The sequence below is a fragment of the Roseovarius azorensis genome (assembly GCF_900109455.1).
Lineage (GTDB): Bacteria > Pseudomonadota > Alphaproteobacteria > Rhodobacterales > Rhodobacteraceae > Roseovarius > Roseovarius azorensis.
Genome location: NZ_FOAG01000011.1, coordinates 56,432 through 112,848, shown reverse-complemented (window position 1 = coordinate 112,848; position 56,417 = coordinate 56,432). Strand labels below are relative to the sequence as shown.

The following is a 56,417-nucleotide window of genomic DNA, read 5'->3' as shown; positions in this document are numbered from 1 at the left end:
CCGGGATGGGCGTCGAAGGAAATCAGCCGTTTGGGCGGGCGGGCGTCCGCCGCGGCCAGATCGCGCAGGGCGGTCAGGTGGCGGTCGAGGATGGCGCGGGTTTCGGGCGCAATGGCGGCGGCGTCGAGATACGCAGCCTGCGCGCCGATCTCCTCCAGCAATCCCGCCAGAGGATCGGGCGGGTTCAGGAGCGGCGCGCGGTCTTGCGCGTCGGGCACCGGCAGCGCGTGGATCGCCGCGAGGGCCGCCACGATGGCGGGCAGGTCGCCGGGCAGGCGGGCGGGGCGACCGATGATGTCCTCGACGATCAGCCCGCCGCGTGGCAAGGCGTCCGAGGGGGGCAGCACGGCAAAGAGGCGCGGGGCATGGCCGCTGACGCTGGCGCGGGTGAAACAGGCGGCCTGATAGGCGAGGTTTTCGACCGCGCCAAGCTGCATCTGGCTCTGCTTGGGCAGGCGGGCGATGCGTCCGGTGCCGGTCAGGCGGATATGATCATGCGCGAGCCCGGTGTCGGGCATGAGCGCGGGCGCGCCGGGGGCAATGCCCGCGCCGCGCAGGGCGTCGGCAAGGGCGGGGATCAGGGCGGCGCGACGGTTGGCGGCCTGGATCGCGTTCATTCCGCCGCCCGCTTTGCCGCCAGACGCGCCTCGCGCAGGCGCGCCAGTTCCGGCCCCAATACCTTTTCGAAATAGCGGTCGCAGCCGATGCAGAGATTGCGATAGGGCTGTCCGTCGGGGCGTGTGGTGCGCGATTCCTCAAGAAAACGGTTCAGATCCCAGCCCTGCGCCAGCCCCATCCGTTCGGGGTGGCCCATGGAAATCGCCTCAAACGCGGGGTGGCCCGTGAGGCTGTCAAGGATGTCGGCCAGCCGTTCCTCGCAAAGATTGCCCAGGGGTGCTGCGGTTTTCAGGCAGCAGGGAAAGACATCGCCATTGGGGTCGATCGACACCTCTGATCCCGAATAGCCACGGTTGAGAAAGCCAAGCCCCCCCGACCAGGCATTGCAGAAATTGTCGGTGATCGTGGCCTTGCTGAGCGAGTTTTCCCAGGCTCGCCCGCGCGGCCAGATCTTGCCGATCCAGGCATCCTCGGTCGCGCCGAAGAAGGAATAGACCGGCTGATCCTGCGTCTGTTCGTTCCAGTTGCGCGTGGTCGATGCCAGCGCGCTGTCGCGCATTCCCGCCGCCTCGAACATCTCGCGCAGGCGATCCTGAAGCGGCAGGCGCTTGTCGCCCTCCATGCCGACATGGAAATCGTCCATCCCCGCGCAGGAGATCATCCACGCCCCGCGCGCCAGCAGATCCTCGACGATCTGCGGCGTCACCAGATCGCCGGTGGTCTGCACGATCACCCGCACGCCCTGCGCGCCGTATTTCTCGCGGATGGCGTCCAGCGCGGGATAGAGCACCTCTTCGCGCACCGGATCAACCAGCACCTCGCCGCCCGCAAGAATGATCCGGCTGGCGCGGTGCTCGTAGCCGCCCGGCGCGGTTTCAGAGGGCGCGTTCAGGTCGAGATAGCTCAGCTCGTCGGGCAGGTTGGCGATGACCTTGGGAAAGGTGGCCTTTGCCTCGTCCACAACCTTTTGCAGCGCGCCGCGCACATAGGGGCGAAAGCGGGATTCGTAGCAATGCTTGCAGCGCCGGTGACAGGCCCAACTGAGAACGTAATAGAGGCTTTCCATGTCGAACGTGATCCAATGCGGTTTGTGTCCTGGCCCTGCATGCCCGAGCCGCGCCGCCGGTGAAAGGGGCGCATGCCCGACCTCACAGGATTGTCAGCGCATTGACGCTGTCTGCGGACAGATCAGGGGGCTTTGGGAGGCCATCAATCCGGAACCATCTGACCGAACGGGAAATCGATTGTTTCAGAACCCTGCCAGAGAAACCTCTTCGGTGGTATGGTATCATCTGAAATTGTCGGTCATCTGTTCTTTGACTGATGATCCGAAGTGACGCAAATTACCTGAGGCTTACATGAAAATTCTGGCTGTTGACGATGATCTCTTCATACTCGAGCTCCTGAGCAAGATCTCCGCAAGGGTTGGGTTTGAGGATGTTTCTACTGCGGCCTCCGGTGAGATCGCGCTGGAACTGCTGCGCGGCGGCGATGTGGTTTTCGACTGCTTTCTGTTTGATATCAACATGCCGGAAATGGACGGTATCGAACTCTGTCACCACGTTCGCCAGATATCGGCCTACCGAAAGACGCCGATCATCATGTTGACCGCGATGACGGAAAAAACCTATGTCGATGACGCGTTCAGGGCCGGTGCGACGGATTTCGTGACAAAACCCTTTGATATCAGCGAACTTGGAGCACGTCTGCGCACAGCGCAGGAGCTTGTCGTCGCGCGACAGGAGGCGGCGGCGGCACTGGAGTCAGCCGGACAGCAAAGGCTGGCCACAGGGTCTGTTCATTCCTTCAACCTTTCCGATGAGTTACAGATCGGGGCAGACAACGATCTGATCAGTTACACGGCCTTGTGCAATTACCTGGCGCAGTTGTCACGTTCGGGGCTTGCCGGCTCGCAGGTCCTGGCTGTCAAGATCGACCGGATCGAAGCGATCTACATCAAGGCGACGTCCGATGAATTCCACTATGTTCTAACTGAAGTGGCCGACGCGATCGGCCTTGTGTTCAGACCGCTTGGTTACATCATGGCCTATGCCGGAAACGGGCTTTTCCTGCTGGTTTCAAGTAAGGCGCACCTGGAGCCGTCGATTCGGCTGGAGATGGCAGTTCAGAACATTCTCGACGAAATGGGCGCTGAATATGATGATGGCGATCCGCTCGACCTCGAAGTTTCGATAGGAAATCCCATCCGTCCCAACACCGGGAAACTCCAGCGCATCCGAAAGACCTTTGACCGGGCGATTGCCAGAGCAGAGAACCGGACGCTCAAGAAGCAAGGCGCACCAGGGGCTGTCAATATCCGCGCGACCCGCAGGTAGAGAATATGTTTCTGCATACCTGAAAGCCCTAAGCAGGGCCGCGGAAGGTATCACCGGGTCGTGCCCTGCATCGGTTCTTCGGTCGGGACGGTAAACCAGAACGTCGTGACGCCGTTCTGGTCGCTCTCGAAGCCGATGGTGCCTCCGGACTGTTCGACGATCTGCCTGGTGATGCTCAGCCCCAGACCTGTTCCGCCCCGTTTGCGTGTGGATGAACGGGCAGCTTGGGAAAAGGGTTTGAAAATCTGACTGCGAAAGGAATCGGGGATGACGCAGCCCCGATTGGTGACAGAAACGCGGACCGCTTTCTCATGGTTCTCGACGGTGATGTCGACCGTGCTTCCCGTGTCAGCGAATTTCGCAGCGTTTGATAACAGATTGGCCATGACCTGCTGAAACCGTTTGTCGTCGACATATCCGCTCACGCTCCGGTCCGGGCAGATGATATTGAAGCGTACGCCAAACTGATCGGACAAAGCCAGGTTGGAGAGAGTGGAGCTCTCGACCAGGTTGATAATGCGCTGCCTGGACAGGCTGAAGTCAATCTGCCGGGCCGAAAACTTCTCGAAGTCCAGAATGTCGTTGATCAGGGCATGCAGGCGATCGCCGTTCTGTTGGGCAATGAAAAGCAGTCGCTTCGCCTCGTCCGACAGCGGCTCGGCGTCCATGAAGGACAAAAGCGACAGGGAGCCGAGGATGGATGTCAGGGGCGTTCTGAGTTCGTGGCTTACGGTCGCCACGAATTCGTTTTTCATCTCGTCCAGCCGCCGTCGCTCTGTCACATCCACGATCTGCGAGACAAAGTGATCCGGTTTCCCGCGTGCATTTCTGACCACGTTCACACTCAGCAGTCCCCATACGATCGCGCCGTCTGAACGGATATAGCGCTTTTCGACCCGAAAGTCCGAGATCGTGCCAGCCTTCAACTGCTCGAGCCGATGCAGATCGCCGTGCAGATCGTCGGGGTGTGTGAGCGACTGGAAGTCGGTCTTCAGCAGATCGTCCTCCGAATAGCCAAGTAGATCGCAGAGTGCCGGGTTGACACGCATCCACCTGCCATCCAGGCCAACGATCGCCTTGCCGATCGGGGCGTGTTCGAAGGCCAGCCTCAACTGTTCTTCACTTCTGCGAAGTTCGCTCTCGACCTTCTTGCGCTCGGTGATTTCCCTGATTGCTCCGATCAGGCGGGTAACGGTTCTGGCCTTATCCCGTTTGGCAACGGCCACATCCATTCGTATCCAGCGCCATCCAGCGCCGTTCTTCTCGCGCAGCCGATACTCACAACTGGCCCGCTCTCTCAGACCCTTCTGGCAGAGCCGGATCGGTTCGAGCGCGATATCAAGATCATATGGATGCACACGCGCGCGCCACTCCTGCTGGACATCCGCAGTATCCATGGGATCAAGTTCCATCAGCTCTCGCAAGATGTCCGACACGATGACGGACTGCGCAGACGGATCGTACTCGAAGACGCCGATGCGGGCGCCTCTGATCGCGTTGTTGGCACGTTTCAACTCGTCCCTGGTGGCCTTCTCCGCCTCCGATTCATAGGTGATATCGCGAAGCGCGAGCGCATGCTGGAGACCGTGTTCCGCGTCAACCCAGGCCGTGATCTGGACGGCGAGCAGGATCGGCGCACCGTTGCATTTTCGCCCGATCATGCCCTTGACGACGGCGTCGATGGCAGGAGGCTTGATATGGGCATTCAGTTCTGAAACCGAGGTCACCGGCAGCAAGTCAAACACCGCCCGGCCTATCAGGACATCCGGATCGTAACCGAACAAACCATGGGTCGCAGCGTTGCAATGCAGGATCCGACCGTCGGATCCCACGATCATCAGCGGTACCGGCATTCGCTTGAAGGCGTTTACAATCGGAAGATCGTTCATCGCGCCGCCGACAGGGCACCTCTCAGCTGGATCGGCGTCTTTCTGAACCACGGTCTCGCTCCATGCCGGACAAGTATTAGTGGTCACGTAAATATGACCCGCCTCTTCGTTATGCTTTCTGCGTCATGATGTGGTCAATGCTGCTGTTTTATTTTATTTCTTTGCCGCCATCCCGGATGTCGCCCGATCACGCCCGGTCCGAGACGCGTTTGCCAGTCCGGAGTGGTGCAAGGGGTCAGTCCACTGCGCGAAGCGCTGTGCGGATCACCGCCTGTGGCAGCATGTTTTCCCGTTTTGCCCAGCGGATGAAGATGATTGCGGGATTGTCGATCCTGCCGTCGCCCATTGCCTGCGCAAGGGCGGACAGGGTGCAGCGCGTGATGGTCTCGCGCGCGGTCGAGGCATGGCTGACGATCTCGACCTCCAGCCCCATGGGAACGCCGGCGTTGCGCAGTTGCCGTGTGAACTCTGGGGCCTTGCGAACACCCATGTAGATCGCCAGTGTCGTGCCGGGCTTCAGCATGGTCGCCCAGTCCGGGTCGGGGTCGCCCGGTCTGCAGGTCGCAGTCGCCAGCAGCAGCCGATCCGTGGCGCCCCGTTCGGTCAGCCCGCGGCCAAGGCTTGCGGCGGCGGCGCTGGCGGCAGTAACGCCGGGCACGATCTCGACGGTGATGCCTGCGGCACGGGCGGCGTCCAGCTCTTCGGTCGCGCGACCGAAGATGCCGGGATCACCCGATTTCAGGCGCACGACCCTGCGCCCCTGACGGGCAGCAGCAAGGATCACGGCATTGATCCGGTCTTGCGGCCAGGTGCAGGCGCCTACCTCTTTTCCGACGAATACGCGCTCGGCCTCGCGGCGCGCCAGTTCCAGAACGGCGGGTTCCACCAGTCGGTCATGATAGATCACATCGGCCTCTTGCAACAGGCGCAGCGCGCGCAGGGTAAGCAGGTCTGCCGCACCCGGTCCTGCGCCGACCAGCGCGATGGATCCTTGCACCGGATCCGTACCGCCCGCGGCAGGTGTGTTGTTGACCACCTGATTCCGGAAACAGCGTCCATCGCGCCAGGAGGGGCACCGGGTCACTTCCAGATGCAGGCGGTCGGCCAACACGGCCAGATCACTCAGCCCCAGCTTCGGCAAGGTTCCCATGGCGGTCCGGATTCGCCTTGCGAGCCCTGACGCCATGCCCCTGGTCGGGATTTCCGCCATCGCGGGGTCACGGTTCACACCGGGCGGGGCGAGAGCGTTGCAAAGCGCGGGGCGATCCATGACGTTGACCCCTGCGGTCGCTTCCCTTGTCATGGCAGGAGCGGTCTGTTCGCCGCCCCCCACGACGATGACATGACGCCCGGCCATTTGCAGGAACATGTGAAAGGTATTCATGGTGTGGTTCCTTCTGGCAATCAGGCGGTGAGGAACAACGTGCAGTTGCTCGACTCCGGCTGGTGATCGCGCGCGTTCCCACCGCCGGCCGGCCGGTGACGTGGATGCGGGCCGCGAAGATCATTCTGCAGCCTCCAGCCGTGCAGCAAGCAGGGTTGCCAGTTCCGGTCGGCATGATCCGCAAGATGTTCCTGCCTGCAAGGCAGCGCCAATCTGCTCAACCGTGGTCAGGTTCTGCATCGCAATCGCAGCCGTGATCGTGTTCAGCCCCACATTCAGGCAGGCACAGACAGTTGGACCGGGGTCGGTCTGTCCGGCACCGGGGCGGCCAGCCAGCAGTGTCGCGCCCGCCCGACCGACCTGCGCGGCCAGATGCCCGCGCGCCAGTTGCATCGGTTCCGATGCTGCAAAGAGCGCCGCCAATGTGCGCCCGCCCTCCATGAAGGCCAGTCGATGCGTACCGCGCACGCGGTCCTCGACACTCAGGCAGGTGGCATCGGGCAGGTCAAAGAGCGCACGGGCATATCCCTCCCAATCCTCGGGGGCATCCATTCCGGCCAGTTCGCCGCGCCATCCGCCTGCATGGCGCGCGCGCGCCCAGTAAGTGGCGTCCGGCGTCAGCGGCCCGACCGACACGGCAAATCCGTACCAGGCCGGGTTCAAAGGCGCGATGTCCACGACCGAGGCCTTGCTTTCGGGTTGGCCTGATACCGGATCGGTCACGGCAGCGACCAGGGCATCGACGCGGCCCGTGGGTGCGGTCTCGCCTGTCCAGTGCATCGGTGCGAAGACCTGCCCGCATTGAACGCGGTCCGTGATCGCGATGCGCAGGATGGCCTGGCCACGGGGGCTGATGACACGCGCCAGACACGCGGGCGCAAGACCAAGATCCGCCGCATCCCTGGGGTGGATTTCCAGAAACGGCTCGGCGGTATGCTGGTTCAGGCGCGGTGCAAGAGCGGTGCGTGTCATCGTATGCCACTGGTCGCGCACCCTGCCGGTGTTCAACCGGAACGGATAGCGCCGCCCGGTTACGGCAACCGGCAGCCGCGGGGCGATCGGCAACATCCGCGCGCGGGCATCCGGGGTAAAGAACCCCCCCGCGCCAAAGAACCGTCCGCCCTGCCGGCGCGCGCTGACCGGCCAGCGTGTGGGTGGCAACGCGTCGTAATCGGCCCCGGCCAGACCCGAGATGTCAAAATCCCGCCCAAGATCGCCCGCAAGGCGGGAAAGCTGCGCATACTCGGCAAAGATCTGCGCCGGACTGTCCCAGCCAAAGGCGTCGCCCCAGCCCATGCGCCCGGCCACATCTGCAATCATCCGCCAATCGTCGCGCGCGTGCCCCGGTGTGGGCAGGAAGGGCCGCTGGCGGCTGATGGTGCGGTCGGAATTGGTGACAGTGCCTGATTTCTCGCCCCATGCGGTCGCGGGCATGATCACATCCGCCAGTGCAGTGGTATCGGTCTGCGTCACATCGCTCACCACCACGAAATCGCAACCTTCGATTGCGCGTGCCACGGCATCTGCATCGGGCATCGACGCGGCCGGGTTGGTGTGGATGATCCAGAGCGCCCTGATCCGCCCCTGGGCCACGGCCTGAAACATCTCGACCGCTTTCAGGCCCGGTTTCTCCGGCATGGTCGGGCTGTCCCAGAAGCCTTGCACGGCGGCGCGGTGATCGGGGTTTTCTATATCCAGATGGCAGGCCAACATATTTGCCAGCCCGCCCACCTCTCGCCCGCCCATCGCGTTGGGCTGGCCGGTGACGGAGAACGGACCCATGCCAGGGCGACCGATGCGGCCTGTCGCCAGATGGCAATTCAGGATCGCGTTGACCTTGTCGGTGCCGCTTTCGGACTGGTTGATTCCCTGGGAATAGATCGTGACCACCCGCTCGGTCGTCACATACCAGTCAAGAAAGTCCGCCAGATCGTCCGGCGCCAGTCCTGTCATCGACCCATCAGAGGCGCGGGCGGCGGCCAATGCGTCCTCGAATCCACTGAGATGCTGCGCGATATAGGCATCGTCCACCGCGCCACGATCAGCCAGCGCCACAAGGGCCGCGTTGAACAGCGCGGCATCCGACCCCGGCGCAAGGGCCAGATGCAGATCGGCAATGTCACAGGTTGTCGTGCGGCGCGGATCAACCACGACAATCCGTGTGCCGCGCGCCGCCTTTGCCGCCATCAGTCGCTGAAAGAGCACCGGGTGGCACCAGGCGAGATTCGATCCCACCAGAACGACCAGATCGGCCTGATCCAGATCCTCATAGGTGCCGGGCACCGTATCCGTGCCAAAGGCTCGGCTGTGCCCCGCTACGCTGGACGCCATGCAGAGGCGTGAATTGGTGTCCACATTGGCGGTGCCGATATAGCCCTTGATCAGTTTGTTGGCGACGTAATAATCCTCGGTCAGCATCTGACCGGAAAGGTAGAGGGCCACGCTGTCGGGACCATGATCCCGGATCGCGGCAAGAAAGCGATCCGCCACCAGATCGAGCGCCGCGTCCCATGTGGCAACCTGGCCGCCAATCCGCGGAGTCAGGATGCGCCCGGCGAGGCGCAGGGTTTCACCCAGTGCCGTACCCTTGGAACACAGCCGCCCGAAATTCGCCGGGTGGTCCGGGTCGCCCTCGATCCGCGCCCCGCCCTTTCCGTCCGGCGTGACCAGCACACCGCAGCCCACACCGCAATAGGGGCAGGTGGTGCGCACGGCGGTCATGCAGCACGCCCTCGCAGCAGGCGCCGGGCGTCGAGCAGAATGCGCCCGCCCTCGATCCGTGCGGGATAGGTGGTCACTGCCCCGGCATCCGCACCCTGCGCCAGCCCGGTTTCCAGAGCGAACACCCGGTTGTGCAGCGGACAGGTCACCATATGGCCATGCACGATCCCTTCGGACAGCGGTCCGCCCTTGTGCGGGCAACGGTCGTCGATGGCGAACACCCGGTCATCGCCGGTGCGGAATATCGCCACACAGCCATGCGCGGTTTTCACCACGCGCGCCCCGCGTCGGGGGATGTCATCCAGCGCGCCGATATCCAGCCAGTTCATTCGGCGGCCTCCTGTGTCAGATCTGCCATCGGCGCGAATTCGGCCTGCGCCTTGGGTGTTGCGCGATCCGCCCAAGGGTCGCGCTGATAGAGGGATTGCGACAGATCGAACCGTTCGATCAGCGCGGCGCGGTTTTCCGGATCGTCCACGACCTGCGCGCGCACCCAGTCGAGTCCTACCTTGGCCAGCCATTTGTAGGGCCGGTCGAGGTATTTCGCATGCTCGCGGTAAAGCTGGAAAAAAGCCACGGTCAGGTCGATCGCTTCAGCCTCGGTCGCGACCTTGGCAAGGCGTTCGACCTCTTTCAGATCCATGCCCGCAGCACCGCCGACGCCGATCTCGAAACCGGAATCGACACAGACAATGCCGATATCCTTGCAGGTGGCCTCAGCGCAGTTGCGCGGACAGCCCGATACCGCCAGCTTGACCTTGTGCGGTGTCCATGATCCCCAAAGGCGTTTTTCCAGCCTGATGCCCAGCCCGGTCGAATCCTGTGTCCCGAAGCGGCAGAAATCGGTGCCGACGCAGGTCTTGACGGTGCGCAGACCCTTGGAATAGGCGTGCCCTGAGACCAGCCCGGCAGCGTTCAGGTCGGCCCAGACGTTAGGCAGATCCTCTTTCCTGACGCCCAACAGGTCAATCCGCTGACCACCCGTCACCTTGACCGCAGGGATTGCGTATTTGTCGGCGGCATCGGCAATGGCGCGCAACTCGCGGGGATTGGTCATGCCGCCCCACATCCGCGGGACCACCGAATAGGTCCCGTCCTTCTGGATATTGGCATGGTTGCGCTCGTTCACGAACCGGCTTTGCGGATCGTCCGTGTAATCCAGCGGCCAGTCGGCCAGCAGGTAGAAATTCAGCGCGGGGCGGCAGATGTGGCATCCGCAGGATGTTTTCCAACCCAGTTCCTGCATGACCGCAGGCATGGATGTCAGGATGCGCGCCTTGATCAGGCGGCGGGTGTCCTCGTGGGTCAGGTCAGTGCAGCCGCAGATTGGTTGCGCGGCGGGTAACTGGAACGCATCGCCCAGGGTGCAGGCCAGAATCTGCTCCACCAGCCCTGCGCAGGTGCCGCAAGACGCGCTGGCCGTGGTGGTGGCACGAATCCTGGCGAGTGTCGTATCCCCGCCCTCGATAGCGGTGACAATGGCGCCTTTGCAGATGCCGTTGCAGCCACAGATTTCCGCGTCAGACGGCAAGGCTGCAACGGCTGCCAGAGGATCCGTGCCGGTTTCCCCCTGATAGGCGGGGCCAAAGATCAGCGTGTCACGCATGGGCGCGATATCGGTGCCGTCCCTGATCAGGCCAGAGAACCATGACCCATCGACGGTGTCGCCATACATGACCGCGCCGATCAGCCGGTCATTTTCTATGACCAGTCGTTTGTAGACCCCGCGCGCCGGATCACGGAACACGATATCCTCGCGCTCTGGCCCATCGGCGAAATCGCCCGCGCTGAACAGATCAACACCCGTAACCTTCAGCCTGGTCGCCGTTTGCACGGGTCGGAACGCCGCCTCCTGACCAGTCAGCGTGTTTGCCACAACCCTGGCCTGATCATAGAGCGGTGCGACAAGGCCAAAAAGCTGCCCGTCATGTTCCACGCATTCACCCACGGCAAGAATGTCGGGATCGGATGTCAGCATCTGATCGTTGACTGTGATCCCGCGACCGACATCCAGCGCCGCATCGGTTGCAAGCCGGGTTTCGGGCCGGATACCGACGGCGATGCAGACCAGATCGGCGTCATATACGGTGCCATCCTCCAGCAGCACCGCCTCGGCCCGGTCCTTGCCGAGGATTGCCTTGGTCGCGCCCTTGCAATGAACCCTGAGGCCACGCGCCTCCAGATCCTTTTGCAGAAGATAACCGGCGGCGGGGTCAAGTTGGCGCTCCATCAGGTGACCCATCAGATGAATGACCGTGACCTCCATTCCGCGCAGCCTCAGACCGGCCGCCGCCTCCAGCCCCAGCAGACCGCCGCCGATGACCACGGCCTTGCCGCCGGACCTGGCCGAGGCGTCTATCATCGCCTGCGTGTCGTCCATGTCGCGATAGGTCACGACGCCCTGCAGATCCTTGCCGGCCACCGGAATGATGAACGGGGCCGACCCCGTGGCGATCAGCAGCTTGTCATAGGGAGCGCTGCCTTTGCTGGAATGGACGACCTTGTTGTGACGATCGATCCGCACGACGCTTTCGCCGAAGCGGCAGGTGATATTCCGCCGCGCATACCAATTGTCGTCATGGGTGACGATTTCAGCATAGGTTTTCTCGCCCGACAGAACCGGCGAGAGCATGATGCGGTTATAGTTCCCGCGTGGTTCAGCGTTGAACAGCGTGACGTCCCAGCTCTGCGGGTCGACGCTCAGCAGATGCTCCAGAGCCCGGCCAGAGGCCATGCCCGCGCCGATAATGACGAGCTTCTTTTTCATCAGGCGGCTTCCTTCTTCTTGTGTGCGTCGTGTTTGCAATCTTCGAGAAACCGGAGAACTTCGGTGCGGTAGCTGTAGTAATCGGGATGTTCGAGCAGCGCTTTTCGGGTGCGAGGGCGCGGCAGGTCCACATCGACGATCTTGCCGATGCGCGCGCGCGGGCCGTTGGTCATCATCACCACACGGTCTGCCAGCAGGATGGCCTCGTCCACATCATGCGTGACACAGATCGCGGTCACCCTAGTACGTGACCAGACCTCCATAAGCACTTCCTGCAGTTCCCAGCGCGTCAGGCTGTCGAGCATCCCGAAGGGTTCGTCCAGAAGCAGCAGTCTGGGATTCAGGGCAAAGGCTCGGGCGATTCCCGCGCGCTGTTTCATGCCATTCGACATGTCCTGCGCCATGCGGTCCATGGCGCCACCAAGGCCCACACGTTCGAGATAGTATTCCACCACCTCCTGCCGCTCGGCCCGGCTTGCGCGCGGGTAAACCCGGTCCACCCCGATGGCGACGTTTTCTCTGGCGGTCAGCCAGGGAAACAGGCTGGGCGACTGAAACACGACGGCGCGTTCGGGATCAGCACCCACGATCGCGCGTCCGTCCAGCTTGATTGCGCCACCCGAAATGTCGTTCAGCCCGGCCGCCATGGTCAGGACCGTGGACTTGCCGCAGCCCGAATGACCGATCAGGCTGACAAATTCACCCTTCTTCATCTTCAGGTCGAACCGGTCCACCACGGTCAGCGGGCCTTCGGGCGTGGGATAGATCCTGGACAGTTGGGAGAATTCCAGATACCTGTCCTCGATCGGGCTCTTCGCGGCCTCGACATAGGCCCTGGGCGCCCCGTGAATGGGCGTGACCTGCGGCAAGGCGCGGGTTTCCGCCACCTTGGCGGCGACCCCCGCATCCATCAGGTATCTGGTGACATCCGCGCGCAGTTTCTTGAAGACGGGATCGCCATTCATCACGGTACGGGCGCGCGGCCGGGTGATAGATACCTTGAAGTGTTTGCCCAGTGTCCCGTCAGGATTCAGCGGGATGATCCGGTCAGCCAGCAGGATCGCCTCGTCCACATCATTGGTGATCAGCACCACGGTTTTCTGGTCAGCCTGCCAGATTTGCGTGATCTCGTCCTGCAAATTGGCGCGCGTCAGCGCGTCCAGCGCCGAAAGCGGTTCATCCAGCAGCAAGACTTCGGGGTTCATGGCAAGCGCACGGGCGACCGAGACGCGCTGCCGCATGCCGCCGGACAGTTCCGCGGGGCGTCGCCCCCTGGCGTGGGACAGGCCGACCATGGCGATGAACTTGTCCACCATCGCCGCGCGCGCGGTCCGGCTGACCGATTTATGTACCGCATCCACTGCCAGCGCGATATTGCCCGCGACCGTCAGCCAGGGCATCAGCGAATAGGACTGGAACACCATCCCCCGTTCCGGCCCCGGCCCGGTGATCGGCCTGCCTCTGAACAGAACCTCGCCGCTGTCCGGCCGGGCAAGACCTGCCATCTGGTTGATCAGCGTGGTCTTGCCCGTCCCGGAGAAGCCAAGGATTGCCAGAAATTCGCCCTGTTCGACCGACAGGGTGATGTTTTTCAGTACCTCCTTGCGGTCCAGCCCCGTGCCAAAGCCCTTGCAGACATCTTTGAATTCAAGAATGGCCATGGCGATCACCGGTTGTTCGAGAAGGTGAAGAGCGATTGCAGCGCATACATGAGCCGATCCAGCAGGAAGCCGATGATCCCGATGGTCAAAACCGCAACCATGATCCTGGCGAGGCTCGTGGAAGACCCGTTCTGAAACTCGTCCCAGACGAATTTGCCAAGACCGGGATTCTGCGCCAGCATTTCGGCCGCGATCAGCACCATCCAGCCCACGCCCAGCGACAGGCGCAGGCCGGTAAAGATCAGCGGCAGCGCCGAGGGCAGCACCAGCCGTGTGATCTTGGTCCAGGTGTTCAGCTTCAGTACCCGGCTGACCGAAATCAGGTCGCGGTCAATGCTGGCAACGCCAAGGGCGGTGTTGATCAGCGTCGGCCAGAGAGAGCAGAGCGTCACCGTGATGGCCGATGTCAGGAAAGAGCGCGAGAACATCCCGTCCTGGGTGACATAGACGGCTGACACTACCATCGTGACGATGGGCAGCCATGCCAGTGGGCTGACCGGCTTGAAAATCTGGATCAGCGGGTTCAGGGCGGCATTCGCCGTGGGCGACAGCCCCGCCATAATGCCCAGCGGCACGGCCACGGCGGTGGCGATCAGAAAGCCGAGGAACACGGTCTGCACGGAGGTCCATATCTGCGCGTAATAGGTCGGCGAGCCGGTATAGGGGCGTTCACGCACCCGGTCGGCCTGTCCCGCAGCGATCAGATCGGCGTTGCGGGCGGCTTGCCGATCCAGAAACTCCGCTTTGCGGGCCTGCTCGGCGATATGTTCGCCATGCAGCACGGCGGCCTGTTCCCAGACCTGCGCCGGGCCGGGAATTGCCCCGAGCGAGGTTTCCACCCGTGGCGCCAGATTGCCCCAGAGCAGCAGGAACCCGATGACGGCCAGCACGGGTACGCCCAGAAGCTGCCAGATCTGTCTTGCCTGCGCTCCGGGGTTCTCGCCTGCCATGGCTCTCAGCAAGGGCGTGACAAAGGACAGGCCCAGCACCTTGAACCAGCCATCCAGCCTGTTGATGCGGGTGAACAGCCGGGCGCGGCGTTCGGATTGCATTCGGGTCGGGTCGATTGCGGTCATGTCATTCATTCCTTGTCACGGCGGGGGGTTAGCCCTGCACCTCGGTGCCCACGACACGCTGATCGCCCTTCAGGCCAATCGGCAGGGTGTCGATATAGGCGTTGGGTCTGCGGGCATCGAACGGAACACCGTCTATGGCGTGATCCACCACGTCGCGGTAGCCATCGCTGTCAAAGGGAAAGGCATCGACCGGGGCCAGCCCGTCCTTGACCAGCGATTGAGCGGCCTCGAGGAACAGGTCCGACAGAAAGACGCTCTGCGCGACATCTGCATACCAGTCATCGGTCTGCGCTTCGGTGATCTGCCCCCAGCGGCGCATCTGGGTCAGATACCAGACCGCATCCGATATGTAGGGATAGTTCGCATTATACCGGAAGAAGACGTTGAAATCCGGCACCGGGCGCACATCGCCCTTTTCATACTCGAACGTGCCGGTCATGGAGTTGCGCAGCACATCAACGTCCGCCCCCACATAGGCCGGGCGGCTGATGATCCGGACGGCCTCTTCACGGTTGGCGTTGTCGTTCTCGTCCAGCCACATGGCGGCGCGGATGAGTGCCCGGGTCAGGGCCTGGACCGTGTTGGGGTTCTCTGCAACGAAATCTGCGCGCAGGCCCAGCACCTTTTCGGCCCGCATCGGGAACACATCAAGGTCTGTCGCCACTGGCACGCCGATGCCCATCGCCACTGCCTGCTGGTTCCACGGCTCGCCCACGGTGTAGCCGGAGATCGTGCCGGCCTCCAGCGTGGCAGGCATCTGCGGGGGCGGCGTTACCGACAAGAGCACCTCGGCGCCGATCTGGCCGGTGATGTTTTCTGCGGAATAGTAACCGGGATGAATGCCGCCCGCCGCCAGCCAGTAACGCAGTTCGAAATTGTGGGTCGAGACAGGAAAGACCATGCCCATGTTGAACGCACGACCCTGATCCGCGAAAGCCTCCAGCGCCGGGCGGAGGGCTCTGGCGGAAATGGGGTGGATCGGTTTGCCGTCGGCATCTGACGGGATGGCGGGGCGCATCAGATCCCAGACCTCGTTTGAAACGGTCGTGGCGTTGCCGTTCAGATCCATAACGAAGGGTGTGACGATATGTGCCTCGGTGCCAAAGCCGATGGTGGCGGCAAGCGCCTGCCCCGAAAGCATATGGGCGCCGTGCAGGTTGCCGTCGATCACCCCGTCCAGCAGAACTTTCCAGTTGGCTTGCGCTTCGAGGGTGACGAACAGGCCTTCATCCTCGAAATATCCGCGCTCATAAGCCACGGCAAGCGGGGCCATGTCGGTCAACTTGATGAAACCCAGCGTCAGTTCTTCAATTTCCGGGAAAGTGTCGGCGCGCAGGGCTGTCGTGGCAAGTGTCGCGATGAGGGTGGTGGAAGCGAGCAGCTTATGGATCATGATTATATCCTCTGGCTGTGGACCGGGTAGTGCGGTCCGGAAAATGAAAAAGCCGCCGACCACAGCGCGCGGGATTGGCGCATCATGGTCAGGCGGCTGTGCCCGGAAGGGTTCGGCGTTGAACCCCGATATCGACAGAAACGACCACATGGCCGGTTCGCTTGGTCCAAGGCTGTCGTGCGGCGTGCGGTCTCACAAGCGTTTCGGGCGGGTAAGCCAGTCTTTTTGCAGTTGCAGCATCCGGATGCTGCTTTTTTCAGCGCTACGGTCCGTCCGGGTCGAAAATCTGACCATCAAAAAAAGCATCCGGGGACAGAATCACCGTGCCGCGCTCAGAAGCAACGGCGGTTGGATGATGCAGGCTGCCTTCCAGCTTTTCCGAGGCCCCGGGCAGGTCGGCCCCGGCGCTGCGCAGATGGGCGCGGTAAAGATCGGTCCGGCAGACGGTCTTGGCCGAGGCGATGCTTGCGGCAATGTCGAGGCCGTGGCGCTGTGCCAGTCGCGCGCCAAACCATGCCGCCTGCGACCGCCATGGAAAGCTGGCCGCGCCATCGAAGAAACGGATCATGTCAGGCACCTTGCGCAGTTCGCCACGCGGGGAGACGACCATCTCGCCGCGCATGGCGCGATCCAGCAATTCGGCAGTGGCATTTGTATACTCGGGCCGGGCAAGGATCTCTGATGCAGTGATCCGGTTCGCGGGCGCGCTCAGCCACCGGGCCGCTCGCCAGACCGCCCGCATCAGGCGACCGATCAGATCCGGGTTCCCGACGGTCCAGTCATGGCGCGCGGCCAATACCTTTTCCGGGGCCACTGCCCAGATTGCCCTGCCGGGCAGAAGCAGCGATCCTGCGCCTTGTTCAACCGCGACCGAACCCCAGGGTTCGCCCACGCAAAAGGCATCCACCTCGCCTGCGGCCAGTGCATCGGCCATACGCGGAGGCGGGATGGTGCAAGGCTCATACTCGACCGCCGAATCGCGCAGCCAGTAGCTGACAAGCTCGACATGGGTCGAAAAGGGAAACGGCACACCGATGCGAAGCGGGCGCGGAGCGACCTGCGCCAGATGCCGCGCGGTCTGAGCCGCGTCTTCAAAGTTGAAGTCATGCCCCGACTCGCGCAAGCGATCAGCCAGTGCCGAGGATACCCCCACAACATCGCCATTGACTGACAAGACCTGCAGAATATCCAGCCGCGCCACTGCCCCGCCCAGGCCAAGCGCCATCGCAACCGGCACAGGGGCCAGCATTTGCGCCGCCTCGACCTGCCCCCAGAGCAGCATGTCGCGCAGGCTGGACCACGACGGTGCGCGCTGCAGGTCCAGCGTCAGCCCCTCATCGGCGGCAAAGCCCATCTCATGCGCAATGGCCAGGGGCGCCATGTCCAGCAACGGCACGAAACCCACACGCAGGGTCGTCATGTTCATGACAAGAGCCCCGCTGCCGTGACCAGGGCGCTGGCAACTTCCGCCACTTTGCGGCCCTGATCCATCGCGGTTTTGCGCAGAAGGGCATAGGCGTCCTCTTCGCTGATTCCCCGTGCTTTCATCAGAATGCCTTTTGCGCGGTCGATCAGCTTGCGCTCTTCCAGTGCGCGTCGCGTGGTTTCCAATTCGGTGCGCATGCGCCGAAACATCTGAAACCGGGCAATCGCCGCATCCATCACGGTGGCCACGCGGTCGGGTTGCAAGCCGTCCACGACATAGGCGGATACGCCCGCCTCGATGGCCTGTTGAGTCAGGTCGCGGTCGGTGCGATCCACGAAGAACGCGACCGGGCGGTCCAGCGGACCAGAGGCAAGCGCCATCTCCTCGAGTGTGTCGCGCGAGGGGTTGGCCATGTCGATCAGCACGATATCCGGCGCAATGCCGCGCACGCGCCGCGCCAGCCCCGCCGCCTCACCAATCACTGTCACCTGATGACCAAGGGGGTGCAGGCTGTCGATGACCAGCTTTGCACGGGTCTCATCCTGCTCGACAATGACAATGTGCAGTTTCATGGATATCCACGGCCTCGGCTGGGTGGATGGATAGGTGAGGCTTGCGGAGATACGAAGTAGGTAACTGAGCGGGCCTCTTCGTTTGCCGGGGATAAGAGCAAATTTTGAGCACCTGGCTCCCGTGCCTGCGATAATTTGGGCGCCGCAGCGACCGTATGCGCATGCCGGAACCCGCGACAGGCAACTTTCGCAGGACGTGCCCGGCGCCGCGCGGCAATTCCGGGCTGGCGGACGCATTGCGATTGCCAGGATCGGCAACGGGCCGATCACAATCAGGAGGATATCGGGTATCGCGACGGGCCGGTCCTGCCGACAGACTGGCGGTGTCGGCGACCTGGTGATGACGGATATGTATGGGTCCTGAGGGCCTTACAGTATTTTTTGGTGTGCGGATGGACTGTCGCGTGATAGACTTGCACCATCCGGCGTGCGACCGGCGTGCGGTTCGGTCGACCGGCATCTACCTTCTTGCGTGGAGGTTTTTGGCAATGACGAAGCCGATCAAGACAATCGGAAATCCCGCATCCTGGCTGTTGCGTGCCTTTGGCGATGCTTCACATTACGCAATGGATGCGGCTCATGAAATCGGAGGTGATGCGCTTGCGCATCCCACGGTCAGGCAGATCGGCATCGAGGATATCAGGATCGCGCTCCGGAAGGGTACGCAGGATTTTGCGGCGCTTCGCACGGATGTGCTGTTCATCGTCATCCTCTACCCGATCATCGGGCTATGCCTTGCGGCATTCGCCTTTCAGCGCGATCTGCTGCCTCTTCTGTTTCCCCTGATGTCGGGTTTCGCCCTGCTCGGACCAATCGCGGCGGTCGGTCTCTACGAGATGAGCCGTCGCCTCGAGAAAGGCGAACCCGCAGGCATTCGCGCGGCGTTCGAGGTGATCGGGTCGCCGGCCATCGCGGCGGTCCTGACGATCGGTCTTGGGCTGGTGATGACGTTCATCGTCTGGCTGCTGACGGCCTATACGATCTTCATGCTGACACTGGGGCCTGAAACGCCTGCATCGCTGGCATCGTTCCTGCGGGATATCTTTACCACGGGTGCCGGCTGGACGATGCTGATCATCGGCTGCGCGGTGGGGTTCGTGTTTGCCGCCGCCACCCTTGCGATGACGGTTGTTTCGATACCGCTGCTGCTGCATCGGCATGTCGGCGTGCGGGTGGCGATTGCGACCTCGCTGGAACTGACGAGAAAGAACCCGGTGACGGTGGCCGCGTGGGGATTTGTCGTCGCCGCGTTCCTGATCGTCGGGACGATCCCGCTTTTTCTCGGATTGGTGTTCGCGTTTCCGATCCTCGGGCATGCCACATGGCACTTGTACAGGAGGGCGGTTGACTGACGGGCCGAACGCTCAGGCCTTGTTTTCAAGGGCCAGGGGGTTCCGAACTGTGTTCTGGAATAGGCCGGTTTCCTGTGTCTTGCCGTCCTGAGATACCAAGAAATCCCGATCCGTGATATGATCGGGGCCAGTTACAGCGGCAGAAAGCCTGCCAGATTGTTCGCGATAGAGTAAGGAAAGGCGAATTCATGGTCGTCGTGGTTGCTCTGGTTGTCGTCGTAGTCGGGTCCGTCGTGTTCCATATGGTCAGCCCCTGGTGGTGGACGCCGATTGCGTCCAACTGGGCCTATATCGACACGACGCTGGTCATCACCTTCTGGATCACGGGCGTTGTGTTTGCCGCAGTGGTTCTGTTCATGGCCTATTGCGTGTGGAAGTTCCGTCATCAACCCGGACGTGTCGCGACATTCGACCCCGAGAACCGGCGGCTGGAGATCTGGCTGACCGCAGTCACAGCCCTGGGCGTGGCCGCGATGCTGGCCCCCGGACTGGTGGTCTGGAAACAGTTTGTCACCGTCCCCGACGAGGCCACCGATGTCGAGGTGTTCGCCCAGCAATGGTCATGGGGGTTTCGTCTGCCGGGTGAGGATGGCCGGCTGGGGACATCGGACGCACGGCTCGTCAGTGCCGATAATCCGCTCGGCATCAATCCCCATGACCGCTTTGGGCAGGATGACGTGATCGTTGCATCCGGTGATCTGCACCTGCCGGTCGGCAAGCCGGTCAAGATGGTCCTGCGGTCCATCGACGTGCTGCACAATTTTTACGTGCCGGAGTTTCGCGCCAAGATGGACATGGTGCCGGGCATGGTGACCTATTTCTGGTTCACGCCGACGCGGACGGGTGAATTCGAGATACTATGCGCCGAATTGTGCGGCGTGGGGCACGGTTACATGCGCGGCTATGTCCTGATCGACGAGGAAACCGATTATCAGGCCTGGCTGCAGGAGCAGTCGACCTTTGCCGAGCAATATGCGGGACGCGGTGTGAGGGCCGCCAGCGTTTCACCATGAGACCGAGGTGCTCTCAAACCTGCGCCGCCGCACAGATACGCCGACCGTTTCACCCGGAAGGAGGATAGATGGCTAACATCACGCATCGTCCCGATGAACATATCCCGCCGGCAGAAGTGCCGGACGTGCATCCGCCGCACCCGCACACCTGGATAGGCAGGTGGGTCTTTTCGCAGGATGCCAAGTATATCGCGATCCAGTATTCCGGCACCGCCATTGCGATCGGGCTGGTTGCCCTGGTGCTGTCATGGCTGATGCGGTTGCAACTCGGTTTTCCCGAGGTGTTCTCGTTCTCATCCGAGGCTTACTATCAGTTCATCACGATGCACGGCATGATCATGGTGATCTACCTGCTGACCGCGATCTTCCTCGGCGGGTTCGGCAACTACCTGATCCCGCTGATGGTCGGCGCCCGTGACATGGTGTTTCCCTTCGTGAACATGCTCAGTTTCTGGGTTTACCTGCTGGCCGTTCTGGTGCTGGTCGCCAGCTTTTTCGTGCCCGGCGGCCCAACCGGCGCGGGCTGGACGCTCTATCCGCCGCAGGCGATCCTGAGCGGCACGCCCGGCGGGCAGGATGCGGGCATCATCCTGATGCTGCTCTCGCTGATCCTATTCATCATCGGCTTTACGATGGGTGGTCTGAACTATGTCGTGACGGTGCTGCAGGCCCGCACCCGTGGCATGACCCTGATGCGCATGCCCTTGACGGTCTGGGGTATCTTCACGGCGACGGTCATGGCGCTGCTGGCCTTTCCGGCGCTGTTCGTTGCCTGCGTGATGATGCTGTTCGACCGCCTGCTCGGCACCAGTTTCTTCATGCCGACGCTGGTGGAGATGGGCGAGCAGCTGTCCTATGGCGGCGGCAGCCCGATCGTGTTCCAGCACCTGTTCTGGTTCTTTGGCCACCCGGAGGTCTATATCGTGGCGCTGCCCGCCTTTGGCATCGTGTCGGACCTGATCAGCGTGCATGCCCGCAAGAATGTATTTGGATACCGCATGATGGTCTGGGCCATTGTCATCATCGGTGCGCTGTCGTTCATCGTCTGGGCGCATCACATGTATGTCTCCGGCATGCATCCCTATTTCGGCTTTTTCTTCGCCACGACGACGCTGATCATCGCGGTGCCGACGGCGATCAAGGTCTACAACTGGCTGCTGACCCTGTGGCGCGGCGACATCCACCTCACGCTGCCGATGCTGTTCGCGCTTGGCTTTGTCGTGACCTTCGTGAACGGCGGGCTGACCGGGCTGTTTCTTGGAAACGTGGTGGTCGATGTTCCGCTGTCCGACACGATGTTCGTTGTGGCGCATTTCCATATGGTGATGGGGGTCGCGCCGCTGATGGTGATATTCGGGGCGATCTACCACTGGTACCCGCTGATCACGGGGCGGATGCTGAACGAAGCGATGGGACAGATCCATTTCTGGGTGACCTTCGTCGGAACCTATGCGATCTTCTTTCCGATGCATTACGTCGGTCTTGTCGGGGTGCCGCGCCGCTATCCCGAGATTGGCGACCCGGCCTTCATGACGTTTGCAGTGGATGGCCTGAACGCCTTTATCAGCATCGCGGCCTTCATCGTCGGTGCCGCGCAGGTCCTGTTCCTGTTCAATATCGCCTGGAGCGCGCGACATGGCCGGGATGCCGGACGCAACCCGTGGCGCGCGGCATCGCTGGAATGGCAGACCCCGCAGGTGCCACCGCGCCACGGCAACTGGGGCGATGACCTGCCGGTGGTCTATCGCTGGGCCTATGACTACAGCGTGCCGGACGCGCCCGAGGATTTCATTGCACAGGACGATCCATGGACACCGCAAAAGGTGCCGGCATGACGGTCATACTGGTCTTCATCCTGTCGATCATCGCGCTGTCGTTCTGGTGGCTGTTGCGTCAGGGCGTGATGTCAAAACCCTGGCTGGAGACCGGGGCAATCGCAGACGTGGCGCCCAAGGCTCCCTTTCCCGTCGAACGTGTCGGGCTTGGCATCTTTCTTGTTGTCGTCGGCTCGCTGTTCGCGCTTTTTGGCAGCGCCTTTGTCATGCGGATGGATCTTGAGACATGGTCATCGCTGACTCTGCCGGGGGCCGTCTGGCTGAATACATCGCTGCTTTTGCTGGCCAGCGTCTTTTTCCATCTGGGCAAACGGTCCGCCCTTCGGGGGGACTTGTCGGGCGCCAGGCGCGACATGACGGGGGCCGGGCTGGCCACGCTTGGCTTTCTGATCGGTCAGTTGCTGGTCTGGCGCATGTTGCAGACCGGGGGCGACGGTCTCACATCCGGCCCCGCGGCAAGTTTTTTCTACCTGCTGAGCGGGTTGCACGGGTTGCACATCCTGGGCGGCATCGTGGCCCTGGGCGCCGTGCTGGCCCAGAACGGCATCGACCCCCGCCGGATCAGGCTGAGAGTGGGCCTTTGCGCCGCATACTGGGATTTCCTGCTGATCGTCTGGCTGGGGCTGCTGATCCTGTTCATGGGCTGGGCCAACCGGCTGATCGACATCTGTCGCACCATTCTGACATGAGGGACCGTCATGGCTGAACACACCCTGCACGCAGACCGCGCCCAAGGCCTCGACGGCTTTGTGAAGGACTGGAGCTCCGACCAGCGCGCCTTCAAGCGCGTTTCGTGGGGCAAGGCGATGATGTGGATTTTCCTGCTGAGCGACACCTTCGTGTTCAGCATCTTCCTGCTGGGATACATGTCGGCCCGGATGTCGACGCAATCCGAATGGCCGAATGCAAGCGAGGTGTTCGCCCTGCATGTCGGCGGCGTGGAACTGCCGCTGCTGCTGATCGCGATCATGACATTCGTTCTGATTTCCTCAAGCGGCACGATGGCGATGGCTGTCCGCTGCGGCTATGCCCGCGCGCGCAAGGCGACGGCGGGGCTGATGTATCTGACCGCGTTCCTTGGTGCGACCTTTGTCGGCATGCAGGCCTTTGAGTGGACCAAGCTGATCCAGGAAGGGGTGCGGCCCTGGGAAAATCCCTTTGGCGCGGAACAGTTCGGCGCCAGCTTCTTCATGATCACCGGGTTCCACGGCACCCATGTCTCGTTCGGCGTGCTTTTCCTGATCATCATCGCGACAAAGATCTGGCGCGGCAGCTTTGACCGGCCGGGCCGCACATGGCTGAAATCGGGGGCGGGCGATTACGAGGCGGTCGAGATCATGGGGCTTTACTGGCACTTCGTCGACCTCGTATGGGTCTTCATCTTCGCGTTTTTCTATCTCTGGTGAGGGGCAGTCATGACAGACACGATGACGGGTAAACCGGCCACCGCCCACATTGAGGGGCAACAACATCCGCTCAAGCTGTATTTCCTCGTGTGGGGGCTGCTTTTCGTGCTGAGCGCGTTTTCCTACATGGTCGACTACGCCGAGTTGCAGGGGATGCTGCGCTGGTCGCTGATCCTGATCTTCATGTTGATGAAGGCTGGCCTGATCGTCGCCGTCTTCATGCACATGGCGTGGGAGCGTCTGGCGCTGATCTACGCCATCCTGCTGCCACCGGCTGCGGTACTGGCCTTTCTGGCGATCATGACGGTAGAGTCGGATTACACCTTTGCGACCCGCGCGGTGGTCTTTTCGGGGCCCTGAGGCGGCCCTGCCAGCCAGGGGATCCGGCCCCCGCGCGGGGCGTGTCAGGTCCGGTCCGCGCGACAGTCGCGCGCATCTGCGGCGGGAACCGGCACATCGGGAATTCCCCGCTCGCGCCAGACCGCAGCATCCCGAACCGTGGAGCGTCCGGCGCCTCTCAGACTCGCGGCCTCCGGCCACCTACCCCCATGACATGTCATACAAGACATGTCTTGCGTGACAGGTCATAACCGACCCCGTCCTGCCGGCTTCGGGCTGACCGGACCGAACCCGCCTCACACGCCCGCGTCGAGCAGCAGCGCCGAGAAGATGGCGTAAAGATAGACGATCGAAAAGGCGAACAACCCCCGCGCAGGCCCGCGCGAGACGTCGATCGGCGTCCTCATCAGCCGCCAGCCCCGGCGCAGCAGTTCGGCGCCCAGCGCCATCGCCAGGCCGCCATAGACCACCCCGGCCATGCCCGCGAACCATGGCACGGCGGCAAACGGGGCGAGCACGACGATATATGCCAGAATCTGCCTTTTGGTCGCGGTCTCACCTGCGACGACGGGCAGCATCGGTATCCGGGCGGCGCTGTAATCGGCCGACTTGAGCAAGGCGAGCGCCCAGAAATGCGGCGGCGTCCAGAGAAAGACGATCCCGAACAGCACCAGCGCCTGCCAGTCCGGCGAACCTGTCGCCGCCGTCCAGCCGATCACCGGCGGCAATGCACCGGCCGCGCCCCCGATCACGATGTTCTGCGGCGTTACGTATTTCAACCACATCGTGTAAAGGACGCTGTAAAAGGCAATCGTCCCGGCCAGCAGCCCCGCCGCAAGCGGGTTCGCCGCAAGCGCAAGCGCGATCACACCCACGACGGCCAGCACAAGGCCGAAGACCAGCGCCTCGACAGACGAAACCTCCCCCGCCGGCAAGGGCCGGTTCGCCGTGCGTGCCATCCTTGCGTCGATCGGGGCGTCATACCACATGTTCAACGCCCCCGCGCCTCCCGCGCCTGCCGCGATCGCCGCGATCGAAATGACGGTTTTCCCCCAGGACATCTCTCCCGGCGCGACAACCATGCCGACGAACGCCGTAAAGATCGCAAGCGACATGACCCGTGGCTTTGTCAGGGCGATGAAATGTGCCACCCGGCTTGACCGGAACACCAGCGCGGTACGCGCGACCAGGCCGTTTGCAATAGGCATACCGTGGCTCCTTCCTGGGTTGGCTCACCTTAGCGCAATTTCAGACAAAGTTGACAGATTTTTTCAGCTCGAAATTGCGATAAATCAATAACCTGCGGCGTTTCACCCGAGCCGGTCCAAAGCCGGAGCGCCGGAGCGCATCTGCATCTGGACAGTAACTTTCCTGCGTCGGCTATGCCGCCGCGCGGATCGGGGGATCTGTCGCCACAAGCGATGGATGAGAGCCGTTTGCGTCTGCTTCAGCCAACTCGGAACCATCGCGCATGCAACCACACGGAGCCCGGAGCGGGTCACGGTGAACCCGGATCGACGCAACGGGTCCAAAATGGTGCCCGGGGGCGGAATCGAACCACCGACACGAGGATTTTCAATCCACTGCTCTACCCCTGAGCTACCCGGGCATGGGGAACGGCGGGGCCGTTCGGGTGGATGCGTTCTAGGCGAGCGTGGGCGGGGTGTCCAGAGGCTTTGCGCAAAAATCAGTGGGGTTTTTGTGTCGCTCTGGTGGCCGCCTCGACCGCCTCTTCGATATCGGCCGGATCGTCCGAGGGCACGGCATAATCGCCGCCGAACCATTTGCCCAGATCGACATCGGCGCAGCGTTTCGAGCAGAACGGGCGATAGCGGGGGTCGGCGGGTTTACGGCAGATCGGGCAGGTCATTCCAGCACCATCGACAGTGGCAGGCGGTCGCGTTTGCGTTGCAGTTCAAAATGCCCCAGCGGCGTCCAGCCGGCAAGGGCGGTTTCGGTCATGTCGTGGCGGAACGCGGCGCGCAGCGAGGTCTCGAACTGGCGGCGGTCCTTTTTCGGCATGGGTGCCAGATCGAGGGTGATCTGCCCGCCCAGCCCCCGCAGGCGCAACTGCCGCGGCAGGTCGCGCGCCATGGCGAGGTTGGCCTTGAGCCCGGCGGCGAGGCTGGCGTCGCCGCCGGTGTTGACGTCGATAGCGGTCAGCGCACGGGTGGGTTCGACGAAATAGGACCCGCCACCGGGCAGGGGCACCTGCGGGTCGCGCAGGGCGTCGATCTGGTCGAGCACGCCAAGCGTGACGAAACACCCCGGATCGGTCAGCACATCGCCGGGTTCCGTCCAGTCGCGCCAGGCGAGGGCATGCGGCCCGTCGCCTTCGGTCAGTTTCTCGGGGTCGCCGCCTGTGGCATCGGCCAGAACGGCGTGGGCGAGATCCAGCATCGCCTGAATATCCCCGGCGATATCGGCGTTGTCCGCCTGCGCGCAGGCCGAGCGCAGGATCAGGCCCATCGGGCTGTCGCCCATTTCCGCATGGGCGGTTTCCAGCAACCGGTCGCGCAGGTCGTCATCCCTGATGCTGCGTGACACGTTCAGGCCCGGCGCGTCGGGGGTGACGATCGCGTAGCGGCTCTTGAACAGCAATTTCGTCGTCACCGGCAGGGCCTTGCCCGTCTCTGCATGGCCGGTAACCTGCACCAGCAGCGGCTGGCCGGGGGCCAGCCCCTTGACCTGACGCAGAAAGGCGGGGCCGTCGGGCGTGCGCAGGAACATGCCCCCCTGTCCCTTGACGGGCCGGTCGGCGATGGCGCGGTAGATCGCGCCGGGCCGGGGGTGATCCGAATCGATCAGCAGGTCATCGAGACGCCCCCCCACCATGAGCGCCGCCGCCTCTGCGCCGTTCAGGTGATCGAGGGCGATGGTGCGCGGCGTCATGGCGTGTCCTTCCACAGCGGATAGCCTGCCGCCTGCAACAGCCCGGCGGTTTCACTCAGCGGCAGGCCGACAACGGCGGTGAACGATCCCTCAATCCACGGGATCAGCGCCCCGGCGGGCCCCTGAATGCCGTAGCCGCCCGCCTTGCCCTGCCAGTCGTTCGAGGCGAGATAGGCGTTCAGTTCCTCGTCCGAGAGGCGTTTCATCCTGACGGCGGTCACCACGTCCCGCACCCACAGGCGTTCGCCCCGGCGCACCGCGACGGCGGTGATCACCCGGTGGCGGCGGCCGGAGAGCATCAGGAGGAATGTGGCGGCCTCGGCGGCGGTCTCGGGCTTGCCAAGGATTCGGCGGCCAAGCGCCACGGTGGTGTCGGCGGTAAGCACGATGTCATCCGCACCCGCCACGACCGCCCGCGCCTTGTCGCGGGCCATGCGGGTGCAGTAGGGGCGGGGCAACTCGCCCTTCAGCGGCGTCTCGTCGATCTCCGGCGGGCGGATGTCATCCGCCACGACCCCGATCTGCGCCAACAGATCGCGGCGGCGCGGGCTGCCCGATCCGAGAATGAATTTCATCCGAAAATCAGGCGCTTACTTGAAGCGATAGTTGATCCGACCCTTGGTCAGATCGTAAGGTGTCATTTCCACCTGCACCTTGTCGCCCGCCAGAACGCGGATGCGGTTCTTGCGCATCTTGCCTGCCGTATGCGCGATGATCTCATGGCCGTTTTCAAGCTCGACCCTGAATGTCGCGTTGGGCAGGAGTTCCTTGACGACACCGGGAAATTCGAGCGTGTCTTCCTTGGCCATGGTCTCTCCTTGCTTTGGCATCCCGCCAGAATGCGGAACGCGCTAGTAAATGCGCCCGTTTCGCGGGTTTTTCAAGGGTCTAATCAGCGTAAAGCGACAGAAGTGACCGGCGTGTCGCGGCCCGTCTGATCGTGCCAGTGGCGGCGGTTGAGCACGACGCCATCGGCGCGCACATGCGCGATGCGGGCCGGATCGACCTCGGCCACGGTCCAGCCGGGGCGGTTCAATGTGCCCTCGGCGATCACGCCGGTGGGCGGAAATCCGGTATCGGGCGGGCCAAAGATGCCGCCCATGCCGGTGTTGGCATCGACCGCCGGCGACCAGTCCGCCGCGCCCACGGTCGAGGCCATGACGGTGACGCATTGCGCCTCGAGCGCGCGGGCCATCGCACCGATGCGGACGCGGGAATAGCCGGTCAGCGCCTCGGTGCAGGAGGGCACGAGGATCAGGTCGGCCTCGGCCAATGCCCGGCCCAGCAGGGGGAATTCGCTGTCATAGCAGATCAGGATGCCGATTTTTCCGAGTGCGGTTTCAAAGAGTTTGAGCGGCCCGCCGGGGGCGACGTGCCAGTCCTCGCGCTCGAACCGGGTCATGATCTGCTTGTCCTGATGCCCGCGTGCGCCGGTGGGGGTGAAGAGGCGGGCGCGATTGACCGGGCGCGCGCCCAGGTCGGGATCGAATACCGGGGCCGAGGCGGCAAGGATATGCAGGCCATGTTTTGCCGCCAGATCGGCATGCAGGTCGTCGGCCTCCGTGATCCGCTCGGAAACCGCATGCAGCGAACGCTCCAGATCGCCCGCCGCCTCGGGTCCGGCCAGCGTGGCCAGTTCCATCGCGCCGTACTCGGGGAAAACCGCCAGATCGACCCCCTGACCGGCGGCATCGGCCACCCAGTCGCCGAGTTTGCGGGCATAGTCGGCCCAGGAGCCGAGCATGTCGAGCGGGTAGGCGGCGGTGGCGATCTTCATGGGCGTTTCTCCTCTGGCCCCCTGTCTCGCGCCTCTGCCCGCCGTCGTCAAGCCGCGCGGCTCAGCGTGCCGCGGCGCGATACCAGGCCACCAGCGCCTGCCGCTCGGCGGGTTCCATCCATGTCAGGTTGGCGGGCGGCATGGCATGGCTGAGCCCGGCCTGAAGGTATAGCGGCCGGGCATGACGGGCGATGTCGGCGGGGGATTCGAGGATCACGTTGCCGGGCGCATGGGCAAGACCGGGCCAGAGCGGCTCTGCCGCGTGGCACATGGAGCAGCGGATCGCCACGATCTCCTGCACCGCGTCGAAACCGGGGGCCTCGGTCAGGCGGGTCTGCGCGGGGGTCAGCGTGGCCTCCTGCGCGGCCTCGGGCGAGAGCGCCGAGAGCCAGACGATCACCGCAAAGATCAGCGCGGTCAGCCCCCATGTCCACCATGGCCGCCCCTGCCGGGCATGCATGGAATTGAAGAAATGCCGGATCGTCACCCCCATGAGAAAGACCAGCGCGGCGATCACCCAGTTCCATTCGGTCGCAAAGGCCAGCGGGTAATGGTTCGACAGCATCAGGAAAATGACCGGCAGGGTGAGGTAATTGTTATGCGTCGAGCGCAGTTTCGCGATGCGCCCGTATTTCGCGTCCGCCTCACGCCCGGCCTGAAGATCGGCGACCACGATGCGCTGGTTGGGCATGATGATGAAAAATACATTGGCGGTCATGATCGTCGCGGTGAATGCGCCCAGATGCAGCATCATCGCGCGGCCCGTGAAGACCTGCGTATAGGCCCAGCCCATCGCCGTCAGCAGCACGAACAACAGCAGCATCAGCAGCGTCGGTCGCTCTGCCATCCCGGATTTGCACAGCCGGTCATAGATCAGCCAGCCGATGGCCAGCGAGCCGCCCGAGACCGCGATCCCCTGCCACAGGCCGAGCGGGCTGTCGGGCGCGAGCAGGTAAAGCTCTGCCCCTGCCCAGTAGACCAGGGCCAGCAGCGCCGCACCCGAGAGCCAGGTGGAATAGCTCTCCCATTTGAACCATGTCAGGTGCTCGGGCATCTGAGACGGGGCCACCAGATACTTGCGGATATGATAGAATCCGCCGCCATGCACCTGCCATTCCTCGCCATGCGCGCCCGGCGGCAGGTCCGGCGCGCGCCGGAGGCCAAGGTCGAGCGCGATGAAATAGAACGAACTGCCGATCCAGGCCATCGCGGTGATCACATGCAGCCAGCGGATCGCAAATCCGGCCCATTCCAGAATGATTGCCTGTTCCGGCATGTCCCCGTCTCCTGTTTCCTGCGGTCGCGAGGCTAGCGCCGGAGCCAATTTTCAGCTAGAGAGCGAAACGGCTCGACAGCTTCAATAAATTCCGAAAGATGCCCCGGCCATGGCCTATCTCGACAATATCCGAACCTTCGTGCGTGTCTATGAGTTGGGCAGCATGTCCGCCGCGGCGCGGGATCAGCGGATATCGGCGGCGGTCGCCTCGGCGCGGGTCTCGCATCTGGAGGACCATCTGGGGGTGCGGTTGTTTCAGCGCACGACGCGGGTGTTGCAACCCACCGAACAGGGGCGGATGTTCTATCCCGGCGCCTGCCGGATCCTCGAAGCGGTGGACGAGGCCGAGGCCGAGGTCAGCGAGATCACCCAGCACCCGCGCGGCACGCTGTTTGTCGCGGCGCCGCTCGGGCTGGGGCGGCGGCTGATCGCCCCGAATGTGCCGGGGTTTCACACCGCCTATCCCGAGGTCAACGTGCGGCTGCGCCTGTCGGACCGGGCGATAGACCTCACGCATGAGGGGCTGGATGTGGCGTTCTTTCTCGGGCGGCCCAAGGATTCGACCCTCAGGATGCGCAAGATCGCGGATTGCCCGCGTCTGCTGTGCGCCGCGCCATCCTATCTGGAACAGGCGGGTGCGCCCGTCGGCATCGAGGATCTCACGCGCAACCATGCCTGTCTCAACCTGCGCTATCCCGGCGTGGACGAATTCCAGTGGCCCCTGCAGGGCCGCGACGGGATCGAGCGGGTCAGCGTCACCGGCCCGTTCGAGAGCGATGACGGCGACATCCTGACCGACTGGGCGCTGGCCGGGCATGGCATCATCCTGAAACCGCGTTTCGAGGTGGCCGATCACCTGGCCGCCGGGCGTCTGGTGCCGGTGCTCGAGGACTGTCCGCCGGTGCCGGTGCAACTGGGGTGTCTCTACACCCACCGCCGCCATCAGGATCCCAAGGCACGTCTCTTTATCGACAGCATGGCCACGGCGATCCACAAGGCGCTGCACTGAGGGTCGCGCAAGAGAAGGCATTGCCTGGGCGCGCCTCGTCAGGCTATGGCTGTATGCGATGAATTTGGTATACCATGCCGAGGGCCATATGACCGACCATCTCATGAATGCCTTGCAGAAGGCGCGGATCGTCCCGGTGATCCGGCATCGGGAGACGCGCATTGCCGAAACCGCCTGTCATATCCTGGCCGAAGAGGGTGCGGGCGTGCTTGAGATCACCATGACGGTGCCCAATGCAGACGCGCTTCTGGAACGGCTTGGCGCTGCTCATCCCGATATCGTTCTCGGGGCGGGCACGGTTCTTGACGCCGCAGAGGCCCGCAGGGCGATCGCGGCGGGGGCGCGATTCATTGTCTCGCCTTGCTGGTGCGATGCGGTGGCAGCGGCCTGTGGTGTGGCGCAGATCCCCTATCTGCCTGGCGCGATGACCCCCGGCGAGGTGCTGCATCACGCACAGAATGGCGCGCATGTGGTCAAGGTCTTTCCCGCCGATGCGGCTGGTGGTCCGGGATTCCTCAAGGCGCTGCGCGCGGTTTTTCCTGATATTCCCCTGATGCCCACGGGTGGCGTCACGCCCGATAACGCCGCCGATTACCTCGCCGCCGGGGCGCTCTGCGTCGGCATGGGCGGCAATCTGCTGCCTGCCGCCGCGCTGGAGCAAGGCGACGAGGCCACAGCGCGCGATCTCATTCGCGCCGCTCTCACGGATGCGCGCTGATGGCTGTCGACATCCTCTGTCTTGGCGAGCCGATCCTCGAATTCAATCAGCAACCCGATGGGCGCTATCTGCCGGGCCATGGCGGGGATACCTCCAATTGCGCGATTGCCGCCGCGCGTCAGGGCGCGCGCGTCGGCTATCTCACCCATATCGGCGCGGACGCCTTTGGCCGGTCATTCATGGATCTGTGGCGGGCCGAGGGCGTCGATACCTCCACCGTGCGCGAGGTGGAGGGCGGCCAGACCGGCATCTATTTTGTCACCCACGGGCCGGAAGGGCACGAATTCAGCTATTTCCGGGCCGGATCGGCGGCCAGCCGGATGACCCCCGCCGACCTGCCGCGCGCGGCGCTGGAAGGCGCGCGGATCCTGCATGTATCAGGCATCAGCCAGGCGATATCCGAGAGCGCCGCCGATACCGTATTCGCCGCGATGCAAATCGTGCGCGCGGCGGGCGGGCGTGTGTCCTATGACAGCAATCTGCGGCTCAAGCTCTGGCCGCTCGCCCGCGCGCGGGCGGTCATTCACGCGGGCATGGCCATGGCCGATATCGCCCTTCCGGGGCTGGAGGATGCCGAATTGCTCACCGGGCTGAGCGATCCGGACACGATCGCCGATTTCTACCTGGCCCTAGGTGCGCGGATCGTCGCGCTGACGCTCGGCCCCCAAGGTACGCTGGTCGCCACGCCCGAGGCGCGCAAACGTGTGCCGGGACGGCCGGTGCAGGCGGTGGACGCCACCGGCGCGGGGGACACGTTCGACGGGGCGTTTCTGGCGCGGCTTGTCGCGGGCAACGATCCCTTTGCCGCCGCGCGCTATGCGAATGCGGCGGCGGCTCTGGCGGTGCAGGGCTACGGCGCGGTGGCCCCCATGCCCCGGCGCGCGGCGGTCGAGGCAGCCCTGGCCGGGGCCTGACTAATTGCCGGGCCGATCATCCTCGATGTAATAACGCACGTTCTCCTCGAAACTCGCATCCGCCGCCAGCCCGAGCGCAAGCGCCCGGTCGGCATGGATGTCGAACCGCCAGCCGGCCACGATGCTGCTGATCGCCTCGTCCGGCTGCCATGTGATCAGCCGCGCGGGCTCGGGTCCGGCGACGGCACTCATCGCGTCGATCATCTGCCGGATCGAGAGGGTGCGCCCCGGCATCTGCAGGATGCGGTTGCGCCCAAGGTCAGCGGCCGGGATTTCCGCCGTGCGAATCAGGTTTTCCACGCATTTGCGCGGGCTGAGATAATAATGCAGAAAATCCTCGCCGACCGGACAATTGGCCGCTTGCCCGTTCAGCGGCTCGCGCAGGATCGACGACATGAAGCTCGACGCCGCACGATTCGGCTTGCCCGGGCGGATCGAGATCGTCGGCAGGCGCACGCCGCGCCCGTCGACATAGCCCTTGCGCGAATAGTCATTGACCAGCAACTCGCCCGCCGCCTTCTGTGCGCCATATGAAGTCTGCGGGTTGAGCAGCGAGGTCTCGGTGATCGGGTCCGGCACCTCTCCGCCATAGACGGCGATCGACGAGGTGAAGACCATCAGCGGCGCGGTGCCCAGTTTTCGGCAGCGCTCCAGAATATTCAACGTTCCGAAGAGGTTGATCTGCATGCCGTCCTCGAATTCCTCCTCGGCATGGGCCGAGACGACAGCGGCGAGATGATAGATCACATCCGTTTCGCCGGTCACGACCCGCGCGACCGAGGCCGGATCGGTGATGTCACAGCGTGCCGTCTCCACCGGCAAGGATGCCCCCTCGATGCCTGCCGGATCGTTCACATCCGCCAGTGTGATGCGGCTGATGGCCGTGCCGTTCAGCGTGCCCCGTGCGACAAGCGCCCGTGCCAGCTTTTGCCCCAGAAATCCGCCGCCGCCGATAATGACGATATTCATGCTGTTCTTCCTTCTCCTGCGTGTTCAGTGGTCGGCGAGCAACCCGCGTGCCGCCAGATTGCGTATCAGCGCGCCGGTGCCGAATGTCCATTCCGGGCGCTTGCTGCAAAGAGGTTATGATTTGGCTTGCATTTTGGTATACCAAATTCGATGCTTGCTGCAAGCACCGCCCCGCAGGTTCGGGATATGCGGCCATCTGGAGGAGGACAGCATGAGCAACACCCGCGCCAACAAGCGTTTCCGCTCGCAGGAATGGTTCGACAACCCCAACAATCCGGGCATGACCGCGCTTTATCTTGAGCGCTATCAGAACCAGACCTTCACCCGCGAGGAACTGCAAAGCGATCGCCCCGTCATCGGCATCGCCAATACCGGTTCGGATCTCGCCCCCTGCAACAAGATCCACATCTTCCTGATGGACCGGATCAAGGCCGGCATCCGCGATGCGGGCGGCATCCCGATGGAATTTCCCATCCACCCCATTCAGGAAACCGGCAAACGGCCCACGGCGGCGCTCGACCGTAACCTCGCCTATCTGAGTCTTGTGGAGGTGTTGCACGGCTATCCCATCGACGGCGTGGTCCTGACCACCGGTTGCGACAAGACAACGCCGGCGCAGCTCATGGGGGCGGCGACGGTGGACATCCCGGCGATTGCCCTGAATGGCGGGCCGATGCTGGATGGCTGGTACAAGGGCAGGCGCGCCGGGTCCGGCATGGTGGTCTGGGAGGGGCGGCGCCTGCTGGCCGAGGGCAAGATCGACTACGAGGAATTCATCGAGCGTGCCTGCGCCTCCGCCCCCTCGCTGGGGCATTGTAACACGATGGGCACCGCCTCGACGATGAACGCCATGGCCGAGGCGCTTGGCATGACGCTTACCGGATCCTCGGCCATCCCGGCACCGTTTCGCGAACGGATGGAGATGGCCTTTGCCACCGGCAAGCGGATCGTCGGGATGGTGCTGGAGGATCTCAAACCCTCGGACATCCTGACGCGAGAGGCGTTCGAGAACGCGATCAGGACCAACACGGCGATTGGTGGCTCGACCAACGCGCCGCCGCATCTTCAGGCGATCGCGCGCCATGCGGGCGTGGACCTCAACGTCAAGGACTGGCAGACCATCGGATTCGAAGAGCCCCTTCTCGTCAACATGCAGCCCGCCGGGGAATATCTGGGCGAGAGTTTCCACCGCGCGGGCGGCGTGCCTGCGGTGATGGCCGAACTGCACAAGGCTGGCCGCCTGCATGCGGGCGTCATGACCGCCACGGGCAGGACCATGGGCGAGAATCTGGCGGGCCGCGAGAGTGTCGACCATGACGTGATCCGCCCCTATGACAATCCGCTGCGCAAGAACGCCGGATTCATCGTGCTGTCGGGCAATCTCTTTGACTCCGCGCTGATGAAAACCTCGGTCATCTCCGACGATTTCCGCAAGCGTTTCCTCTCCAGGCCCGGTGCAGAGGGGATATTCGAGGGGCGCGCGGTGGTCTTTGAGGGACCCGAGGACTACCACGACCGGATCAATGACCAGAGCCTCGGGATTGACGAGAAAACCATCCTCTTTATCCGCAACGTTGGGTGTGTCGGCTATCCCGGCGCTGCGGAGGTGGTGAACATGCAGCCGCCCGATGCAGTGCTTCGGGCAGGTGTCAACCACCTGCCGACTGTCGGTGACGGACGGCAATCGGGCACATCGGAAAGCCCCTCGATCCTGAACGCCTCGCCCGAATCCGTGGTAGGCGGCGGGCTTGCCTATCTGCAGACCGGGGACCGGGTGCGGCTCGACCTGAACACCGCCACGATGGAGGCGCTGGTAGAGCCTGACGAATGGGCGCGCCGCAAGGCTGACTGGACCCCGCCCGAGATCGAGAACCAGACCCCGTGGCAGGAAATTTATCGCCGCCATGTCGGGCAACTGGCCGAGGGTGGGTGCCTCGAACTGGCAACGGCCTATCAGCGCGTGGCGCGCAACCTGCCGCGCGACAATCACTGAGGGGTGCATATGAAACAAGGTATCATCATCACGGGTGCGGGCAGCGGCGTGGGGCGCGCTACCGCGCGGGCCTTTCTCGCGGCGGGCTGGAACGTGGGCCTCGTGGGGCGGCGCGAGGCTGCCCTGGCCGAGACGGCGGCGGGCCACGGGGCGGCGCTTGTCCTGCCCTGCGACGTGACCGACGCAGACGCCACCGACGCGATGGTCGCCAAGGCGTCAGGCGAATGGGGGCGGTTGGACGCGCTCTTCAACAATGCGGGCGTGGCGATGAAGGGTGCGACAATTGACGAACTGGATCTGGACGAGATCCGCACCCTCATCGAGGTCAACGTCATGGGGGCCTTCATCGCCGCGCGCGCCGCCTTTGCGCAGATGCGGCGGCAGGATCCGCAGGGCGGGCGGATCATCAATAACGGCTCTGTTTCGGCCTATGTGCCCCGGTGGGGCTCGTCGCCCTATACCGCGTCGAAACATGCCATCACCGGCCTCACCCGGAGCCTGTCCCTGGACGGGCGACCCTATGACATCGCCTGCGGGCAGATCGACATCGGCAATGCGCTGACCGAGATGGCGGAGGCGATGACCAGGGGCGTGCCGCAGGCAGACGGATCGCTCGCGGTCGAACCGGTGATGGACGTCGCCAATGTCGCACAATCGGTGCTGCACATGGCCTCGCTGCCGCTGGCTGCGAACGTGCAATTCATGACAGTGATGGCCACCGCAATGCCTTATGTCGGACGTGGCTGATCGCAGGCAGGAGGGATATACATGACAGAAGTTCTGGCGATCGGATCGTTCAGCGATGTGGACGCGGCCGCATTGCGCGACGATCTCGGCGCGCGGATCGTCGACAGCCTCGACAGCGCCGCAGCACTCCATGAAGAGACTCGCGCCACGGTTCGGGCCATCGCGTTCAAGGGGCACGCGACATTCGACGGCGCGCTGATGGATCTCTTTCCGGCGCTTGGGCTGATCGCCAATTACGGCGTGGGCTATGACGCGATCAAGGTGGCGGATGCGCAGACACGCAGCGTGGCGGTGACGAACACGCCCGATGTGCTCAACGATGATGTGGCCGATCTCGCCGTCGGCATGCTGATTGCGCAATGCCGCAGGATGGTTCAGGGCGATGATCACGCGCGTTCCGGTGCCTGGGCTGACGGGCAGGAGTTTCCGCTCAATCGCAAGATGTCGGGCGGGCGTGTGGGTATTCTCGGGCTGGGCCGGATCGGGCGCGAGATCGCGGATCGCCTCGCGGCCTTCAAGATGGAATTGCATTACTGGTCGCGCGGCGAGAAGCAGACGCCTGGCTGGACCTATCATGATGATCCTGTCGCGCTCGCCAACGCAGTCGATTACCTCGTCGTCGCCCTTGTCGGCGGGCCCGAAACCGAAGGCATGGTGTCGGCCGAGGTGCTTGACGCGCTGGGGGAAAACGGCGTTCTGGTGAACATCTCGCGCGGCTCCACCGTGGATGAGGTGGCGTTGATCGACCGGCTGGAGGATGGCCGTCTGGCGGGGGCCGCGCTCGACGTTTTCCGGTCTGAGCCGGGTATCGACCCGCGCTTTGCCGCGCTCGACAACGTGGTCCTGCAACCGCATCAAGGCTCTGGCACGCATGTCACACGCGCGGCCATGGGTCAGCTTCAACGCGACAATATCGCGGTATTCATGGCGGGCAGGCCGCTTTTGACGCAGGTCGCATGAACCGGATCAGGGAGGACGGGATATGACGGGCAAACCAAGGATCGGCTTTGTGGGTGTGGGCCATATGGGGCATGGCATGGCCAGCAACATTCTCAGGGGCGGCTATGATCTGATGATCAGGGGCAACCGGAACCGTGCGCCGATCGACAGCCTGACCGGCATGGGCGCGCATGAGGCGGACAGCCTTGCCGAGATGGCGGTGGCTTGTGACATCATCTTTCTGTGCCTCTCGAATTCGCCGCAGGTAGAGGCGGTGATCCGGGGCGCGGAGGGTCTGATGGCCAATGGCCGCCCCGGGCTGATCGTGGTCGACACCACCACCGCCAACCCGGTCTCGACCGAGGCGCTGGCTGCCGAACTCGAGGCCAGCGGCATGCACATGGTAGACGCGCCGCTGGGCCGCACGCCCAAAGAGGCCGAGGCCGGCACGCTCGACGCGATGGTCGGTGCCGCACCGGATATCTTCAGCAAGGTCAGGCCGGTGATAGAGTGCTGGGCCGGGTCGGTCACGCATCTTGGCCCCGTCGGTGCGGGGCACAAGATGAAACTGGTGATGAATTTCCTCGGCACCGGCTATGCCGCGCTTTATGCCGAGGCCTTCACCATGGGAGCCAGGGTGGGGCTTGCGCCGCAGCTTATCCGCGAGGTCATTGGCGGGAGCCGCATGGGCTGTGGGTTCTTCGACACCTATACACAATGGGTCTGCGACCGGAACCGCGATGCGCATGTCTTCAGCCTGGACAATGCCGCCAAGGATATCGGCTATGTCTGCCTGATGGCGCAGGCGGCGGGCATGGCCAACCCGATGTCAGCCAGCATCCGCAACGCCTTTGCAAGCGCGGTCGCTCAGGGCAAGGGTGCAGACTACATGCCGATGCTGGCCGATCACGTGGCCTCGCTGAACGGTGTGGATCTGGGCGAAGAGGTGAAGAGGGGTCGTGGTTGACGGCCTGTTCGGTTGAAAACTTCTGCTGTTTCGTCGTCCGGGGTCTGATCCGCTTTTGCCGGGTCGGTGGCGTCGGTCCTCACCTCCGCCGCTCGCGCCACCAGATATAAAGACCGGCCCCGGCGATGATCAGCCCGCCGCCCAATGTCCAGACCGTCGGATAGACATTGAACACGATGATGCTGGCGGCTGCCGCCAGAACGATCTGGATATAGACGATCGGCGCCAGGATCGAGGCATCCGCCATGCGATGCGCATGGGTGGCAAAGATATGCCCGACCCCACCGAACGCACCGATCAGCAGGAAAGGCGCCCAGTCGACTCCGGCGTCGGGCCACTGCCAGACGCGGATCGCGAAAGGCCCAAGACAGAAGGTCGCCAGACCCGAAGCCCAGATCTGGCTGGTGGCGTTGCTCTCGATCCCGGCCAGCATGCGCGTCATGATGAAATACAGAGAGGCGACAACCATCGCCACGAGGTTGAGCAGCATGGCGGGGTGAAATCCGGTGCCCCAGGGCTGCATCACGACCAGAACGCCGGCGAATCCCACACAAACCGCCGCCAGGCGGTGCAGGCCAACCCTTTCATTCAGAATCGGTATGGCCAGCAAGGTCACCGCGATCGGTCCGGCGAACATGATTGTCGTGGTCACGGTGATCGGCAGGAACTGCAGCGCGGTGAAGTTGCAGATCGTGCTGCCGAAGAGGAAGGTCGAGCGCAGGAATTGCCGCCCCGGCGCGTTGGAGCGGATCGCGGCGCGCCCCTCGCGCGGCAGAAAGAGCACGAGCGCCAGAAGAAAATGCACCGCATAGCGCACAAAGACCACCTGGATCGCCGCGATCCCGGCGGTCACCAGCCATTTCGCCGATGTGTCGATACAGGTGAAGAAAAGCACCGCAAGCGCCATCATCGCCACCCCGAACGCGGTGCGGTTCTCGCGCTGAGCCACCGTGCGATGAGGCTCTCCGACAGGCATCAGGCGGCGGCCCAGCCACCGTCGATCACATGCGCCTGGCCGGTGGTGAAACTCGACTCGTCCGATCCCAGATAGACTGCGAGATGCGCGATCTCTTCCGGTTGCCCGATCCGCCCCATCGGCTGACGCGCCACGAATGCGGCGCGTGCGGCCTCGTAATCGCCGGTGGCGTGCAGACGGTTCTGCAGGGACGGGCTCTCGACCGTGCCGGGGCAGATGCAGTTCACCCGCACGCCGTGCGTGACGTAATCGACCGCCACGGATTTCGTCAGGCCGATGATCGCCGCCTTGGAGGTGCCGTAGACGCAGCGACCGGGTGCGGCGATGATCGAGGAGGCCACCGAGGCGATGTTGACGATCGCGCCGCCGCCACGCCTGACCATGCCCGGCACGGCGGCCTGCATGGCGTGAAACTGCGACCTGACGTTGAGCGTCATGGCGAAATCGAAATCCTCATCGCTCGCCTCGAGCAACGTCCCGGCATGCACGAAACCCGCGCAGTTCACCAGGATATCGGGACTTGCCGCATGGATCGCGGCCTGAAGCGCCGCCTTGTTGGTCACGTCAAGTGCGAAGGTCTCGGCCTCCAATCCCTTGAGCAACGTGCCGTCGAGGTCGGTCGCCGTGACCGCTGCGCCCTCGCGGACGTAAGCCTCGGCAATCGCGCGCCCGATCCCCTGACCGGCGGCGGTGACAAAGGCGCGCTTGCCTTGCAATCTCATGCGTTTCTCCCCAGGTGCCTGACCATCCAGTCGACCATCTGCGGCACCATGATGTCGCCGTCGCCACCGTCGCGCGCGGTGCTCAGCGTTGCGTCGGCAGCGCCCGACATGCGGCTGGTCAGGCCCAGATCCTCGGCCATCTGCCGGTAATAGCCCACATCCTTGGCGGCATTGGCCACCGAGAAGGCAAGGTCGATCCTGCCCTCTACCGCGTAGTTGCGGATGAAATCCATCATCCCCGAATGGTTCGGTCCGGCGGCCATGACGCCATATAGCGCATCGCGGTCGATTCCTGCGGTATCGGCAAGCGCGAAGGCCTCGGACATGGCGCAGACAGTGGTCATGGCGTAGAAATTGTTGATCAGCTTGATCGTATGCCCGTTGCCCAGCTTGCCAAGGTGAAAGACGTTTTCGCCAAGCGTGTCGAGCACCGGGCGCACGCCGTCGAAGGCGTCCCTGTCGCCCGCGCACATGATGTTGAGCCTGCCTTCCCTGGCATGGGCGGGCGTGCGGCCAAGAGGCGCATCGAGATAGATCGCGCCCTTCCCGGCAAGTGCCTCGCCTATCCGAAGAGTCGAGGCCGGTAGCGAGGTGCCGAAGTCGATCACCACCTGACCGGATTTTGCAGCTGCCAACACGCCGTCCTCTGCGAAGATGCGCGATTCCACCTGATCCGAGGTGCCGACGCAGAGCATGACGATATCCGCCCGCTCCGTCAGATCGCGCGCCGATTTCGCCTCCTGCCCGCCGCGTGCGATGGCCTCTTCCATGCCGGTGCGGTCGCGATTGCCCAGCACGATCACGGGATATCCCGCCCCCTGAAGACAGTCGACCATGGCCCGGCCCATCAGGCCGAGGCCGATGAATCCGATGGCTTGCTTGCTCATTTCATGCTCCTTTCATGGAATGGCGCGGGCCGGGGTGCGCGTTGCATTCCGGCCTTGTGTCACAGAAACAGCGTCACGATGGGTGGCCAGATCAAAAGAACGGAAAGCGCCAGAAGCTGCAAGACGATGAACGGCAGGAAGCCGCGGAAGATATCCGTGATAGAGATTTCCGGCGGGGCCACCGACTTGAGATAGAACGCGGCCGGGCCGAAGGGTGGCGACAGAAAGCTCACCTGCATATTCATGGTAAAGACCACGCCGAACCAGATCGGGATATAGCGCGCATCGACGGAACCGAGCCAGCCGATCTCTTCGGGCGGCAGCTTGACCACGATGGGCAGAAAAACCGGCATGATCAGAAGCACGATGCCGACCCAGTCCATGAACATGCCCATGACCAGAAAGATCACCATCATCACGAGAATGATCCCCATGGTCGGCATGTCCGCGCCGACGATCATGTTGGCCACATAGGCAGGGCCGCCCACCAGCGTATACGCGGCGGCAAGCGCAGCGGCGCCGATGGTGACCCAGATGATCGTGCCGGTGGATTTCAGTGTCCGCATCAGGCTGTCCCACACGATGGCAAAGGTCATCTCGCGGCGCAGCAGGCCAATCACGAAAACCGCGATAGCCCCCATGCCCGCCGCCTCGGTGATGCCGGTGATCCCGCCATAGATGGAGCCCAGCACGACGCCGATCACCACGATGGGTGCGACAAGGCCCTTGCCCATTTCCCAGCCCCTAGCAGTGCGTTCTCGCCCGACAACAAGAAAGATGACCGCCAGCGAGATCGCAAAGGCCCCGATGAGCCACGGCAGGTTCGAGACCATGCCAAGCGGGATCGGATCGGTGCCCTCGCGCACCGCATTGTCACCGGTAACGGTAAAGAACAGCGCGCGCAGAACAAGAACGCCCGTGATCCATGCGATCATCCGCCCCAGAAAGCCCAGAAACATCAGGCCCTTTTCCGAGCCTTTGGGATCGTCCGGGTCGTCCGGCGGCAGCGGCGCGAGCGACGGATTGAGCTGTGTGCGCACGATGATGTAGATCAGGATGAACGAGGCCAGCATGAAGCCGGGCAGGAACGACGCCGTGAACAGCGCCTTGATCGAGGTCTCGGTCACCAACCCGTAGAAGATCAGCACGATGGACGGCGGGATCATCGTGCCAAGACTGCCCGAGGCACAGATCGTGCCGATCGCAAGGTTGCGGTCATACCCGAGCCGCAGCATCTGCGGCAGGGCAATCAGGCCAAGCAGAACCACCTCGCCACCGATGATGCCCGACATCGCCGCCATGATCACCGCCATGATCGAGGTCACGATGGCGATTCCGCCGCGCGTCCGGCTGAGCCATTGGTTGAGCGAGCCGTACATGTCGCGCGCAATACCGGATCGCTCCAGCAGCGCGGCCATGAAGATGAAAAGCGGCACCGAGATCAGCACATAGTTGGTCATCTGCCGATAGACCGCCTGCCCGAGTACCGACAGCGGGCCGCGTCCGAAGGTGCCGAACAGCAGGTCCATGTCGAATTTCAGGGTCAGCGTGACCACGGCCAGAAAGGCCGAGGCAAGGCCAAGCGGCATACCGATCGCCAGAAGGGCAAACATGCCGAACAGGAGGATCAGGCTGAGGGTGCCGATATCGACCATTAGTTATGTTCCTCCAGGGTGCGACGGATGTTTTCAATCTCGGTTTCATCGATTTCGTCGGCGTGCAGATCGGCGATTTCGCGGTTCCAGTCGGCGATCAGGTTGGAAATCGCCTGCACCGCCACGAGAACGATTGCGATCAGCAGGAAGGGTTTGATTGTGCCCGGAATGGGCGGATCCCACGCGGTGCCAAAGGTTTCCATGCGCAGGAATCGCGTCTTGGCATCGCTGTAACCTCCCCAGACAAGCGCAAAGGCGAACCCGGTGATGAGCAGGACCGAGATCGTGTCCGCCGTCTTGCGCATCCAGCGCGGCATGTGGTCATAAATCACGTAGATGCGAATATGGCTGCGCTGTTGCATGGCATATTGACCGGCCAGCAAGAACACGAAGGAGGCCAGCCACAGCGATAATTCATTCGCCCAGAGCGTAGGGCGGGAGAAGACGTAGCGCGAGACGACCTCGTAGAACATCACCAGCACGATCACCGCCACGAGGATCATCGCCGCGCGGCTCAGAACGAGGCTCACGATGTCGAAGAACCCCTTGCGCCCCGGTTCGATGTCGCCCTTGAAATCCGACAGGTAGAGCGACGCAAAAAACAGGGCGCCGATCAGGGCGAACATCATCAGCTTGACCATCGGACGGCCCTGGGGCCGGATCATCTCCTGCATGCCGATGGCTGTTTCCGGGTCCATCACGCGCGCCGACACCAGCCACACGTAGAGAACGAGCGCGAGGCCGCAAAAGCCGATCATCGCCAGTTTCACAGGTCCGCGCGCGCGGCCGAGCCAAACGCTTTTGCTCATCATGTCGGTCTCCCGCAGTCCCGCCGACAGGTCGGCCCGGTGGCAACATTGTAAAAGGCGGGCAACGGGTGCCCGCCTTTTGTGTCGGCGAAGATTATTTCAGCAGGCCAAGTTGCCGCAGATAGGTCTTGTGGCTTTCGAGAATGGCGCGGGCCTGCTCGTTCTTGTCGCCCCAGCGTTCCCAGGATACCTGCGCTGCATCGCGGAACACCTTGCGGTCTTCATCCGACCAGGCGTGCAGGGTCACGCCCTGTTCCTGAAGTTTGGCAGCCGCTTCGGAATTGGCGCGCTCGTTATAGAGCGCTATGTGGAACGCCAGCTTCTGCCAGGCGGTATCGATGATCCGGCGCTGCGAGTCCGTAAGCCCGTCCCAGACATCCTTGTTGCAGGCAAGGTGGTCCGACGGCATCGAGTGAAAGCCCGGATAAGTCGCATGTTTCACAATGTCATAGAGGCCAAGGCCCACATTGTTGGCAAGCCCCGAGGCATCCGCCCCGTCGATGATCCCTGTCTCCAGAGCGGTGAAAATCTCGGTAAAGTCCATCACGATGGGCGAGGCGCCAAGTTCGTCGAAGATCTCGGTTTCCATGCCCGGCGGCGAGCGGAATTTCCAGCCTTTCAGATCCGCAGGCCCGGCGATCGGCTTGGAGGAAGAGAGCGATTCCTGCCCGTAGATCGACCAGCCGACCAGCTGCATGTTCTGCTCGTTGTAAAGCTCTTGCGCCGCCTCCAGGCCACCCCCGTAGTAGAGCCAGGAATACTGCTGCCAGGGTGTGTCATAGCCGCCCATGAAGTCGCCGACGAACTGGAAGGCCGGGTTCTTGCCGGTCTGGTAGGCGCCGCCGGTGGCGTCGCAATCCAGAATGCCGTTGATTGCGGCATCGAAGGTCTCGGTCGTGGCGACCACGGCCGAGGAATAGAACATCTCGATCGAGATTTCGCCACCCGACATGGTTTGCACGTCGTCGATGAACCGCGCGAGCGCCTGACCGGTCGGGTGTTCGGTCGCGTAATGTGTCTGCATGCGCAGCGTCACCTCCTGTCCGAAGGCACTGGTAGCGAGCAGTGCGCCCGCCGCCACGGATGTCAGCAGTGTCTTGATGGTCATTTGTCTTTTCTCCCTGTTGCGGCTTTACGGCCGTCTCCTCTCACACAGGATCATCCTGCGTCCAAGATGGTATACCATCCTGGTCGGACGGTACCCAATGCGAATTTCACAATCAACTTGTTTTGGTATACCAAATCGAGAATTATGGACGGGCCTACCGGAACGGCATAACAAGTGCGTGACATGTACAAGTCGAAGGATTCCATTGCGATGACAGAGCCAGCGCTTGCCGATCGCATCGCCAACGAACTGCGACGCAGCATCCTGCGCGGAGAGTTGGTACCGGGCGCACCGATCAAGGAACGCGATCACGCGACGGTCATGGGTGTGAGCCGCACGCCAATGCGCGAGGCGATTCGCATTCTCGCCAAGGAAGGGTTGGTCGAACTCAGCCCAGCACGCAGTCCCATCGTCAGCAAACCAACGGCCAAGGATCTCTGCGATCAGGCAGCGGTTCTGGTGGCGCTCGAAAAGCTTTCCGGGGAACTGGCCTGCGATCACGCCACCGACACCGACCTCGGGCGTATCCGGGAGGCGGCACGCCGCATGGAAGAAACCTTCTACACCGCCGAGCGGATCGATTCCTTCGAGATGGACATGGCGTTTCACACCACCATCGCCGAGGCATCGCGCAATGCCGCGCTCGCCCGCACCCACAAGGCCTATCTCGCACGTCTGTGGCATGCCCGCTATCTCACCTCCCGCATGCGCATGAACCGCGAGCGCGTGTTGACCCAGCACAACGACATTCTCGATGCCATCCTGCACCGCGACAAACCGGCGCTGAGCGCCGCGTTCGATGCGCATCTCGGACATCTGCCGCAGGATCTCGAGAACCTGATGGCTTCGCAATCCCAGGACAAGACAACTCCGGCTCGGACCGGGGGGAAGGAGACCAATGAAACTGCTTAGAGTTGGCGCGCAAGGTGCGGAACGCCCTGCGATTCTGGATGCCGGGGGACGGGTGCGCGACCTGTCCGGGCAGGTGTCCGATTTCGCGGGTGACGGCGTGTCGCCGGACGCGCTCGCGCGGATTGCCGCGCTCGATATCGACCGCCTGCCGGTGATCGAGACGTCGGAGCGCATCGGTCCCTGTCTGGCATGGGTGCCCAATTTTCTCTGTATCGGGCTGAATTATGCCAGGCACGCCGCCGAAACCGGCGCGAAGGAACCGGCAGAGCCGATCCTCTTTTCCAAGACCACAAGCTGCCTGTCGGGCCCCAACGATCCGGTCATTATCCCCCGCACCTCGCTGAAAACCGATTGGGAGGTAGAGCTTGGCGTGATCATCGGACGTGATACGCTCTATGTCTCCGAGGCCGATGCGCTGGGTCATGTGGCGGGTTATTGCGTGATCAACGACGTGTCTGAGCGGTCGTTTCAGGCCGAACGCGGCGGCCAGTGGACAAAGGGCAAGTCGGCGCCCAGCTTTGGTCCCATCGGCCCCTGGCTGGTCACCGCCGACGAGGTGCCCGATCCGCAGACCCTCGATCTGTCGCTTGCGCTGAACGGCGAGACGGTGCAATCCTCCAACACCGACGACATGATCTTCAGCGTGCGTCAGATCGTTTCCTACCTCAGTCAGTTCATGCTGCTGCGCGCGGGCGATATCATCGCCACCGGCACACCCTCGGGCGTGGGTCTTGGCATGTCGCCGCAGCGGTTCCTGAAACCGGGTGACGTGATGGAACTGACCATCGAGGGGCTTGGCACGCAGCGCCAAGAGGTCGTCGCCGCGTCCTGATCCTGCGGACCGTGATGCCGATACGTGGCCGCGGACCCATCCCCGCAGTCATCCTGTGCAGATTCCCCCTGCGCTTCGCAGGCATGTGGGGCGTTCAGGACAAGAGTAGCACCTTGAACCTTCGTTTAGGCAGGCTTCATATCAGCAAAAGCATTCAAAATGGCTCCGAACTGCGCGGTGGGGCATGGTCGGGCAGAGACAAATCTTTCAGCCAGACCCGGAAAGGCCCCGATATGAACCTGTCCTCGATGCTCGCGGACCGTCACGCCAGCGACCGCCCTGTCCGCGTGGGCCTTGTCGGGGCGGGTAAATTCGGCTCCATGATCCTCGTGCGGTCCGGCGGGGAGGTCAAGTTTGGTATACCATTCCTAGAACCTGATGCCCCTCGTCCGCGTTGAGGATCGCATCAAGCGCCGGAAAGCGGCAGGGCGCGGGACATGGGCCGGATATCGGTCATCGCCCCGCCACTCAGAGAATGGCGCGAATGCGGTCGATGGCGGTCGTGATGTTCTCTGCCGAATTGGCATAGGAAAACCGCAGATAGCCCTCGCCATGGCTGCCAAAGGACGTGCCCGCCACCGTGGCGACGCCGGCCTCGTCAAGAAACCGATCCTGCGCCTCTGCCGCGCTCATGCCCGTGCCCTCGATATTGGGGAACGCGTAGAACGCCCCGCCCGGATCGGTGCAGCGCACGCCGGGCAGGCTGTTCAGCGCCTCCACGATCAGCCGTCGCCGCGCATCGAAATGCCGCATCATCTCATCCACCGCGTCCTGCGGCCCCGTGAGTGCGGCAAGCCCTGCGTATTGCGCGGCGGCGTTGACGCAGGAATGATCGTTGATGCACAGCCGCGTGGCATGATCCAGAGCGGCATCGGGCCAGACCGCATAGCCAAGACGCCAGCCGGTCATCGCATAGGTCTTGGACCAGCCATCGAGCATGATGAGCCGGTCGCGGATTTCGGGATATTGCAGCAGGCTCACATGTTCGCGCCCGTCATAGAGCATGCGGCTGTAGATCTCGTCTGACAGCACCGCCACATGCGGATGATCGGCGAGGCCAGCGACGAACCTGTCCACCTCCCTGCGCGGGGTGACGCCGCCCGTGGGGTTTGCAGGGCTGTTGATGATGATCAGCCGCGTGGCGGGCGTGATCTGTGCCAGCACCGTTTCCGCCTCGAAGGCAAAATCGTTTTCCTCGCGCAGCGCGATCGGCACCGGCGTCGCCCCGCTGTAGCGAATGACCGATTCGTAGATCGGAAAGCCGGGATTGGGATACATGATCTCTGCACCGGGCTGTCCGAACATCAGCACGGCAAAGAACATGGTCGGCTTGCCGCCCGGCACCACGACCACGTTGCCGGGGTTCACCTCTGCGCCGTGGCGGGTGTGCAGATCGGCGGCGACCGCCTCGCGCAGGGCGGGGATGCCGTTGGCGGGGGTATAGCCGTGATGCCCGTCGCGCAGCGCCTTGATCCCGGCCTCGACGATATGCGGCGGGGTCTGGAAATCGGGCTGACCGATGCCGAGATTGATGATGTCACGGCCCTGTGCCGTCAGGCCCTGCGCCCGCGCCAGCACGGTAAAGGCCGATTCAGTTCCCAGGCGCGACAGGCTGTCTGCGAATCTGAGCTGTGACATGTCCCCTCCTATATCCATTCCGGGCCACGCGCGGGCGCGCGGCCCTTGCCGGTGTTCTAACGCATCCGACAAGGGAATATCATTTAGTTTTGCTAATAAAGTTTTGCATTTTTAGTGAAATCCATTCCCGCCGCCCCTTGTTACCCTCCATCTCGTCAAACCTGGCCGGAGGAGCCTCATGATCGCCGAGACCCGACCTGCGCCGCGCGCCAACATGTCGCTTGCGTTGCGCGCCTGGAATATCCGCCGCAAGGCGCTTTTGATGGCAGAGGTGCAGGGCCAGGGCTATATCGGGCAGGCGCTCGGCGTGGCCGATGTGCTGGCTGCATCCTATTTCCACGCGCTCGATTATCGCCCCGAGGACCCCGAATGGGAGGGGCGCGACCGCTTCTATCTTTCCATCGGTCACTACGCCATCGCGCTTTACGCCGCGCTGATGGAGGCGGGGATACTGCCCGAGGAGGAACTGGCAACCTATGGCATGGACGACAGTCGCATGCCGATGTCGGGCATGGCTTCTTACACGCCGGGGATGGAAATCACCGGCGGTTCTCTGGGGCACGGTCTGGGCATCGCCGTGGGGGCGGCTCTGGGCCTCAAGCGCAAGGGCAACCCGGCCCTGGTCTACAACCTGATGTCGGATGGAGAGCTTGGCGAAGGCTCGACCTGGGAGGCGGTGATGTCGGCGACCCAATGGCAACTCGACAATCTCATCTGCCTTGTCGATTTCAACAACCAGCAGGCCGACGGACCCACCCGCGACGCGCTTGCCGTGGGTGCGGAGGCCCCGAAATGGGATGCCTTCGGCTGGCACGCGCAAACCGTGGACGGTAACGATCTGGATGCGCTCGTGGCCGCCTTGGACGCCGCGCGCGGGCTGACCGATGCGAAACCCCGCGTCATCATCTGCAACACGACCATGTGCAAAGGCGTCGATTTTCTGGAGGCCCGCGACAGCAATCATTTCGTGCGGGTCGAGGCCGATGAATGGGCCAGGGCGCTCGACGTTCTGGAAGAAGGAAAGCCGCAATGACCCGCGCCTCCATGATCCGCAAATACGAACCGCGCCGGATGTCCGACACCAGGGTCGCCACCTCCGCGATGATCGCCTCTCTGGCCGCCGAGGGCTATGACACCGTCGCCGCCCCCTTCGGCCATGCTCTAACCGATCTGGCGAAACGGGACGACCGCATCGTCGGGCTGTCGGCGGACCTGTCGAAATACACCGACCTGCATGTGTTTGCGCAGGCGATGCCGGATCGCTTCTATCAGATGGGCATGGCCGAACAATTGCTGTTCTCCGCTGCCGCCGGGCTGGCGCGCGAGGGGTTCATTCCCTTCGCCACCACCTATGCGGTCTTTGCTTCGCGCCGTGCCTATGACTTCATCGCGATGGCGATCGCCGAGGAGAACCTGCCGGTCAAGATCGTCTGTGCCCTGCCGGGCCTGACCACCGGATACGGTCCCAGCCATCAGGCGACCGAGGATCTGGCGATCTTTCGCGGTCTGCCCGGCATGGTGATCATTGATCCCTGCGATGCCGATGACGTGGCCGGAATGGTGCCCGCGATGGTGGCGCATGACGGGCCGGTCTATGCGCGTCTCCTGCGTGGCAAGGTGCCGTCGGTGCTGACCCGCCACAAGCCGGATTACCGATTTCAGCTTGGCCGCGCCCAGATGATCCGCGAGGGGGATGACGTGCTGGTGATCTCTTCGGGCATCATGACCATGCGTGCGCTCGACGCCGCCGAAAAGCTGATCGCCGACAAGGTCGATGTGGCCGTGCTGCATGTGCCGACGATCAAGCCGCTCGATATCGACACCATCCGCGCCGAGGCCGCGCGCGGCGGTCGCCTGGTGATCACCGCCGAGAACCACAGCGTCAACGGTGGCTTGGGCGAGGCTGTGGCAAGCGCCCTGCTGACTGCCGGGATCACGCCGCGGTTCCGGATGATCGGCCTGCCGGATGCGTTTCTCGAGGCGGGCGCGCTGCCCACCCTGCATGACATGTATGGCCTGTCGGTGGATAAGGTCGCGGACCAGATCAAAGGCTGGCTCTGAGCCAGATATAGTGAAAATCGGAGGAGACAGGGCAATGGGCCTACTCGACGGAAAAATCGCCATCGTCACCGGCGCGGCCAGCCCGCGCGGGCTGGGCAAGGCGACGGCGCGGCTTTTTGCCGAACACGGTGCAATCGTGGTGATCACCGATCTTGATCCGGCACAGGCCGAGGCCGCGGCAGCGGATCTGCCGGGCACGGGGCATATCGGACTGGCGGGTAATGTCGCGGACAAAGACGCCTGCATGACGGTTGCGCGCGCCGTGCTCGACATCTTCGGACGGATTGACATTCTGGTGAACAACGCCGGCATCACGCAGCCTCTGAAACTCATGGAGATTGGTCCGGAGAACTATGACGCCGTCACCGATGTGAACCTGCGGGGCACGCTCTACATGTCGCAGGCGGTAATCCCCGCCATGCGGGCACAGAAATCGGGCAGCATCGTCAACATGTCATCGGTTTCGGCACAGCGCGGCGGCGGTATCTTCGGCGGGCCGCATTATTCGGCGGCCAAGGCGGGGGTTCTGGGGCTGACCAAGGCCATGGCCCGCGAACTGGCCCCCGACAACGTGCGCTCCAACGCGATCTGCCCCGGCTTCATCGCCACCGACATCACTGCCGGAAAACTGACCGACGAGATGCGTGCGCAGGTGCTGGCGGGCATCCCGATGGGCCGTGCGGGCACGGCGGACGACGTGGCGGGGTGCGCGCTTTTCCTGGCCTCGGATCTCTCGGCCTATTGCACCGGCACCGAGGTGGATGTGAACGGCGGCTCGCTCATTCACTGATGCCCGGGACCACTGCCTCCGGGGTGTTCGCCTCGGGCGCGGTCATATCGCGAAAACCGCATCCCAGCCCGGCCAGGAAATCGCGCGTCTCGGCCTCGCTTCTACTTGCCGCGTCGATGATCCAGCCGGAAAACCGGTTCACGATCCGCCGGTTGAGATGCCGGGGCGGGCAGACGAACCAATAGGCGGCCAGCGTCAGCACCGGCACCTCGGGGACGAAGGGCACCAGCTCTCCGCGCCGCAGTTCCGGAAGACAGAGCGCGGCATTGTCGAGCGCCACACCGCCGCCCTGCTTGGCCATCTCGATGGACATCGACGAACGATCGAACCGGAACGGATAGCTGAGGCCGTTCAACTCTACCCGGTTGGCGGCCAGCCACACATCCCAGCGCAGCAGCGCCTTGGCGCTGTCAATCAGCCGCGCCTGTGACAGCCGTCCGGCCAGATCGGGCGCGGCGTCGCGCATCCGCGTCCGATACTCGGGGCTGCACAACGGCAGCACCAGATCCTGCATCACCGGCTCCACCGTCAGCCCGGCCCATCCGCCCGGACCATAGCGCAGATCGCAATCGACCGCCTCGGTCTCGAAGGCGGAAAAATCCGGGGTCGCGTCGATGCGGATGTTCCAGTCGGGATTGTCATTGGCAAATCCCGCGATCCGGGGGCCGAGCCAGCGCACCCCGAATGTCGGGCTGACGCGCACCGTCAGGCTCCGGGTGTGACGCTGGCGCCCGATGGCGCTCCGGGCGTTGCGGATCGCGCCAAAGGCCTGCGTCGTGGTCTGAAACAGGCGGTCGCCATCCAGCGTCAGCACGAGCCGCCGCTTTTCGCGGCGGAAAAGCCGAACGCCGAACTGATTCTCCAGAATCTTGATCTGCTGGCTCACCGCGGATGGCGACACGCCCAATTCCGCCGCCGCCTTGGTCACGGTGCCAAGACGGGCGACGGATTCGAAATATTCTGTGGCCTTGAGGTTTATATCGCGCATGGCGCGCAGGCTATCCGTTCGCCCACAGCACGCCAAGCGCAAAGCGCGTCAGGCTCTGGCGCATCGGGCGATCCCGGTCCGGTGCAGCAGGCCCTGAGACCCTGCCTGCGTCAGTGGCAAACCGGAGCGCCTACGCGCATTTGCTGTGTCCGCAACTGCCGCAGGTCATGCAGCCCTCGATCATCCGCATGTCATAGCTGCCGCAGGCCGGGCAGGCGGGGCCGCGGCGGCCGTTTTCCAGCCCCACCACCTGTGCCTGCGGGTCCGCCTTGAGGCCCATCCCCTCGCCTTCGAGAAATCCGATCTGGACCATGTGCTGCTCCAGCACCCCGCCGATCGCGGCAAGGATCGAGGGGATGTACTTGCCCCCCATCCAGGCACCGCCGCGCGGGTCGAATACTGCCTTCAGCTCCTCGACCACGAAACTCACATCGCCACCGCGCCGGAACACCGCCGAGATCATCCGCGTCAGCGCCACGGTCCAGGCGTAATGCTCCATGTTCTTCGAGTTGATGAACACCTCGAAGGGCCGCCTGCGCCCGTTCAGCACGATATCGTTCACCGTGACATAGATCGCATGGTTGCTGTCGGGCCATTTCAGCTTGTAGGTCGCCCCTTCCAGCTCTGTCGGGCGGTCCAGCGGTTCGGACATGTAGACGACTTCGCCGCCCTCGGCGGGAAAATCGCCCCGGACCTGATCCGGCGCCTCGCCGGGGGCCCTGTCGCTTTTCTCGCTGACGCTCAGCACTGATCCGGTGACATCGTTGGGCCGATAGGTCGTGCAGCCCTTGCAGCCCAGATCCCAGGCCTGCATGTAGACATCCTTGAACGCCTCGAACGAAATGTCGGCGGGGCAGTTGATCGTCTTGGAGATGCTGCTGTCCACCCATTTCTGCGCCGCGGCCTGCATGCGCACATGATCCTGCGGCGGCAGCGTCTGGGCGTTGACGAAATGGTCGGGCAGGGGGGCATCGCCCATCCTTTCGCGCCACATCTGTACCGCATAATCCACCACCTCTTCCTCGGTGCGGCTGCCGTCCGGCTGAAGCACCTTGCGGGTGTAGCTGTAGGCAAAGACCGGCTCGATCCCCGAGGACACGTTTCCGGCATAGAGGCTGATCGTGCCGGTGGGCGCGATCGAGGTCAGCAGCGCGTTGCGGATGCCGTGTTCGGCCACGGCGGCGCGCACGTCCTCGTCCATCGCCTGCATCGTGCCGCTGGCCAGAAATGCGTCGCGGTCAAAGAGTGGAAAGGCCCCCTTTTCCCGCGCCAGATCGACGCTTGCCAGATAGGCCGCGCGCGCGATGGCATGCAGCCAGTCCCCGGTTCGTTGCGCGGCCGCATCCGAGCCATAGCGCAGCCCGCACATCAGGAGCGCATCCGCCAGCCCCGTTACCCCCAGCCCGATCCGCCGCTTGGCCTGCGCCTCGGCGGCCTGCGCGGGCAGGGGAAAGCCGCTGGCGTCCACGACATTGTCCATCATCCGCACCGCCAGCGCCACCAGCCTTGCCAGTTCCGCGTCGTCGATGCCCGCATCCTTGCCGAACGGATCCCTGACCAGCCGCGCAAGGTTGATCGACCCCAGCAGGCACGCCCCGTAGGGCGGCAGAGGCTGTTCGCCGCAAGGATTCGTAGCGGATATTTTTTCTATATAATTCAGGTTGTTGGCCGCGTTGATCCGGTCGATGAAGATCACCCCCGGTTCGGCGTATTCATAGGTGGCCTGCATGATCCGGTTCCACAGGTCGCGCGCCTGCACCGTGTGGTAGACCTTGCCGTCGAACACCAGATCCCAGGATCCGTCCGCCTTGACCGCCGCCATGAAGGCATCGGTGACCAGCACGCTGAGATTGAACATCCGCAGGCGCGCGGGGTCGGACTTGGCGGCGATGAATGCCTCGATATCCGGGTGATCGCAGCGCATCGTCGCCATCATCGCGCCGCGCCTGCTGCCCGCCGACATGATCGTGCGGCACATCGCGTCCCAGACATCCATGAAACTGAGTGGTCCGCTGGCATCGGCAGAGACGCCCTTGACCACCGCCCCCTTGGGCCGGATCGTGCTGAAATCGTAACCGATCCCGCCGCCCTGCTGCATGGTCAGCGCCGCTTCGCGCAGGTTGTCGAAAATCCCGCCCATGTCATCGGGCACGGTGCCCATGACAAAGCAGTTGAACAGCGTGACCTTGCGCCCGGTGCCCGCGCCCGCGGTGATCCGTCCGGCGGGCAGGAACCGGAAATCCTCCAGCGCCTCGTAGAATCGATCTTCCCAGACCTCGGGTTCGGCCTCGACCGCCGCCAGCGCGCGGGCGATCCGGCGCCATGTGTCCTCGACGCTGGCATCGAGCGCAGCGCCGTTCCCGTCCTTGAGCCGGTATTTCATGTTCCAGATCTGTTCGGCGATCGGGGCAGCAAAACGGGTCATGGCGCGTCTCCAAAGTAAAACTGGCGTCGCGGCGGGAGTTGAACCCGCAGCCTCCTCGCATTAAGATGAAAGGGTGGCGGCAACCACTCCTTTCGCAAGGTGCTCTATCCATTGAGCTACGCGACGCTAGTTGTCCGACCGACACGTATCGGTCGGACAACCACAATAACTTGAAGTCGCCAGCATTTCCACTACCCTATCTGCCCGATGGGGAGATTCTTTGCAGTGACCTTGCACATGATCAAGCTGAGCGTCGGCACCACCTCGGTCGAGGATCTGGAGGCATGGCACAAGGATGCGCGGGCACAGGGGCCCGACGGTCTGCCGCGTCATGTGACCCGTATGTGGCCCCGGCGCGAGGCCGAATTGCTGGCGGGCGGCTCTATCTACTGGGTCATTCAGGGCCTCGTGCAATGCCGCCAGCGCGTCCTGCGGCTGGACGAGGTGACGGGCAGCGACGGCATCCGCCGCTGCGCCATCGTGCTGGAGCCCGGTCTGATTCGCACGGCCACCGCCCCGAAGCGCCCGTTCCAGGGCTGGCGCTATCTTGCGGAGCGCGACGCGCCGCCCGATCTCGGGACCGCGCGCGCCAGCGACGACCACCTGCCGCCCGCGCTGTCGGCGGCGCTGGCCGATATCGGCGTGCTCTGAACACGCGGCTCTCACCCGCTCTTGATCCTGCGCGATGGCATCGTTTCTTGAACGCAACGCCCCAGGGGCCGATCCTTGTTCCAGAGACCGATCACCCGAAAGGACCAGACCGATGCGCGCATTTTTTCCGATCCTGGCCGCTGTCGCCGTGGCCGCCCCGGCGATGGCCGAGACAACGCAAACTGCATTTCAAAACCCCACGCTGATCACATTCGACGCCCCTGCCGACGCGCCCGAGGCGCGGCTTTCGACGCAAAACCGCGCGCCGCTGGGCGGCTTCGCCGACTGGACCGGCTTTTACATCGGCGGACAGCTGGGTGTGGGCATTGTCGATCCCACGTTTTCCAGCAGCGATGAGGGTTTCATCGGCGGCATCACCCTTGGCTATGACCATGATTTCGGCCGCTGGGTGCTTGGCGGCGCGCTCGACTACGACTTTGCCGATATCGACGCGGGCCCGACCACCTCGGTCGAGGAGATTTTCCGCCTCAAGATCCGTGGCGGGCCAAAGATCGGCAATGGCCTGCTCTACGGTGCCGCCGGCTATGCCAATGCCGATACCAGCAACGCCGGCGATGACGATGGCTGGTTCATCGGCGGCGGCTATGAATACATGATCAGCCGCCAGTTTTCGGTGGGCGGCGAGGTGCTCTATCACGAGTTCGACAATTTCAACGGTACCGGCAACGATATCGAGGCCACCACGATCCAGATCCGCGCCACCTTTCGTTTCTGAGGAGGGGCGAGCGGGATCAAAGGCGGACGTGCCCCCGGCGCGCCCACCCGGGATCGGTAACAAGCGCCCTGCTGTCGCAAGCAGGGGGCTGGTGCGCCGATAGCCCGTTGCCTGGGCTCTGCCTGTTCGGACATGGACTCTGAGCCGTCCAGCGACTCCTGTCCGGACCGTGTGGGTTCTGCTCTCCGCCACCAGCCTGCTATGACATGTCATATATGACATGTCATCCGGGGGCGGTCACGATGTCCCCGCCGTTTCCGTCAGGGGGCCGGTGCGTCAGAGGTTCACGGCCTGAATTCTGCCTGTTTCCTCCCGGGTCATGAATCGTCCAATGACGCCCGCCCGGATCCCTTGGCCCCGACCCTTGCCAGCGGCCCCAAACGGACCTGTCCCGGCGCGCCCGCCCGCATCTCGTTCAAGAGGCGACTTCCGGTTTTCCCCATCTGGTTGCAGCGATACCACAGCAAGTTGCGGAATTCCGCCGGGGGCCGCCGCTTTATCAGCGCAATCCTGCGATTCACCGGGCCGTGATCGCCATAGCGTATTCCAGCCCTTGTCGACTCGTGCTTTCGCACCAATATCCCCCCCAACGGCACAGACCGTGCGCCCCGGGCCCTTCCTCCCCCCTTACCTCGGGCCCGGGGCGCGAACCAAGACGAAAGGACAAAACATGTTGAAAACAACGACAGCACTTATCGCGGCAACGGCGTTTTTTGCGGCTCCGGCCCTTGCCGGCAACATTTCCGAACCGGCGCCAGAGCCGGTGATCGCGACCCCGGTCGCCCCGCCGGCCCCGGCGACGCCCAACTGGACCGGCTTTTACGCCGGTGGTCAGCTTGGCTATGGCTGGGTTGATACCGATACTCCGGGAGTCGACGGCGATGACATCATCGGCGGTCTTATCCTGGGCTATGACTATGATCTGGGCAACAACTGGGTGATTGGTGCCGGCATCGACTATGACTTTGCCGATATCAATCTCAGCGGCGCAGGCAGCCTGGAAGAAGTGTTCCGCGCCAAGCTGCGCGGCGGCTACAAGATCGGCAACGGCCTGCTCTATGGGACCGGCGGCTATGCCTGGGCCGACACCGATGTGCTGGGCGATGACAGCGGCTATTTCATCGGCGGCGGTTATGAGCATATGGTGACGCAGAATATCTCGCTGGGTGGCGAATTGCTGTATCACCAGTTCGACAACTTCGGAAGCACGGGCGCCGATGTGGATGCCACCACGCTTC

Annotated in this window: 51 protein-coding genes and 2 tRNA genes (2 of these 53 running past the window's edge); 22 read left to right on the top strand and 31 right to left on the bottom strand. The window is 63.5% G+C overall.

From position 1 onward, the window contains the following. Window positions 1-617, bottom strand: partial view of a hypothetical protein gene (locus BSG08_RS15325; protein WP_093038711.1) — the 5' portion only. 451 nt of this gene lie to the left of the window's left edge; the window shows 617 of its 1,068 coding nt (coding positions 1-617); its start codon is at window positions 615-617; its stop codon lies off the left edge, out of view. Next, on the bottom strand, window positions 614-1,684 hold the full coding sequence (locus tag BSG08_RS15320; RefSeq protein WP_139274582.1) for an SPASM domain-containing protein: 1,071 nt from the start codon (window positions 1,682-1,684) through the stop codon (window positions 614-616). The genes BSG08_RS15325 and BSG08_RS15320 overlap by 4 nt, the downstream gene beginning before the upstream one ends. Before the next feature lie 292 nt (window positions 1,685-1,976). Between BSG08_RS15320 and BSG08_RS15315 the strand changes: the two genes are divergently transcribed. After that, window positions 1,977-2,954 (top strand): response regulator, encoded by a 978-nt coding sequence (locus BSG08_RS15315; protein ID WP_093038710.1) that lies wholly within the window; start codon window positions 1,977-1,979, stop codon window positions 2,952-2,954. 50 nt (window positions 2,955-3,004) lie between these two features. Here the strand turns inward: BSG08_RS15315 and BSG08_RS15310 are convergent, their stop codons facing one another. From BSG08_RS15310 to BSG08_RS15265, 10 genes are all read right to left on the bottom strand, one after another. Then, entirely contained in the window at window positions 3,005-4,894 is a 1,890-nt protein-coding gene (locus tag BSG08_RS15310; protein WP_139274581.1) for a PAS domain-containing sensor histidine kinase, read from the bottom strand. Window positions 4,895-5,078: 184 nt separating this feature from the next. Beyond that, entirely contained in the window at window positions 5,079-6,227 is a 1,149-nt protein-coding gene (gene cobA / locus BSG08_RS15305) for a uroporphyrinogen-III C-methyltransferase (protein ID WP_093038708.1), read from the bottom strand. Between the two features lie 120 nt (window positions 6,228-6,347). After that, a complete protein-coding gene (locus BSG08_RS15300; RefSeq protein WP_093038707.1) occupies window positions 6,348-8,948 on the bottom strand; it encodes a nitrate reductase in 2,601 nt (866 codons plus the stop codon). Beyond that, window positions 8,945-9,277: a nitrite reductase small subunit NirD gene (gene nirD, locus BSG08_RS15295; RefSeq protein WP_093038706.1), complete on the bottom strand. Its 333-nt coding sequence runs from the start codon at window positions 9,275-9,277 to the stop codon at window positions 8,945-8,947. The genes BSG08_RS15300 and nirD overlap by 4 nt, the downstream gene beginning before the upstream one ends. Continuing rightward, on the bottom strand, window positions 9,274-11,715 hold the full coding sequence (nirB, locus tag BSG08_RS15290; protein ID WP_093038705.1) for a nitrite reductase large subunit NirB: 2,442 nt from the start codon (window positions 11,713-11,715) through the stop codon (window positions 9,274-9,276). Before nirB ends, nirD begins: the two co-directional genes overlap by 4 nt. Continuing rightward, window positions 11,715-13,376 carry an ABC transporter ATP-binding protein gene (locus BSG08_RS15285; RefSeq protein ID WP_093038729.1) on the bottom strand — a complete coding sequence of 554 codons (1,662 nt, stop codon included), beginning with the start codon at window positions 13,374-13,376 and terminating at the stop codon, window positions 11,715-11,717. The genes nirB and BSG08_RS15285 overlap by 1 nt, the downstream gene beginning before the upstream one ends. 5 nt (window positions 13,377-13,381) lie before the next feature. Next, window positions 13,382-14,452, bottom strand: a complete 1,071-nt coding sequence (locus BSG08_RS15280) for an ABC transporter permease (RefSeq protein WP_093038730.1) — start codon at window positions 14,450-14,452, stop codon at window positions 13,382-13,384. A gap of 28 nt (window positions 14,453-14,480) precedes the next feature. After that, window positions 14,481-15,845 (bottom strand): CmpA/NrtA family ABC transporter substrate-binding protein, encoded by a 1,365-nt coding sequence (locus BSG08_RS15275; protein ID WP_093038728.1) that lies wholly within the window; start codon window positions 15,843-15,845, stop codon window positions 14,481-14,483. A 262-nt stretch (window positions 15,846-16,107) separates the two neighbouring features. Beyond that, window positions 16,108-17,271 carry a CmpA/NrtA family ABC transporter substrate-binding protein gene (locus BSG08_RS15270; protein WP_093038704.1) on the bottom strand — a complete coding sequence of 388 codons (1,164 nt, stop codon included), beginning with the start codon at window positions 17,269-17,271 and terminating at the stop codon, window positions 16,108-16,110. Next, window positions 17,268-17,843 carry an ANTAR domain-containing response regulator gene (locus tag BSG08_RS15265; RefSeq protein WP_425439299.1) on the bottom strand — a complete coding sequence of 192 codons (576 nt, stop codon included), beginning with the start codon at window positions 17,841-17,843 and terminating at the stop codon, window positions 17,268-17,270. The genes BSG08_RS15270 and BSG08_RS15265 overlap by 4 nt, the downstream gene beginning before the upstream one ends. Window positions 17,844-18,331: 488 nt before the next feature. Here BSG08_RS15265 and BSG08_RS15260 point away from each other — a divergent pair, with 488 nt between their 5' ends. From BSG08_RS15260 to BSG08_RS15235, 6 genes are all read left to right on the top strand, one after another. After that, window positions 18,332-19,195 carry a DUF2189 domain-containing protein gene (locus tag BSG08_RS15260; RefSeq protein WP_175544803.1) on the top strand — a complete coding sequence of 288 codons (864 nt, stop codon included), beginning with the start codon at window positions 18,332-18,334 and terminating at the stop codon, window positions 19,193-19,195. A 188-nt stretch (window positions 19,196-19,383) separates the two neighbouring features. Next, window positions 19,384-20,208 carry a cytochrome c oxidase subunit II gene (locus BSG08_RS15255; RefSeq protein ID WP_093038703.1) on the top strand — a complete coding sequence of 275 codons (825 nt, stop codon included), beginning with the start codon at window positions 19,384-19,386 and terminating at the stop codon, window positions 20,206-20,208. A 68-nt stretch (window positions 20,209-20,276) separates the two neighbouring features. Further along, window positions 20,277-22,043: a cbb3-type cytochrome c oxidase subunit I gene (locus BSG08_RS15250; protein WP_093038702.1), complete on the top strand. Its 1,767-nt coding sequence runs from the start codon at window positions 20,277-20,279 to the stop codon at window positions 22,041-22,043. Further along, window positions 22,016-22,732 carry a cytochrome c oxidase subunit 3 gene (locus BSG08_RS15245; RefSeq protein WP_217649906.1) on the top strand — a complete coding sequence of 239 codons (717 nt, stop codon included), beginning with the start codon at window positions 22,016-22,018 and terminating at the stop codon, window positions 22,730-22,732. Before BSG08_RS15250 ends, BSG08_RS15245 begins: the two co-directional genes overlap by 28 nt. Before the next feature lie 9 nt (window positions 22,733-22,741). Beyond that, window positions 22,742-23,449 carry a heme-copper oxidase subunit III family protein gene (locus BSG08_RS15240; RefSeq protein ID WP_093038701.1) on the top strand — a complete coding sequence of 236 codons (708 nt, stop codon included), beginning with the start codon at window positions 22,742-22,744 and terminating at the stop codon, window positions 23,447-23,449. 9 nt (window positions 23,450-23,458) lie between these two features. Beyond that, the gene (locus BSG08_RS15235; RefSeq protein WP_093038700.1) at window positions 23,459-23,809 is read left to right on the top strand and encodes a cytochrome C oxidase subunit IV family protein; all 351 of its coding nucleotides are present in this window, start codon (window positions 23,459-23,461) and stop codon (window positions 23,807-23,809) included. Between the two features lie 275 nt (window positions 23,810-24,084). Here the strand turns inward: BSG08_RS15235 and BSG08_RS15230 are convergent, their stop codons facing one another. The 8 genes from BSG08_RS15230 to BSG08_RS15195 all read right to left on the bottom strand — a co-directional run bounded on the left by BSG08_RS15230 (window position 24,085) and on the right by BSG08_RS15195 (window position 29,733). Next, complete coding sequence (locus BSG08_RS15230; protein WP_093038698.1) at window positions 24,085-24,996, bottom strand: heme o synthase; 912 nt, start codon at window positions 24,994-24,996, stop codon at window positions 24,085-24,087. A gap of 326 nt (window positions 24,997-25,322) precedes the next feature. After that, window positions 25,323-25,397: transfer RNA gene (locus tag BSG08_RS15225), tRNA-Phe, on the bottom strand. Window positions 25,398-25,475: 78 nt separating this feature from the next. After that, the gene (locus BSG08_RS15220) at window positions 25,476-25,658 is read right to left on the bottom strand and encodes a DNA gyrase inhibitor YacG (protein ID WP_093038690.1); all 183 of its coding nucleotides are present in this window, start codon (window positions 25,656-25,658) and stop codon (window positions 25,476-25,478) included. After that, on the bottom strand, window positions 25,655-26,680 hold the full coding sequence (locus BSG08_RS15215; protein WP_093038688.1) for a ribonuclease E/G: 1,026 nt from the start codon (window positions 26,678-26,680) through the stop codon (window positions 25,655-25,657). Before BSG08_RS15215 ends, BSG08_RS15220 begins: the two co-directional genes overlap by 4 nt. Beyond that, a complete protein-coding gene (locus BSG08_RS15210) occupies window positions 26,677-27,255 on the bottom strand; it encodes a Maf family protein (RefSeq protein WP_093038686.1) in 579 nt (192 codons plus the stop codon). Before BSG08_RS15210 ends, BSG08_RS15215 begins: the two co-directional genes overlap by 4 nt. 15 nt (window positions 27,256-27,270) lie before the next feature. Next, a complete protein-coding gene (infA, locus tag BSG08_RS15205; RefSeq protein WP_005978431.1) occupies window positions 27,271-27,489 on the bottom strand; it encodes a translation initiation factor IF-1 in 219 nt (72 codons plus the stop codon). An 83-nt stretch (window positions 27,490-27,572) separates the two neighbouring features. Beyond that, window positions 27,573-28,457 (bottom strand): carbon-nitrogen hydrolase family protein, encoded by an 885-nt coding sequence (locus BSG08_RS15200; protein ID WP_093038684.1) that lies wholly within the window; start codon window positions 28,455-28,457, stop codon window positions 27,573-27,575. 61 nt (window positions 28,458-28,518) lie between these two features. Next, window positions 28,519-29,733, bottom strand: coding sequence for a urate hydroxylase PuuD (locus BSG08_RS15195; RefSeq protein WP_093038682.1), 1,215 nt, complete (start codon window positions 29,731-29,733; stop codon window positions 28,519-28,521). A 109-nt stretch (window positions 29,734-29,842) separates the two neighbouring features. Between BSG08_RS15195 and BSG08_RS15190 the strand changes: the two genes are divergently transcribed. From BSG08_RS15190 to BSG08_RS15180, 3 genes are read left to right on the top strand one after another with little or no spacing between them, the layout of a single operon-like run. Beyond that, window positions 29,843-30,742 (top strand): LysR family transcriptional regulator, encoded by a 900-nt coding sequence (locus BSG08_RS15190; RefSeq protein WP_093038680.1) that lies wholly within the window; start codon window positions 29,843-29,845, stop codon window positions 30,740-30,742. 58 nt (window positions 30,743-30,800) lie between these two features. Continuing rightward, window positions 30,801-31,460: a bifunctional 4-hydroxy-2-oxoglutarate aldolase/2-dehydro-3-deoxy-phosphogluconate aldolase gene (locus BSG08_RS15185; RefSeq protein WP_217649905.1), complete on the top strand. Its 660-nt coding sequence runs from the start codon at window positions 30,801-30,803 to the stop codon at window positions 31,458-31,460. Beyond that, a complete protein-coding gene (locus BSG08_RS15180; protein ID WP_093038678.1) occupies window positions 31,460-32,374 on the top strand; it encodes a sugar kinase in 915 nt (304 codons plus the stop codon). The genes BSG08_RS15185 and BSG08_RS15180 overlap by 1 nt, the downstream gene beginning before the upstream one ends. Here the strand turns inward: BSG08_RS15180 and denD are convergent, their stop codons facing one another. Next, window positions 32,375-33,343: a D-erythronate dehydrogenase gene (denD, locus tag BSG08_RS15175; RefSeq protein ID WP_093038676.1), complete on the bottom strand. Its 969-nt coding sequence runs from the start codon at window positions 33,341-33,343 to the stop codon at window positions 32,375-32,377. Between the two features lie 211 nt (window positions 33,344-33,554). Between denD and BSG08_RS15170 the strand changes: the two genes are divergently transcribed. The 4 genes from BSG08_RS15170 to BSG08_RS15155 are packed head-to-tail and all read left to right on the top strand — an operon-like array spanning window position 33,555 to window position 37,989. After that, window positions 33,555-35,336: an IlvD/Edd family dehydratase gene (locus BSG08_RS15170; RefSeq protein ID WP_093038674.1), complete on the top strand. Its 1,782-nt coding sequence runs from the start codon at window positions 33,555-33,557 to the stop codon at window positions 35,334-35,336. Window positions 35,337-35,345: 9 nt separating this feature from the next. Continuing rightward, window positions 35,346-36,083 (top strand): SDR family oxidoreductase, encoded by a 738-nt coding sequence (locus tag BSG08_RS15165; protein ID WP_093038672.1) that lies wholly within the window; start codon window positions 35,346-35,348, stop codon window positions 36,081-36,083. A 21-nt stretch (window positions 36,084-36,104) separates the two neighbouring features. Beyond that, window positions 36,105-37,043 carry a 2-hydroxyacid dehydrogenase gene (locus tag BSG08_RS15160; protein WP_093038670.1) on the top strand — a complete coding sequence of 313 codons (939 nt, stop codon included), beginning with the start codon at window positions 36,105-36,107 and terminating at the stop codon, window positions 37,041-37,043. Between the two features lie 22 nt (window positions 37,044-37,065). After that, a complete protein-coding gene (locus BSG08_RS15155; RefSeq protein WP_093038668.1) occupies window positions 37,066-37,989 on the top strand; it encodes an NAD(P)-dependent oxidoreductase in 924 nt (307 codons plus the stop codon). A gap of 79 nt (window positions 37,990-38,068) precedes the next feature. Here BSG08_RS15155 and BSG08_RS15150 read toward each other — a convergent pair whose 3' ends face one another. From BSG08_RS15150 to BSG08_RS15125, 6 genes are all read right to left on the bottom strand, one after another. After that, window positions 38,069-38,965: a DMT family transporter gene (locus tag BSG08_RS15150; RefSeq protein ID WP_093038666.1), complete on the bottom strand. Its 897-nt coding sequence runs from the start codon at window positions 38,963-38,965 to the stop codon at window positions 38,069-38,071. Then, window positions 38,965-39,687: an SDR family oxidoreductase gene (locus tag BSG08_RS15145; protein ID WP_093038664.1), complete on the bottom strand. Its 723-nt coding sequence runs from the start codon at window positions 39,685-39,687 to the stop codon at window positions 38,965-38,967. Before BSG08_RS15145 ends, BSG08_RS15150 begins: the two co-directional genes overlap by 1 nt. Beyond that, on the bottom strand, window positions 39,684-40,574 hold the full coding sequence (locus BSG08_RS15140) for an NAD(P)-dependent oxidoreductase (protein ID WP_093038662.1): 891 nt from the start codon (window positions 40,572-40,574) through the stop codon (window positions 39,684-39,686). Before BSG08_RS15140 ends, BSG08_RS15145 begins: the two co-directional genes overlap by 4 nt. A gap of 59 nt (window positions 40,575-40,633) precedes the next feature. After that, window positions 40,634-42,229 carry a TRAP transporter large permease gene (locus BSG08_RS15135; RefSeq protein ID WP_093038660.1) on the bottom strand — a complete coding sequence of 532 codons (1,596 nt, stop codon included), beginning with the start codon at window positions 42,227-42,229 and terminating at the stop codon, window positions 40,634-40,636. Beyond that, the gene (locus BSG08_RS15130) at window positions 42,229-43,038 is read right to left on the bottom strand and encodes a TRAP transporter small permease subunit (RefSeq protein ID WP_245770722.1); all 810 of its coding nucleotides are present in this window, start codon (window positions 43,036-43,038) and stop codon (window positions 42,229-42,231) included. The genes BSG08_RS15135 and BSG08_RS15130 overlap by 1 nt, the downstream gene beginning before the upstream one ends. Before the next feature lie 94 nt (window positions 43,039-43,132). Beyond that, the gene (locus BSG08_RS15125) at window positions 43,133-44,146 is read right to left on the bottom strand and encodes a TRAP transporter substrate-binding protein (protein WP_093038656.1); all 1,014 of its coding nucleotides are present in this window, start codon (window positions 44,144-44,146) and stop codon (window positions 43,133-43,135) included. Window positions 44,147-44,356: 210 nt separating this feature from the next. Here BSG08_RS15125 and BSG08_RS15120 point away from each other — a divergent pair, with 210 nt between their 5' ends. Beyond that, window positions 44,357-45,058, top strand: coding sequence for a GntR family transcriptional regulator (locus BSG08_RS15120; protein ID WP_093038723.1), 702 nt, complete (start codon window positions 44,357-44,359; stop codon window positions 45,056-45,058). Next, window positions 45,045-45,890, top strand: a complete 846-nt coding sequence (locus BSG08_RS15115) for a fumarylacetoacetate hydrolase family protein (RefSeq protein WP_093038654.1) — start codon at window positions 45,045-45,047, stop codon at window positions 45,888-45,890. Before BSG08_RS15120 ends, BSG08_RS15115 begins: the two co-directional genes overlap by 14 nt. A gap of 468 nt (window positions 45,891-46,358) precedes the next feature. Here the strand turns inward: BSG08_RS15115 and BSG08_RS15110 are convergent, their stop codons facing one another. Further along, a complete protein-coding gene (locus tag BSG08_RS15110; protein ID WP_093038652.1) occupies window positions 46,359-47,528 on the bottom strand; it encodes a pyridoxal phosphate-dependent aminotransferase in 1,170 nt (389 codons plus the stop codon). A 178-nt stretch (window positions 47,529-47,706) separates the two neighbouring features. Here BSG08_RS15110 and BSG08_RS15105 point away from each other — a divergent pair, with 178 nt between their 5' ends. Genes BSG08_RS15105 through BSG08_RS15095 form a run of 3 tightly spaced genes read left to right on the top strand, consistent with a single transcriptional unit; the run spans window position 47,707 to window position 50,379 of the window. Beyond that, on the top strand, window positions 47,707-48,561 hold the full coding sequence (locus BSG08_RS15105; RefSeq protein WP_093038650.1) for a transketolase: 855 nt from the start codon (window positions 47,707-47,709) through the stop codon (window positions 48,559-48,561). Further along, the gene (locus tag BSG08_RS15100) at window positions 48,558-49,589 is read left to right on the top strand and encodes a transketolase family protein (protein WP_093038648.1); all 1,032 of its coding nucleotides are present in this window, start codon (window positions 48,558-48,560) and stop codon (window positions 49,587-49,589) included. The genes BSG08_RS15105 and BSG08_RS15100 overlap by 4 nt, the downstream gene beginning before the upstream one ends. A gap of 34 nt (window positions 49,590-49,623) precedes the next feature. Beyond that, on the top strand, window positions 49,624-50,379 hold the full coding sequence (locus BSG08_RS15095; protein WP_093038647.1) for an SDR family NAD(P)-dependent oxidoreductase: 756 nt from the start codon (window positions 49,624-49,626) through the stop codon (window positions 50,377-50,379). Here BSG08_RS15095 and BSG08_RS15090 read toward each other — a convergent pair. From BSG08_RS15090 to BSG08_RS19510, 3 genes are all read right to left on the bottom strand, one after another. Further along, window positions 50,369-51,367 carry a LysR substrate-binding domain-containing protein gene (locus tag BSG08_RS15090; protein WP_093038646.1) on the bottom strand — a complete coding sequence of 333 codons (999 nt, stop codon included), beginning with the start codon at window positions 51,365-51,367 and terminating at the stop codon, window positions 50,369-50,371. The genes BSG08_RS15095 and BSG08_RS15090 overlap by 11 nt on opposite strands. A gap of 130 nt (window positions 51,368-51,497) precedes the next feature. After that, complete coding sequence (locus BSG08_RS15085; protein ID WP_093038644.1) at window positions 51,498-53,792, bottom strand: adenosylcobalamin-dependent ribonucleoside-diphosphate reductase; 2,295 nt, start codon at window positions 53,790-53,792, stop codon at window positions 51,498-51,500. Window positions 53,793-53,815: 23 nt separating this feature from the next. Next, window positions 53,816-53,918, bottom strand: a tRNA-Phe gene (locus BSG08_RS19510). A 111-nt stretch (window positions 53,919-54,029) separates the two neighbouring features. Here BSG08_RS19510 and BSG08_RS15080 point away from each other — a divergent pair. The 3 genes from BSG08_RS15080 to BSG08_RS15070 all read left to right on the top strand — a co-directional run. Then, window positions 54,030-54,443: a DUF1489 family protein gene (locus tag BSG08_RS15080; RefSeq protein ID WP_245770721.1), complete on the top strand. Its 414-nt coding sequence runs from the start codon at window positions 54,030-54,032 to the stop codon at window positions 54,441-54,443. Between the two features lie 112 nt (window positions 54,444-54,555). After that, window positions 54,556-55,179 carry an outer membrane protein gene (locus BSG08_RS15075; protein ID WP_093038642.1) on the top strand — a complete coding sequence of 208 codons (624 nt, stop codon included), beginning with the start codon at window positions 54,556-54,558 and terminating at the stop codon, window positions 55,177-55,179. Window positions 55,180-55,849: 670 nt separating this feature from the next. Further along, on the top strand, window positions 55,850-56,417 hold the 5' portion of the coding sequence (locus BSG08_RS15070) for an outer membrane protein (RefSeq protein ID WP_093038640.1). The gene runs 26 nt beyond the window's last position; the window shows 568 of its 594 coding nt (coding positions 1-568); it begins with the start codon at window positions 55,850-55,852; the stop codon falls past the right edge of the window.

What these genes read in the sequence shown, in the direction of transcription:
- BSG08_RS15180 (WP_093038678.1), top strand. Translation starts at nt 31,460, where the DNA reads ATGGCTGTCGACATCCTCTGTCTTGGCGAGCCGATCCTCGAATTCAAT.
- BSG08_RS15250 (WP_093038702.1), top strand. Translation starts at nt 20,277, where the DNA reads ATGGCTAACATCACGCATCGTCCCGATGAACATATCCCGCCGGCAGAA.
- BSG08_RS15195 (WP_093038682.1), bottom strand. Translation starts at nt 29,733, where the DNA reads ATGCCGGAACAGGCAATCATTCTGGAATGGGCCGGATTTGCGATCCGC.
- BSG08_RS15255 (WP_093038703.1), top strand. Translation starts at nt 19,384, where the DNA reads ATGGTCGTCGTGGTTGCTCTGGTTGTCGTCGTAGTCGGGTCCGTCGTG.
- BSG08_RS15285 (WP_093038729.1), bottom strand. Translation starts at nt 13,376, where the DNA reads ATGGCCATTCTTGAATTCAAAGATGTCTGCAAGGGCTTTGGCACGGGG.
- BSG08_RS15095 (WP_093038647.1), top strand. Translation starts at nt 49,624, where the DNA reads ATGGGCCTACTCGACGGAAAAATCGCCATCGTCACCGGCGCGGCCAGC.
- BSG08_RS15155 (WP_093038668.1), top strand. Translation starts at nt 37,066, where the DNA reads ATGACGGGCAAACCAAGGATCGGCTTTGTGGGTGTGGGCCATATGGGG.
- BSG08_RS15270 (WP_093038704.1), bottom strand. Translation starts at nt 17,271, where the DNA reads ATGAACATGACGACCCTGCGTGTGGGTTTCGTGCCGTTGCTGGACATG.
- BSG08_RS15090 (WP_093038646.1), bottom strand. Translation starts at nt 51,367, where the DNA reads ATGCGCGATATAAACCTCAAGGCCACAGAATATTTCGAATCCGTCGCC.
- BSG08_RS15315 (WP_093038710.1), top strand. Translation starts at nt 1,977, where the DNA reads ATGAAAATTCTGGCTGTTGACGATGATCTCTTCATACTCGAGCTCCTG.
- nirD (WP_093038706.1), bottom strand. Translation starts at nt 9,277, where the DNA reads ATGAACTGGCTGGATATCGGCGCGCTGGATGACATCCCCCGACGCGGG.
- BSG08_RS15075 (WP_093038642.1), top strand. Translation starts at nt 54,556, where the DNA reads ATGCGCGCATTTTTTCCGATCCTGGCCGCTGTCGCCGTGGCCGCCCCG.
- BSG08_RS15235 (WP_093038700.1), top strand. Translation starts at nt 23,459, where the DNA reads ATGACAGACACGATGACGGGTAAACCGGCCACCGCCCACATTGAGGGG.
- BSG08_RS15105 (WP_093038650.1), top strand. Translation starts at nt 47,707, where the DNA reads ATGATCGCCGAGACCCGACCTGCGCCGCGCGCCAACATGTCGCTTGCG.
- BSG08_RS15170 (WP_093038674.1), top strand. Translation starts at nt 33,555, where the DNA reads ATGAGCAACACCCGCGCCAACAAGCGTTTCCGCTCGCAGGAATGGTTC.
- BSG08_RS15080 (WP_245770721.1), top strand. Translation starts at nt 54,030, where the DNA reads ATGATCAAGCTGAGCGTCGGCACCACCTCGGTCGAGGATCTGGAGGCA.
- denD (WP_093038676.1), bottom strand. Translation starts at nt 33,343, where the DNA reads ATGAATATCGTCATTATCGGCGGCGGCGGATTTCTGGGGCAAAAGCTG.
- BSG08_RS15160 (WP_093038670.1), top strand. Translation starts at nt 36,105, where the DNA reads ATGACAGAAGTTCTGGCGATCGGATCGTTCAGCGATGTGGACGCGGCC.
- BSG08_RS15210 (WP_093038686.1), bottom strand. Translation starts at nt 27,255, where the DNA reads ATGAAATTCATTCTCGGATCGGGCAGCCCGCGCCGCCGCGATCTGTTG.
- BSG08_RS15215 (WP_093038688.1), bottom strand. Translation starts at nt 26,680, where the DNA reads ATGACGCCGCGCACCATCGCCCTCGATCACCTGAACGGCGCAGAGGCG.
- BSG08_RS15145 (WP_093038664.1), bottom strand. Translation starts at nt 39,687, where the DNA reads ATGAGATTGCAAGGCAAGCGCGCCTTTGTCACCGCCGCCGGTCAGGGG.
- BSG08_RS15165 (WP_093038672.1), top strand. Translation starts at nt 35,346, where the DNA reads ATGAAACAAGGTATCATCATCACGGGTGCGGGCAGCGGCGTGGGGCGC.
- BSG08_RS15125 (WP_093038656.1), bottom strand. Translation starts at nt 44,146, where the DNA reads ATGACCATCAAGACACTGCTGACATCCGTGGCGGCGGGCGCACTGCTC.
- cobA (WP_093038708.1), bottom strand. Translation starts at nt 6,227, where the DNA reads ATGAATACCTTTCACATGTTCCTGCAAATGGCCGGGCGTCATGTCATC.
- infA (WP_005978431.1), bottom strand. Translation starts at nt 27,489, where the DNA reads ATGGCCAAGGAAGACACGCTCGAATTTCCCGGTGTCGTCAAGGAACTC.
- BSG08_RS15265 (WP_425439299.1), bottom strand. Translation starts at nt 17,843, where the DNA reads ATGAAACTGCACATTGTCATTGTCGAGCAGGATGAGACCCGTGCAAAG.
- BSG08_RS15140 (WP_093038662.1), bottom strand. Translation starts at nt 40,574, where the DNA reads ATGAGCAAGCAAGCCATCGGATTCATCGGCCTCGGCCTGATGGGCCGG.
- BSG08_RS15300 (WP_093038707.1), bottom strand. Translation starts at nt 8,948, where the DNA reads ATGACCGCCGTGCGCACCACCTGCCCCTATTGCGGTGTGGGCTGCGGT.
- BSG08_RS15260 (WP_175544803.1), top strand. Translation starts at nt 18,332, where the DNA reads ATGACGAAGCCGATCAAGACAATCGGAAATCCCGCATCCTGGCTGTTG.
- BSG08_RS15220 (WP_093038690.1), bottom strand. Translation starts at nt 25,658, where the DNA reads ATGACCTGCCCGATCTGCCGTAAACCCGCCGACCCCCGCTATCGCCCG.
- BSG08_RS15135 (WP_093038660.1), bottom strand. Translation starts at nt 42,229, where the DNA reads ATGGTCGATATCGGCACCCTCAGCCTGATCCTCCTGTTCGGCATGTTT.
- nirB (WP_093038705.1), bottom strand. Translation starts at nt 11,715, where the DNA reads ATGAAAAAGAAGCTCGTCATTATCGGCGCGGGCATGGCCTCTGGCCGG.
- BSG08_RS15240 (WP_093038701.1), top strand. Translation starts at nt 22,742, where the DNA reads ATGGCTGAACACACCCTGCACGCAGACCGCGCCCAAGGCCTCGACGGC.
- BSG08_RS15110 (WP_093038652.1), bottom strand. Translation starts at nt 47,528, where the DNA reads ATGTCACAGCTCAGATTCGCAGACAGCCTGTCGCGCCTGGGAACTGAA.
- BSG08_RS15150 (WP_093038666.1), bottom strand. Translation starts at nt 38,965, where the DNA reads ATGCCTGTCGGAGAGCCTCATCGCACGGTGGCTCAGCGCGAGAACCGC.
- BSG08_RS15115 (WP_093038654.1), top strand. Translation starts at nt 45,045, where the DNA reads ATGAAACTGCTTAGAGTTGGCGCGCAAGGTGCGGAACGCCCTGCGATT.
- BSG08_RS15100 (WP_093038648.1), top strand. Translation starts at nt 48,558, where the DNA reads ATGACCCGCGCCTCCATGATCCGCAAATACGAACCGCGCCGGATGTCC.
- BSG08_RS15120 (WP_093038723.1), top strand. Translation starts at nt 44,357, where the DNA reads ATGACAGAGCCAGCGCTTGCCGATCGCATCGCCAACGAACTGCGACGC.
- BSG08_RS15275 (WP_093038728.1), bottom strand. Translation starts at nt 15,845, where the DNA reads ATGATCCATAAGCTGCTCGCTTCCACCACCCTCATCGCGACACTTGCC.
- BSG08_RS15230 (WP_093038698.1), bottom strand. Translation starts at nt 24,996, where the DNA reads ATGCCTATTGCAAACGGCCTGGTCGCGCGTACCGCGCTGGTGTTCCGG.
- BSG08_RS15085 (WP_093038644.1), bottom strand. Translation starts at nt 53,792, where the DNA reads ATGACCCGTTTTGCTGCCCCGATCGCCGAACAGATCTGGAACATGAAA.
- BSG08_RS15130 (WP_245770722.1), bottom strand. Translation starts at nt 43,038, where the DNA reads ATGAGCAAAAGCGTTTGGCTCGGCCGCGCGCGCGGACCTGTGAAACTG.
- BSG08_RS15185 (WP_217649905.1), top strand. Translation starts at nt 30,801, where the DNA reads ATGAATTTGGTATACCATGCCGAGGGCCATATGACCGACCATCTCATG.
- BSG08_RS15190 (WP_093038680.1), top strand. Translation starts at nt 29,843, where the DNA reads ATGGCCTATCTCGACAATATCCGAACCTTCGTGCGTGTCTATGAGTTG.
- BSG08_RS15280 (WP_093038730.1), bottom strand. Translation starts at nt 14,452, where the DNA reads ATGACCGCAATCGACCCGACCCGAATGCAATCCGAACGCCGCGCCCGG.
- BSG08_RS15245 (WP_217649906.1), top strand. Translation starts at nt 22,016, where the DNA reads ATGGACACCGCAAAAGGTGCCGGCATGACGGTCATACTGGTCTTCATC.
- BSG08_RS15200 (WP_093038684.1), bottom strand. Translation starts at nt 28,457, where the DNA reads ATGAAGATCGCCACCGCCGCCTACCCGCTCGACATGCTCGGCTCCTGG.
- BSG08_RS15320 (WP_139274582.1), bottom strand. Translation starts at nt 1,684, where the DNA reads ATGGAAAGCCTCTATTACGTTCTCAGTTGGGCCTGTCACCGGCGCTGC.